Raw genomic sequence first — 56,900 nt, 5'->3', positions numbered from 1 at the left:
CGCCGCTCTCGCGTGAAGCCAGCGGTGAAGATTTGCTGCGTCGCCCTGAAGTTACCTATGAGAATCTGGTGAAACTGAGCGCATTCGCGCCGGGCCTGGAAGACGCTGAAGCGGCAGAGCAGGTTGAGATCCAGGTGAAATACGAAGGCTACATCGCGCGTCAGCAGGATGAGATTGAAAAACAGCAGCGCAACGAAAACACGCTGCTGCCGGAAATGCTGGACTACCGTCAGGTCACGGGTCTTTCCAACGAAGTGATCGCCAAGCTGAACGATCATAAACCGGTGTCGATTGGCCAGGCGTCCCGTATCTCGGGCGTTACCCCTGCGGCCATTTCGATCCTGCTGGTTTGGCTGAAAAAGCAAGGTATGCTGCGCCGCAGCGCGTAATTGACATTGTTTTTGGCGGGTGGCGCTTCGCTGACCCGCCCTACTTATTCGTAGGCCCGGTAAGCGGCAGCGCCACCGGGCGAAAAATCTCTAAACAGGTACCCACCGTGCTCAATAAACTCTCTCGTCTGCTGGCTCAGGCAGGTATTTCGCTCACCGATCACCAGAAAAATCAGCTGGTGGCCTATGTCGATATGCTGAACAAATGGAACAAAGCGTACAACCTGACGTCGGTACGCGACCCCAACGAGATGCTGATTCGCCATATTCTCGATAGCATCGTGGTTGCGCCGTATCTGAAAGGTGAGCGTTTTATCGACGTGGGGACGGGCCCTGGTCTGCCGGGCGTTCCGCTGTCGATTGTTCGCCCTGAGAGTCATTTCACGCTGCTGGACAGCCTTGGCAAACGCGTACGCTTTTTACGTCAGGTGCAGCATGAGCTGAAGCTTGAGAACATCACACCCGTGCAGAGCAGGGTAGAGGAGTTCCCGGCGGAGCCGCCGTTTGACGGTGTTATCAGCCGCGCGTTTGCTTCACTCAATGATATGGTGAGCTGGTGTAAGCATTTACCCGCAGAGAATGGCCGCTTTTATGCGCTGAAAGGGCAGCTGCCAGGCGATGAAATTGAACAGCTTCCGGACGGTTTTGCTGTTGAATCCATCGAGAAATTAAACATTCCTCAGCTCGATGGGGAACGTCATCTGGTGATAATTAAGCCAAACAATTTTTAAAAAATTAATAAAAAATGTGGAATTTGTGCTGTTCTTACCATGTTAAAAAACAGCACAACTACCGGGGTTTTACCGGTGAGCTTTTAACCTCTTTTTCACTAAGGTTTTTCTTACGGTTAACGTAGCGCCTGTTATTTACCGTGAAGATAGTCATCTGTGAAAATATAAGTCTGCTAAAAGTGGGAAGCAGCAACCAGAACGTAATGTTAATTATTTATTAAGAATGTCAATAAAAGGTTTTTATTGTGTACCGGGCTGTTTTGAAAATAGTTACGACGTTTTGCGTTTAATTTCATAAAGATAAAATTATGCGATTTGCGTCTTTGATAAATACAACCTTATCGCAAATGTGTGTTTTGTGATCTCGTGCACGCTTTATCGTCAACGTTTTCGCGCTGTTTGCAGTTTTGGTCGAAGGTTTGCGCTTTCAGCGAAAGTTAAAAAATAGCGGTGGGGAAAAATATTTAAACATTTATTCACCTTTTCGCTACTTAATGTTTGAAATCACGGGTGCGCACCGTATAATTTGACCGCTTTTTGATGCTTGACTCTGAGCCTTAAAGGACGTTTTATACGACACGCGGCATACCTCGAAGGGAGCAGGAGTAAAAACGTGATGTCTGTGTCGCTCTTGAGTAGAAACGTTGCTCGTAAGCTTCTGTTCATTCAGTTTCTGGCTGTGATAGCAAGTGGACTGCTGTTTAGCCTCAAAGACCCCTTCTGGGGCATCTCCGCCGTGTGCGGGGGTTTGGCGGTTGTGCTGCCAAACGTGTTGTTTATGATTTTTGCCTGGCGTCATCAGGCGCATACACCCGCCAAAGGCCGCGTGGCCTGGTCCTTCGCCCTCGGCGAAGTGTGTAAGGTGTTGCTGACCTTTGCTCTACTGGTGATGGCGCTGGCGGTTTTGAAAGTGGTCTTCATGCCGCTGATAGCAACGTGGGTTTTGGTGCTGGTGGTACAAGTTCTGGCTCCAGCTGTAATCAATAACAAAGGGTAAAAGGCATCATGGCTTCAGAAAATATGACGCCGCAGGATTACATAGGTCACCATCTGAATAACCTTCAGCTGGACCTGCGTACATTCTCGCTGGTGGATCCACATAACCCCCCGGCCACCTTCTGGACGATCAACATCGACTCCATGTTCTTCTCGGTGGTTTTGGGTCTTCTGTTCCTGGCCATGTTCCGCGGTGTTGCTAAAAGAGCGACCAGCGGTGTACCAGGGAAATTCCAGACCTTCATCGAAATGATCATCGGCTTCGTCCATGGCAGCGTCAAAGACATGTACCATGGTAAGAGCAAGCTGATTGCTCCGCTGGCCCTGACCGTGTTCGTTTGGGTCTTCCTGATGAACCTGATGGACCTGCTGCCAATCGATCTGCTGCCGTTTATCGGCGAGCACATCTTCGGCCTGCCTGCGCTGCGTGTTGTACCGTCTGCTGACGTGAACATCACCCTGTCGATGGCGCTGGGCGTGTTTATCCTGATTCTTTTCTACAGCATCAAAATGAAAGGCGTAAGCGGCTTTGTGAAAGAGCTTACCTTGCAGCCGTTCAACCACTGGGCGTTTATTCCGGTCAACCTGATCCTGGAAGGCGTTAGCCTGCTGTCCAAACCTGTTTCACTGGGTCTGCGACTGTTCGGCAACATGTATGCGGGTGAGCTGATTTTCATTCTGATCGCGGGTCTTCTGCCGTGGTGGTCACAGTGGATTCTGAATGTGCCATGGGCCATTTTCCACATCCTGATCATTACGCTGCAAGCCTTTATCTTCATGGTTCTGACGATCGTCTATCTGTCGATGGCGTCTGAAGAGCACTGATTTTTTACCAACACTACTACGTTTTAATTGAAACAAACTGGAGACTGTCATGGAAAACCTGAATATGGATCTGCTGTACATGGCTGCCGCTGTGATGATGGGTCTGGCGGCTATCGGTGCTGCGATCGGTATCGGCATCCTCGGGGGCAAATTCCTGGAAGGCGCAGCGCGTCAACCTGATCTGATTCCTCTGCTGCGTACTCAGTTCTTTATCGTTATGGGTCTGGTGGATGCTATCCCAATGATCGCTGTAGGTCTGGGTCTGTACGTGATGTTTGCTGTCGCGTAGTAGTAGTTTTAAAACCCTAAGCCACAGAAATTAAAGAGGTATTGTGCTGTGAACATGAACGCAACAATCCTCGGCCAGGCCATCGCGTTTATTCTCTTTGTCTGGTTCTGCATGAAGTATGTATGGCCGCCTTTAATGGCTGCCATCGAAAAACGTCAGAAAGAAATTGCTGACGGTCTGGCTTCTGCAGAACGCGCTAAGAAAGATTTGGACCTTGCACAGGCCAACGCGACAGACCAGCTGAAAAAAGCGAAAGCGGAAGCTCAGGTTATCATCGAACAGGCTAACAAACGCCGTTCGCAGATCCTGGACGAAGCCAAAGCTGAAGCAGAACAGGAACGTACTAAGATCGTGACACAAGCTCAGGCTGAAATTGATGCCGAGCGTAAACGTGCTCGCGAAGAACTGCGTAAGCAGGTTGCGATTCTGGCTGTTGCTGGCGCCGAGAAGATCATCGAACGTTCCGTGGATGAAGCTGCTAACAGCGACATCGTGGACAAACTTGTCGCTGAACTGTAAGGAGGGAGGGGCTGATGTCTGAATTTGTTACGGTAGCTCGCCCCTACGCCAAAGCAGCTTTTGACTTTGCTGTCGAACACCAAAATGTCGATCGCTGGCAGGATATGCTGGCGTTTGCCGCTGAGGTGACGAAAAACGAACAAATGGCCGAGTTGCTGTCTGGTGCTTTAGCGCCTGATACCCTCGCCGCGTCGTTTATCGCCGTGTGCGGAGAGCAACTGGATGCCAATGGCCAGAACCTGATTAAGGTCATGGCTGAAAATGGTCGTCTCCGTGTGCTCCCGGATGTTCTCGAGCAGTTTGAGCACTTACGTGCGCTGAGTGAAGCTACTGCCGAAGTCGAAGTGACTTCTGCGACTGAACTGAGTAATGAACAGCTTGCGAAAATCACCGCCGCGATGGAAAAACGTCTGTCACGCAAAGTTAAGCTGAATTGCAAAATCGATAAGTCTGTAATGGCAGGCGTAATCATCCGTTCGGGTGATATGGTCATTGATGGTAGCGTACGCGGCCGTCTTGAACGCCTTGCAGACGTCTTGCAGTCTTAAGGGGACTGGAGCATGCAACTGAATTCCACCGAAATCAGCGAACTGATCAAGCAGCGCATTGCTCAGTTCAATGTTGTGAGTGAAGCTCACAACGAAGGTACTATTGTTTCTGTAAGTGACGGTGTTATCCGCATCCACGGCCTGGCCGATTGTATGCAGGGTGAGATGATTTCCCTGCCGGGTAACCGTTACGCTATCGCACTGAACCTGGAGCGCGACTCCGTAGGTGCAGTTGTGATGGGTCCATACGCTGACCTCGCCGAAGGCATGAAGGTTAAGTGTACTGGCCGTATTCTGGAAGTGCCGGTTGGCCGTGGCCTGCTGGGTCGCGTTGTTAACACCCTGGGTGCGCCAATCGACGGTAAAGGTCCGGTTGAGCACGATGGCTTCTCCCCAATCGAAGTTATCGCACCAGGCGTTATCGACCGTCAGTCCGTAGATCAGCCTGTTCAGACAGGTTATAAGTCCGTTGATGCCATGATCCCAATCGGTCGTGGTCAGCGTGAACTGATCATCGGTGACCGTCAGACCGGTAAAACCGCAATGGCTATCGACGCCATCATCAACCAGCGTGACTCCGGTATCAAATGTGTGTACGTGGCCATCGGCCAGAAAGCGTCCACCATTTCTAACGTGGTTCGTAAACTGGAAGAGCACGGTGCACTGTCTAACACCATCGTTGTGGTAGCAACTGCTTCTGAATCTGCTGCACTGCAATACCTGGCACCATACGCAGGTTGCGCAATGGGCGAATACTTCCGTGACCGCGGTGAAGATGCGCTGATCGTATACGATGACCTGTCTAAACAGGCTGTTGCTTATCGTCAGGTTTCCCTGCTGCTCCGTCGTCCACCTGGACGTGAAGCGTTCCCTGGCGACGTATTCTACCTCCACTCTCGTCTGCTGGAGCGTGCTTCCCGCGTTAACGCGGAATACGTCGAGAACTTCACCAAAGGTGAAGTGAAGGGTAAAACGGGCTCTCTGACCGCTCTGCCGATCATTGAAACCCAGGCGGGTGACGTTTCTGCGTTCGTTCCGACCAACGTAATCTCCATTACCGATGGTCAGATCTTCCTGGAAACCAACCTGTTTAACTCCGGTATTCGTCCGGCAGTTAACCCGGGTATCTCCGTATCCCGTGTTGGTGGTGCTGCTCAGACCAAGATCATCAAGAAACTGTCCGGTGGTATCCGTACCGCGCTGGCACAGTATCGTGAACTGGCTGCGTTCTCTCAGTTCGCATCCGATCTGGATGAAGCAACCCGTAAACAGCTGAGCCACGGTCAGAAAGTGACCGAGCTGCTGAAGCAGAAACAGTACGCTCCAATGTCTGTTGCTCAGCAGGGCCTGGTACTGTTCGCGGCTGAACGCGGTTACCTCGAAGATGTGGAACTGGCGAAAATCGGTAGCTTCGAAGCCGCTCTGCTGGCTTACGTCGACCGTGATCACGCTCCGCTGATGCAAGAGATCAACCAGACCGGTGGCTATAACGACGAAATCGAAGGCAAGCTGAAAGCTATCCTCGATTCCTTCAAAGCAACCCAATCCTGGTAATCGTCCGGCGGCTTGTCTCAGGACAAGCCGCCTGGCATTGAGGAGAAGCTCATGGCCGGCGCAAAAGAGATACGTAGTAAGATCGCAAGCGTCCAGAACACGCAAAAGATCACTAAAGCGATGGAGATGGTCGCCGCTTCCAAAATGCGTAAATCGCAGGATCGCATGGCGGCCAGCCGTCCTTATGCAGAAACCATGCGCAAAGTGATTGGTCACCTTGCGAACGGTAATCTGGAATATAAGCACCCTTACCTGGAAGAACGCGACGTTAAGCGCGTGGGCTACCTGGTGGTGTCGACCGACCGTGGTCTGTGCGGCGGCTTGAACATTAACCTGTTCAAAAAACTGCTGGCGGATATGAAAGCATGGTCCGAGAAAGGCGTTCAGTGCGATATCGCAATGATCGGCTCTAAAGGCGTGTCTTTCTTTAACTCCGTGGGTGGCAACATTGTCGCTCAGGTGACCGGTATGGGTGATAACCCGTCCCTGTCCGAACTGATCGGCCCGGTTAAAGTGATGTTGCAGGCTTATGATGAAGGCCGTCTGGACAGACTGTACGTTGTCAGCAACAAATTCATTAACACCATGTCTCAGGTTCCAACGCTCACTCAGATGCTGCCGTTACCGGCATCAGAAGATGACGAGCTGAAACAAAAAGCCTGGGATTACCTGTATGAACCCGATCCGAAACCGCTGCTGGATACCCTGCTGCGTCGTTACGTTGAATCACAGGTTTATCAGGGCGTTGTAGAAAACCTGGCCAGCGAGCAGGCCGCACGAATGGTGGCGATGAAAGCCGCGACCGATAATGGCGGCAGCCTGATTAAAGAGCTGCAGTTGGTTTACAACAAAGCTCGTCAGGCCAGCATTACTCAGGAACTCACCGAGATCGTCTCGGGGGCCGCCGCGGTTTAACCAGGTTTACGAATTACGTAGAGGATTCAAGATGGCTACTGGAAAGATTGTCCAGGTAATCGGCGCCGTGGTGGACGTCGAGTTCCCTCAGGACGCCGTACCACGCGTGTACGACGCGCTTGAGGTACAGAATGGTAACGAGAGCCTGGTGCTGGAAGTTCAGCAGCAGCTCGGCGGCGGTATCGTGCGTACCATCGCGATGGGTTCTTCCGACGGTCTGCGTCGTGGTCTGGAAGTAAAAGACCTTGAGCACCCGATCGAAGTCCCGGTAGGTAAAGCAACACTGGGTCGTATCATGAACGTATTGGGTCAACCAATCGACATGAAAGGCGACATCGGTGAAGAAGAGCGTTGGGCTATCCACCGCGCAGCACCTTCCTACGAAGAGCTGTCCAGCTCTCAGGAACTGCTGGAAACCGGTATCAAAGTTATCGACCTGATGTGTCCGTTTGCGAAGGGCGGTAAAGTTGGTTTGTTCGGTGGTGCGGGTGTAGGTAAAACCGTAAACATGATGGAGCTGATCCGTAACATCGCGATCGAGCACTCCGGTTACTCCGTGTTTGCGGGCGTAGGTGAACGTACTCGTGAGGGTAACGACTTCTACCACGAAATGACTGACTCCAACGTTCTGGACAAAGTATCCCTGGTTTACGGTCAGATGAACGAGCCACCAGGAAACCGTCTGCGCGTTGCGCTGACCGGCCTGACGATGGCTGAGAAGTTCCGTGACGAAGGCCGTGACGTTCTGCTGTTCGTCGATAACATCTACCGTTACACCCTGGCCGGTACGGAAGTATCAGCACTGCTGGGTCGTATGCCTTCAGCGGTAGGTTATCAGCCTACACTGGCGGAAGAGATGGGTGTTCTTCAGGAACGTATCACCTCTACCAAAACCGGTTCTATCACCTCCGTTCAGGCGGTATACGTACCTGCGGATGACTTGACTGACCCATCACCAGCCACCACCTTTGCGCACTTAGATGCAACCGTGGTACTGAGCCGTCAGATCGCGTCTCTGGGTATCTACCCAGCCGTTGACCCGCTGGACTCCACCAGCCGTCAGCTGGATCCACTGGTTGTGGGTCAGGAACACTACGACACCGCGCGTGGCGTACAGTCCCTGCTGCAGCGTTACCAGGAACTGAAAGACATCATCGCCATCCTGGGTATGGATGAACTGTCTGAAGAAGATAAACTGGTGGTAGCACGTGCGCGTAAGATCCAGCGCTTCCTGTCCCAGCCGTTCTTCGTTGCGGAAGTATTCACCGGTTCTCCGGGCAAATACGTTTCCCTGAAAGACACCATCCGTGGCTTTAAAGGCATCATGGAAGGCGAATACGATCACCTGCCAGAGCAGGCGTTCTACATGGTTGGTTCCATCGACGAAGCCGTGGAAAAAGCCAAAAAACTTTAACGCCTTAATCGGAGGGTGATATGGCAATGACTTACCACCTGGACGTCGTCAGCGCAGAGCAACAAATGTTCTCTGGTCTGGTCGAGAAAATCCAGGTAACGGGTAGTGAAGGTGAACTGGGTATTTTCCCGGGTCACGCACCGCTGCTCACCGCCATTAAGCCTGGTATGATCCGCATCGTTAAACAGTTCGGTCACGAAGAGTTTATCTATCTGTCCGGCGGCATTCTTGAAGTGCAGCCTGGCAGTGTGACCGTTCTGGCCGATACCGCTATTCGTGGCCAGGATCTCGACGAAGCGCGAGCCCTGGAATCGAAGCGTAAGGCTGAAGAGCACATTAGCAGCTCTCATGGTGACGTGGATTACGCTCAGGCGTCTGCGGAACTGGCCAAAGCGATCGCGAAACTGCGCGTTATCGAGTTGACCAAAAAAGCGATGTAACACCGGCTTGAAAAGCACAAAAGCCAGTCTGGATCCCAGGCTGGCTTTTTTTTTGGCGCTTAATTCATGATGAAAAAGATGTAGAATTTTAAGCATCAAACGTTTTTACTTCTCACTCAAATTACAGTCAGGACGCGTATGTTGAACAATACGATGAGCGTGGTCATCCTTGCCGCTGGTAAAGGCACCCGCATGTATTCCGATCTTCCTAAGGTGCTGCACACCCTGGCAGGAAAGCCGATGGTGCAGCATGTCATTGATGCCGCTAATGAACTGGGCGCCCGTCAGGTACATCTGGTTTACGGCCACGGTGGCGATCTGCTTAAAAAGACGCTGAGTGATGACAACCTCAACTGGGTGCTTCAGGCTGAACAGCTGGGTACCGGACATGCGATGCAGCAGGCAGCGCCGTTCTTTGCCGATGACGAAGATATCCTGATGCTCTACGGCGACGTCCCGCTGATTTCCGTGGAAACGCTGACCCGCCTGCGTGAAGCCAAACCGCAGGGCGGCATCGGCTTGTTAACCGTTGTGCTGGACGATCCGAGTGGGTATGGCCGCATTACGCGTGAAAACGGCAAGGTAACCGGGATTGTTGAGCATAAAGATGCCAGCGATGAACAGCGTCAGATTCCGGAGATCAACACCGGTATCCTGATTGCCAACGGCGCAGACATGAAGCGCTGGCTGTCGAAGCTCAACAACAACAATGCGCAGGGTGAATACTACATCACCGATATCATTGCGATGGCGCATCACGAAGGTCGTGAAATTGCCGCCGTTCATCCGGCGCGCATCAGCGAAACGGACGGCGTTAATAACCGTCTGCAGCTCTCCCGTCTCGAGCGAATTTACCAGTCCGAGCAGGCAGAAAAACTGCTGCTGGCGGGCGTGATGCTGCGCGATCCGGCGCGATTCGACCTGCGTGGCTCGTTATCTCACGGGCGTGACGTTGAAATTGATACTAACGTTATCGTTGAAGGGAACGTGACGTTAGGGAACCGCGTCAAAATTGGTACCGGCTGCGTGATTAAAAACAGCATCATCGGTGATGATTGCGAAATCAGCCCGTACAGCGTGGTCGAAGATGCCCGCCTGGACGCGGCTTGTACCATCGGCCCGTTTGCGCGTCTGCGTCCTGGCGCTGAGCTGCTGGAAGGCGCTCACGTGGGCAACTTCGTTGAAATGAAAAAAGCGCGTCTGGGTAAAGGTTCCAAAGCGGGCCATTTAACCTATCTGGGCGATGCGGAAATTGGCGACAACGTGAATATTGGTGCAGGGACCATTACCTGTAACTATGACGGCGCGAATAAGTTTAAAACCATCATCGGTGATGATGTATTCGTCGGTTCCGACACCCAACTGGTAGCGCCTGTTACCGTGGGTAACGGCGTAACGATTGCTGCCGGGACGACCGTCACGCGCGATGTGGCCGAGAACGAGCTGGTATTAAGCCGTGTGCCGCAGATAAATAAGCAGGGCTGGAAACGCCCGGTGAAGAAAAAGTAACGGATTTTCCCCTCACCCTAACCCTCTCCCCAAAGGGAGAGGGGATCGTTCGGTGCGGTGTTTTTCTCCCTCGCCCCTTTGGGGAGAGGGCCGGGGTGAGAGGATAATATAATCCTCCCCCCACAAGCAGTACCCATAAAAATAACCCCACTCTCTACAAGGCTCGGGGCGCCCGGAAAGGGCAAATACAGGTCAGCGACAACGCAGGCATCATGCCTAAATTCGGAATCTAAAACTATGTGTGGAATTGTTGGCGCAGTTGCGCAGCGTGATATTGCTGAAATCCTTCTCGAAGGTTTACGTCGTCTGGAATACCGTGGTTACGACTCTGCCGGTCTGGCTGTCGTCGATGCAGAAGGTCATATGACCCGTCTGCGCCGTCTCGGTAAAGTGCAGATGCTGGCCCAGGCCGCGGAAGAACATCCGCTGCACGGTGGTACCGGTATTGCGCACACCCGCTGGGCGACGCACGGCGAACCGTCTGAAGGTAACGCACACCCGCATGTGTCTGAACACATCGTGGTGGTGCATAACGGCATTATCGAAAACCACGAACCGCTGCGCGAAGAACTGAAAGCGCGCGGCTACACCTTTGTCTCTGAAACTGACACCGAAGTGATTGCTCACCTGGTGCACTGGGAGCTGGAGCAGGGCGGCACGCTGCGTGACGCAGTGCTGCGCGCTATCCCTCAGCTGCGCGGTGCGTACGGTACGGTGATCATGGACTCACGCGATCCGTCCACGCTGCTGGCCGCGCGTTCCGGTAGTCCAATGGTTATCGGTCTGGGAATGGGTGAAAACTTTATCGCCTCTGACCAGCTGGCGCTCCTGCCGGTGACACGTCGCTTTATCTTCCTGGAAGAGGGGGATATTGCCGAAGTGACCCGCCGCAGCGTGACCGTATTCGATACCAAAGGCGAGCAGGTTAAACGCCAGGAGATCGAATCTAACCTGCAGTACGACGCGGGTGACAAAGGCGCTTACCGTCACTACATGCAGAAAGAGATTTACGAGCAGCCAAACGCCATCAAAAACACCCTCACCGGGCGCATTAGTCACGGTGAAGTGGATCTGAGCGAGCTGGGTGCAAACGCGAACGAACTGCTCGGCAAGGTTGAGCATATTCAGATCGTGGCCTGCGGCACCTCCTACAACTCCGGTATGGTCTCTCGCTACTGGTTTGAATCCCTGGCGGGCGTGCCGTGCGACGTCGAAATCGCATCTGAATTCCGCTATCGCAAATCCGCGGTGCGTCGTAACAGCCTGATGATCACCCTTTCCCAGTCTGGTGAAACGGCGGATACCCTTGCCGCGCTGCGTCTCTCAAAAGAGCTGGGTTACCTGGGCTCTCTGGCTATCTGTAACGTTCCGGGCTCCTCGCTGGTGCGTGAATCCGATCTGGCGCTGATGACCAAAGCGGGCACCGAAATCGGCGTGGCCTCCACCAAAGCGTTTACCACCCAGCTGACCGTACTGCTGATGCTGGTGGCGAAGCTGGCGCGTCTGAAAGGTGAAGACGCCTCTGTTGAGCATGACATCGTTCATGGTCTGCAGGCGCTGCCGAGCCGTATTGAGCAGATGCTGTCTCAGGACAAACGCATTGAAGCGCTGGCGGAGGATTTCTCTGACAAACATCACGCCCTGTTCCTGGGTCGTGGCGATCAGTATCCAATTGCGCTGGAAGGCGCGCTGAAGCTGAAAGAGATCTCTTACATCCACGCAGAAGCCTATGCGGCAGGCGAGCTGAAACACGGCCCGCTGGCGCTGATTGACGCCGATATGCCGGTCATCGTTGTGGCTCCTAACAACGAACTGCTGGAGAAACTGAAATCTAACATCGAAGAAGTGCGCGCCCGCGGCGGTGTCCTGTACGTCTTCGCCGATAAAGATGCCGGTTTTGTCAGCAACGACAACATGCACATCATTGAGATGCCGCATGTGGAAGAGGTGATTGCGCCAATCTTCTACACCGTTCCGCTGCAGTTGCTGGCCTATCACGTGGCGCTGATCAAAGGCACCGACGTTGACCAGCCGCGTAACCTGGCGAAGTCTGTCACCGTAGAATAACCCCTTCAGGCTCCACCTTCGGGTGGAGCTTTTTCACCCCGCCCGGTTTGTTTTTAATCAATTCCTTCACGTTTTTATTGATGACAATTTGTCATCTTCAGCTATTTTTTCAGTGTCACATAAAGAAAATATTTCTGAAAACGCCCTGTCTTAAAACTGGCTAACACGATGAAAATTAAGCATTGTTTTGCGAATTTTTAAGTTAAATTTCCGCTGTCATAAAACTGTCATAATTCGTACATTTATCTGTCACCTGTTTGTCCTATTTTGCTCATCGTAGCCACTAAACAACGATTTACGAAAATCTTGCAGGAGACATTATGAAAGTTATGCGTACCACTGTCGCAACTGTTGTCGCCGCGACCTTATCTCTGAGCGCGTTCTCTGTTTTTGCAGAAGCAAGCCTGACTGGCGCTGGTGCAACCTTCCCTGCGCCGGTGTATGCCAAATGGGCGGATACCTACCAGAAAGAAACCGGCAACAAGGTTAACTATCAGGGTATCGGCTCCTCCGGTGGCGTAAAACAAATTACCGCTAATACCGTAGACTTCGGTGCGTCAGATGCCCCTCTGTCTGATGAAAAACTGAATCAGGAAGGCCTGTTCCAGTTCCCGACCGTGATCGGCGGCGTTGTGCTGGCCGTTAACATCCCTGGCCTGAAGTCAGGCGAGCTGGTGCTGGACGGCAAAACCCTGGGTGACATCTACCTGGGTAAAATCAAAAAATGGGATGACGAAGCCATCACCAAACTGAACCCGGGCGTTAAGCTGCCTTCGCAGAATATCGCTGTGGTTCGTCGTGCTGACGGTTCTGGTACCTCTTTCGTGTTCACCAGCTACCTGGCGAAAGTGAACGAAGAGTGGAAATCTAAAGTCGGTTCCGGCTCTACCGTTAACTGGCCAACCGGTCTGGGCGGTAAAGGTAACGACGGTATCGCTGCGTTCGTACAGCGTCTGCCGGGCTCAATTGGCTACGTAGAGTATGCGTACGCTAAGCAGAACAACCTGTCCTACACCAAACTGGTTTCAGCCGATGGCAAACCGGTTAGCCCGACCGAAGAGAACTTTGCTAACGCCGCGAAAGGCGCTGACTGGAGCAAATCCTTCGCGCAGGACCTGACTAACCAGAAAGGCGAAGGTGCATGGCCAATCACCTCTACCACCTTCATTCTGGTTCACAAAGAGCAGAAGAAACCTGAGCAGGGCGCTGAAGTGCTGAAGTTCTTCGACTGGGCGTACAAAAACGGCGGCAAACAGGCTAACGCCCTGGATTACGCCACCCTGCCGGACAACGTGGTTGAGCAGATTCGCGCTGCATGGAAAACCAACGTGAAAGACAGCAGCGGTAAAGCATTGTATTAATTTAGCATTCTGACGAAAATGGCGGGTGGCGCTTACGCTTACCCGCCCTACGGTTCCGACTGTAGGCCGGGTAAGCGTAAGCGCCACCCGGCGATTTCGTAAACGCGTTTAACAGAAGAGTAATTTATGGCTGCAACCAAGCCTGCATTTAACCCTCCGGGTAAAAAAGGTGACATGATTTTCAGCGCGCTGGTAAAACTGGCTGCGCTGATTGTGCTATTGCTGCTGGGCGGCATTATCGTGTCTCTGATTTTCTCCTCCTGGCCGAGCATCCAGAAATTCGGTTTCTCCTTCCTGTGGACCAAAGAGTGGGATGCGCCGAACGATATCTACGGTGCGCTGGTGCCGATTTACGGCACGCTGGTTACCTCGTTTATCGCCCTGCTGATTGCGGTTCCGGTAAGCTTTGGTATTGCCCTGTTCCTGACGGAGCTGGCGCCGGGCTGGCTGCGTCGTCCGCTGGGGATCGCCATCGAACTGCTGGCGGCTATTCCGAGTATCGTATACGGCATGTGGGGCCTGTTTATCTTTGCACCGCTGTTCGCAACGTACTTCCAGGAGCCGGTGGGTAATGTCCTCTCCGCCATTCCGTTTGTGGGTGCCCTGTTCTCTGGCCCGGCGTTCGGTATCGGTATTCTGGCGGCAGGTGTGATCCTCGCCATCATGATTATTCCGTACATTGCGGCGGTTATGCGCGATGTCTTCGAACAAACGCCGGTGATGATGAAAGAGTCGGCCTACGGCATCGGCTGCACCACCTGGGAAGTTATCTGGCGCATTGTCCTTCCGTTCACCAAAAATGGGGTGATCGGAGGCGTGATGCTGGGATTAGGCCGTGCGCTGGGTGAAACCATGGCGGTGACCTTTATTATCGGCAACACCTATCAGCTCGACAGCGCATCGCTCTACATGCCGGGTAACAGTATTACCTCTGCGCTGGCGAATGAATTTGCGGAAGCGGAATCGGGTCTGCACGTCGCGGCACTGATGGAGCTGGGGCTGATTCTGTTCGTTATCACCTTCATCGTTCTGGCGATTTCCAAGCTGATGATTATGCGCCTCGCTAAAAATGAGGGGGCACGCTAATGGCAACTCTCGAAATGCAAGCTACCGCTGAGCTGGCGGAGTCCCGCCGCAAAATGCAGGCCAGACGCCGCATAAAAAACCGCATTGCGCTGACGCTCTCAATGGCGACGATGGCGTTCGGTCTGTTCTGGCTGGTCTGGATCCTGTTCTCAACCATCGTGCGCGGGATTGACGGGATGTCACTGGCGCTGTTCACCGAAATGACCCCGCCGCCGAATACGGCGGGTGGTGGCCTGGCGAATGCCCTGGCGGGCAGCGGGTTGCTGATCCTGTGGGCGACGGTGTTTGGTACGCCGCTGGGCATCATGGCGGGTATTTACCTGGCGGAATACGGTCGTAAATCCTGGCTGGCGGAAGTTATTCGCTTCATTAACGACATTCTGCTCTCAGCCCCGTCTATCGTGGTAGGTCTGTTTGTTTACACCGTGGTGGTGGCGCAAATGGAACACTTCTCCGGCTGGGCGGGTGTGATTGCACTTGCGCTGCTGCAGGTGCCGATTGTTATTCGTACCACCGAGAACATGCTGAAACTGGTGCCGGACAGCCTGCGTGAAGCGGCTTACGCGCTGGGTACGCCGAAGTGGAAGATGATCTCTGCGATTACGCTCAAAGCGTCCATCTCCGGGATCATGACCGGTATCCTGCTGGCGGTTGCGCGTATCGCAGGTGAAACGGCGCCGCTGCTGTTTACGTCACTCTCCAACCAGTTCTGGAGCACGGACATGATGCAGCCGATCGCGAACCTGCCGGTGACGATCTTTAAGTTTGCGATGAGCCCCTTCGCGGAATGGCAGCAGTTGGCCTGGGCCGGGGTGCTGATCATTACCCTTTGCGTACTGTTGCTGAACATTCTGGCGCGCGTCATTTTCGCGAAGAAGAAACACGGTTAATTTTTTACGGCGCGGCAGCTCGCGGCGCCGAATGAGGAAATGAGTCAATGAGTATGGTTGATACTGCCCCGGGTAAGATTCAGGTTCGTGATTTGAACTTCTACTACGGCAAATTCCATGCCCTGAAGAACATCAACCTGGATATCGCGAAGAACCAGGTCACGGCATTTATCGGTCCGTCCGGCTGTGGTAAATCCACGCTGCTGCGTACCTTTAACAAAATGTATTCGCTCTATCCGGAGCAGCGTGCTGAAGGTGAAATCATCCTGGACGGCGAAAATATTCTGACCCAGGCTCAGGATATCGCTCTGCTGCGCGCCAAAGTGGGGATGGTGTTCCAGAAACCGACGCCGTTCCCGATGTCCATTTATGACAACATCGCGTTTGGCGTGCGCCTGTTTGAAAAGCTCTCCCGTGCCGATATGGACGAGCGCGTGCAGTGGGCTTTGACCAAGGCCGCATTATGGAACGAAACCAAAGATAAGTTACACCAGAGCGGTTACTCTCTCTCCGGTGGTCAGCAGCAGCGTCTGTGCATTGCGCGCGGTATTGCCATTCGCCCGGAAGTGTTGCTGCTGGATGAGCCGTGTTCAGCGCTGGACCCGATTTCAACCGGTCGTATTGAAGAACTGATCACCGAGCTGAAGCAGGATTACACCGTGGTTATCGTGACCCACAACATGCAGCAGGCTGCGCGTTGTTCCGATCACACGGCGTTTATGTACCTGGGTGAATTGATTGAGTTCAGCAACACGGACGATCTGTTCACTAAGCCCGCGAAGAAACAAACCGAAGATTATATTACTGGCCGCTACGGTTGATTTGCCTTAGTGCATGTGGAGAAACCATGGACAACCTCAATCTTAATAAACACATTTCCGGCCAGTTCAACGCAGAGCTGGAAAGTATTCGCACCCAGGTGATGACCATGGGCGGCATGGTCGAGCAGCAGCTTTCTGATGCGATTACGGCAATGCACAACCAGGACAGCGAGCTGGCGAAGCGCGTCATTGAAGGCGACAAAAACGTCAACATGATGGAAGTGGCTATCGACGAAGCCTGCGTGCGCATTATCGCGAAACGTCAGCCGACGGCGAGCGACCTGCGTCTGGTGATGGCAATCATTAAAACCATCGCCGAGCTGGAACGTATTGGTGACGTTGCGGATAAAATCTGCCGCACGGCGCTGGAGAAGTTTTCTCAGCAGCACCAGCCGCTGCTGGTGAGCCTCGAGTCGCTGGGCCGTCACACCGTGCAGATGCTGCACGACGTGCTGGATGCCTTTGCGCGTATGGATCTTGACGAAGCGGTGCGTATCTACCGTGAAGACAAGAAGGTCGACCAGGAGTATGAAGGCATCGTGCGCCAGCTGATGACCTATATGATGGAAGATTCACGTACGATCCCAAGCGTGCTGACGGCCCTGTTCTGCGCGCGCTCTATCGAGCGTATCGGTGACCGCTGCCAGAACATTTGCGAATACATTTTCTACTTCGTGAAAGGTCAGGACTTCCGTCACGTGGGCGGCGACGAGCTGGACAAGCTGCTGGCGGGGAAAGATCCGAAAGAGTAATCCTGTCATCTGATAATAACGCCGGTACTCACTGGCGTTATTATTTCTATCGAAATCACACTCTTCTCCTCCATCCGTTGCCTGACGTCCGAAACGCGCTAACGTGAGACGAAAACAGCAAAGGATGGTATATGAAAAAATCATTAGCTTGCCTGACAGTGGCCATCAGCATTGGGATCGGTACTGGGGCAGACGTTATTGCCGCACCGTTGCCGGTGACACCTGACCAGACTACTCCGGTCAGCCACTATGTGACGCAGGTCAATGCGGATAAAAGCATCACTTTTCGCCTGTTTGCACCTGGCGCAAAGCGGGTTTCCGTGGTAACGGGTTCGATGCCCGAAAGCCAGATTTCCCATGATATGACGAAAGATAACCACGGCGTCTGGTCATGGAAAAGCGAGCCGATGGCCCCGAATCTCTACGAATATTATTACGACATTGATGGTTTTCGCTCGGTCGACACGGGCAGCCGCTATCAAAAACCTCAGCGACAGGTGAACACCAGCCTGATTCTGGTCCCCGGCAGTATTCTTGACGATCGTCCGGTACCGCACGGCGATCTGACGACACTGACCTGGCACTCGCCATCGCTTAATTCAGAGCGCCGCGTTTATGTCTGGTCACCTCCAGGCTATAACGGCACGGGAGAACCCTTACCGGTGCTCTACTTCTACCATGGTTTTGGCGATACCGGACTCTCGGCAATCGACCAGGGCCGTCTGCCGCAAATCATGGATAACCTGATGGCTGAGGGAAAAATCAAACCGATGCTGGTGGTCGTACCCGACACGGAGACGGAGAGCGCTGAGGCCATTCCCGAGAGCTTCCCGCCCGCAGAACGACGGAAATCCTTCTATCCACTCAATGCGAAAGCCGCAGACCGTGAGCTGATGAGCGAAATTATTCCGCTGGTGGATACGCGCTTCAACGTGCGTAAAGATGCTGACGGTAGGGCGCTGGCGGGATTGTCACAGGGCGGCTATCAGGCGCTGGTGTCCGGTATGAACCATCCGGAAAGCTTCGGCTGGCTGGGAACGTTCAGCGGCGTCACCACGACAACCGTGCCTGACGCTGGCGTGGCTGCACGATTCACGCACCCGGAGGCGATTAACCGCCAGCTGCATAACTTTACCGTTGTCGTGGGAGAGCGCGATTCGGTGACCGGCAAAGATATCGCCGGCCTGAAGGCGGAGCTGGAAAAACAGGGCATCAAATTTGACTACAAAATGTACCCTGGCCTGAATCACGAAATGGACGTCTGGCGTCCGGCCTATGCTGAGTTTGTGCAAAAACTTTTCAGGTAAGCTTTCACCCTCCCCGCCCGGGGAGGGATCGCTTTAACGCGTAATATCCCAACCGCGCGCTTTCCACAATTCTGGCAATTGCGCCAGATCGGTAAACGTCGTCACTTTAGGATGATCGATCGGCTTGTTGTGCGGGTCGGCGCAGAAGTAAAACACCTCCATCCCCGCATCAATCCCAGACTGCGCGCCCGCAGACGAGTCGTCCACCAGAATGCAGTTTTCTACATTAACGTTCATCGCTTTTGCCGCATGGAACATCAGCGCCGGGTCGGGCTTCCAGCGCTGGATATCGTAGCCGCTGAACAGCTTTTCCGGGAAATGGTGCAACATCTCGAGCTTGCCCAGCGAATGCTGCATTTTGCTGACCGGGCCGTTAGAGACCACGCAGATTGGCACCGTCATCGCATCCAGCAACGCGTTAGCCCCGGCGATAACTTCCAGCTCGGAGTCGAACAGGCGTGCGACCTCGGCGCGGTATACCGGTTCCAGATCGGCTTTCGCCAGATCCACACCGTGTTCCTGGTTAATGATGTCGATGATCTCGTAGAGCTTTACGCCCTTAAAGCGTTTAAACACCTCTTCGAGTTCCAGCGTAATGCCAAATTCCTGGAACATGGTGACATACGCGCGGGAACAAATGACCTCACTGTCGACCAGCGTTCCGTCGCAGTCGAAAAATACCGCTTCAATTCCGGACATGCCTTTCCCTTTTAACAAGTTTAACGTTTACGTACGGCAGTTTAACGAGACGCAATCGTTGCCGTATAAGCAAAATCAATGAAAAAAGTATCTCATAACTGCCACTATTGTCGCATTTTGGTATAGGATAGCGACGAATTTTCCCTCCTTGTTCGGAAATTGATGATGAGTCAACAACACACAACCCAGACATCTGGTCAGGGTCTGCTTGAGCGCGTGTTTAAACTGCGCGAGCACGGCACAACGGCACGCACCGAAGTGATCGCCGGTTTCACCACCTTCCTGACGATGGTTTATATCGTTTTTGTTAACCCACAAATTCTGGGCGTTGCTGGCATGGATACCAGCGCCGTCTTCGTGACCACCTGTCTGATTGCCGCCCTTGGCAGCATACTGATGGGCGTGTTCGCTAACCTGCCGGTTGCGCTGGCACCGGCAATGGGTCTGAATGCGTTCTTCGCGTTCGTGGTCGTTCAGGCGATGGGCCTGCCGTGGCAGGTTGGCATGGGCGCGATCTTCTGGGGCGCGGTTGGCCTGCTGCTGCTGACCATTTTCCGCGTGCGTTACTGGATGATTGCTAACATTCCTGTCAGCCTGCGCGTGGGCATCACCAGCGGTATTGGTCTGTTCATCGGTATGATGGGTCTGAAAAACGCCGGCGTCATCGTGGCGAACCCGGATACGCTGGTGAGCATCGGTCACCTGACCTCTCATAACGTGCTGCTGGGCGTGCTGGGCTTCTTCATTATCGCGATCCTGGCTTCCCGCAATATTCACGCGGCGGTGCTGGTGTCTATCGTGGTCACCACGCTGCTGGGCTGGATGCTGGGCGACGTTCACTATAACGGTATCGTCTCTGCGCCGCCGAGCGTCTCTACCGTGATTGGTCATGTCGATCTGGCGGGCTCCCTGAACCTGGGTCTGGCGGGCGTGATTTTCTCCTTTATGCTGGTCAACCTGTTTGACTCCTCCGGTACGCTGATTGGCGTGACCGACAAAGCGGGTCTGGCAGATGAGAAAGGGAAATTCCCGCGCATGAAGCAGGCGCTGTTTGTGGACAGTATTTCTTCGGTTACCGGTGCTTTTATCGGGACCTCGTCTGTTACCGCTTACATTGAATCCTCTTCCGGCGTGTCCGTAGGTGGCCGCACCGGTCTGACGGCGGTGGTGGTGGGGATTCTTTTCCTGCTGGTGATCTTCCTCTCTCCGCTGGCGGGCATGGTGCCACCGTATGCGGCTGCGGGCGCGCTGATCTACGTGGGGGTGCTGATGACCTCCAGCCTGTCGCGCGTGAAGTGGGATGACTTAACCGAAGCGGTGCCGGCGTTTATTACCGCCGTGATGATGCCATTCAGCTTCTCGATTACCGAAGGTATCGCGCTCGGCTTTATCTCTTACTGCGTAATGAAGATCGGTACCGGCCGCTTCCGCGACCTCAGCCCGTGCGTCATCATTGTGGCGCTGCTGTTTGTGCTGAAGATTGTGTTTATTGACGCGCACTAAGGTGCGGTTTGTGGTGTCAGGTGGCGCTTCGCTTACCTGACCTACTGACTAGTGTAGGCCCGGTAAGCGCTAGCGCCACCGGGCTTTTTTATCAGGCTTTAACCCGCTTAATATAATCCCCAAACGCCGTCAGCTGGCCAGAGAGATGGTCGCGCGTGCTTTGATCCACCACTTCACCCGTCTGCGGGTCGACCTTGTTCTGAATCACTCCGCCCATAAATTCCGGCTTGTTCATTACCATCGCATCCAGGAAGACCAGGATCTGACGCAGGTGATACTGGCAGCGCGCGCCGCCAATGGCGCCCATCGAACTGGTCTGGATCAGCACCGGTTTACCCGCGAGCGGCTGCTCCGGGAGACGGGACAACCAGTCAATGGCGTTTTTCAGACCACCCGGAACCGAGTAGTTATACTCCGGCGTGACGATGACCACGCCGTCGGCCTGGCGAATCTGCTCTGCCAGCGCCTCAACGCTCTGCGGGAAACCCTCTTCCTGCTGCACGTCTGCATCATAGAGCGGAATATCGCCAATAGACGGCAGGGCGCTAATTTCCATACCTGCCGGTGCCAGCTGCGGCAGCGTGCGGGCAACCATCCCGTTAAACGAACCTTTGCGCAGGCTTCCCAGTAACGTAACTACTTTCAACGTATCAGACATGATTACTCCTGTTTCATCATGATGACCCTGATCGGATCAGCTAAGGGTATATGCTTTTTCTGCCGGTAAACTGGTTAAACGCATCAGGCGTGCGGCGGGCTCGTTGGCGCGCTCGGGCACATCAGGAAGGCTACGCCATCCCTGTTGACTGTCAAATTCCCAGATTTTCATGCGTTCGATGGCGGGGGTAACCGCAATGGACCAAATGAGCACATCCTCTGCGTCACTGAGCGCCTCTACCAGCGTGGCTTTGGCGGCACGCAGGCGTCCGGAGCCTGGCAGCAGCTGCAGCAGACTGGCGTCGTCTGACGCGCAGCCGCAGAGCTTGCGAATGCTCTGGCGCAGGGTGATGAGCTGAGCTCTGGCCTCGATGGGATCGTTCTGGTTGCGCACCCACAGCTGCTCGTTGCTTGAGAGCGGGTAGTCATCGTGCGGGTTTGCGCCGTGGAAGCCTCGCGTCGCGCGCTGAAGTTCCATATCCAGCCCGCAATCCCCTTCGGTGGCCAGCGCGACGCCAATGATATTGCCCGTGTAGGCAATGGAAAATCGCGGGAGCTCCGGGTCGGCAAAGACCGGGCGGCCTTCTGGTTGGGTAATGATGTCCGGCAGTTCGGTGGTGCCGTACAGCATAAACAGCAGTTCCGCGAGAAGCGCCCGGGACGCTAAAAAGCGCGTCCTGCGGTGTTCCGGGAGAGTGAGTGCTTCACTGTGGCAGGATGAAGATAGTCTGGCCGATACGAGACGTCCTTCTGTAAGTATCCCTCTTGCAAAGTGCGTAGCCATTGTTCGCTCCTTGATAATGGTCGTAATCGGTTAAACGGTTACATGATTATCGCTTAACTTGACTCCTGTTTTAATCAGTAAATGGGAGTAAGAGAAGCCTTAGGACCGAACTTTACATTTTCTTAGGCAAAAATTGGATCGCTCGCACCGTACAGTGCCTTGATGGTCTCCCGCAACCAGAGGATTTTCGGATTATGGCTGTTCCGTTTATGCCAGATCAGCGTGAAGGGAACGGTGAGCTTTTCAGCCTGCGCTTCGTCAATGGGAATGGGCAGTGCGATCAGCTTCCGCTGATGGAGTTGATTGTAGTGGTGGCAGTAGTGCGGAGCCGTGGCGATATAGTTATGCCCGGGCTGCGCTGCCATAAACATCGACTGCTCAAAGCCCGGCACGCACATGGCAATATTTCTCTCTCGACCCATCTCCTTTAGCACTTCGTCCAGCGCCCAGGTGTCACTACGTTCCCAGAAGATACTGATATGCGGATAGCGCAGGAAGGTGTCGAGATTCCATTCATCCTGAAGAGCGGGGTGATCCTCACGCAGATACACGCACGGACGGTCGCTGAACAGGATCTCGTAGTCGATAAACCACGGCAACAGCTTCAGCAGCTCGCGAGAACGCGGATGCGTTTCGCGTCCGGTAAAGCCCAGATCCACCTCTCCACGCGTAATAGCGTCCAGCGAGTCGTAATCCCAGTGGCGCATCTTCACCGTAGCCTGTGGATAGCGCTGGTTCACCTGCTCCAGCAGGGCATTAAAGCGGATCAGCATCAGCGGCGTTTCGGCGGCCAGCACGAACGTCAGCCCGCCAGGGGAGTCATGGTGGAATTTATCGAGGATCTGGTTGCCGATTTGCATCCAGTCGGCAAGATCCTGCTCCAGGCTTACCGTCAGCGGCGTCGGCAGCAGCCCTAACGGCGTTTTGACAAACAGCGGGTCGTCGAACCAGTCACGCAGTTTAGCCAGTGATTTACTCACTGCCGAGGGCGTCACGTTCATCCGCTTCGCCGCTTTGGTGACGCTGCGCTCCTGCAGCAAAAGCTGCAGGCAAAGCAACAGGTTAAGATCGAGACTGCTGATGGGCTTCTTCATAGTGCGCCGCGGGCTGAATGGCCATAAGTAAGATGATGCAGAGCATGCTACAGCCAATCAGAATCCCGATCAGCATATTGAGGGCGTTAAGTCCGATAACTGCCGCCAGCCATATCCACAGGGACGAGCCGCAGACCTGCGCGATACCCAGCGCCGAGCTTGCCACGCCAGCCCGAAGCGAGAACGGACCGAGCGCCTGACTCATCGCCACGCCAAAGCCAACCGAGAACCCCGCGCAAATGAGGGTAATCCCCACCAGCATCACCGCATGTGAGCTGGTGGTCGCCAGGATAACGCCTGCAATTAGGAATAAAACCTGTGAGGTCAGCATCAGCGTGCGCTGACTGAAAATATTTAGCGCAAACGGCGTAGAAAATGAGACTGCCATACTCACCATTGCGGTTAACGCCATCACGGTAGAATACTCGCCGCGGTCGAAGCCCATGGTCTCCATCAGTAAAACCGGGGAAACGTTTACATAGGTCAGGATCACCGCCACGCTTAACGTTGTCACGGCCAGGCGGCTGAGGAAGAAGCGGTTAAGCAGCTTCTCGGCGGGGTGAATCGTTGGAGTATGAGAGGTATTCTGCGAGCCAGGATGGGTCTCTTTCAGCACGGCGATCGACAGGACAAATACCAGCGCGCCCATGGCCGCCATGGTCCAGAACAGGCTCTGCCACGGGAATTTAAGCATGATCAGATAGCCCACGACCGGAGCCAGCACCGGTATGATGCAGGTAATGCCGTTCAGCATCGACAGCACCTTAGCGCGACGCTGGGCGCTTAAGGTATCGCGCAAAATCGCAAAGGCGACGACGTAGCAACCGCCCGCGCCAGTCCCCTGGATAAACCGACCAGCAAGGAACAAGGTGCTGTTCTCTGCCTGCGAGCAGAGAAGCGATGCCAGGGCAAAAATGATGGCGCCCGTTATGGCGACAGGCTGACGGCCTGCCTTGTCCGCTATCTTTCCGGCAAAAACCATCGACGACGCCATCCCCGCCAGGTAGGCCGAAAACGCGATGTGCAGCTGCGCTTCGCTGGCACCCAGGTCGCGGGCGATGTGCGGTAATCCCACCAGATACATATCAATGCCAGATGGATAAAGCAGAACCAGCGCAAAACTACAAAACAGAAAACGAGCCATAAATCCCCCATAGATGCAGGCAAGCAGGATAGGGGGTGACAGGGAATTAGGCGAGTTGCCATTTGGACAATGGTGATTTCCCAGGAGGAAATCACCATTAATCAGCGGTAGTTATTTACCAATACAGAAGCTTGAGAAGATCCTTCCCAGCAGATCGTCCGACGTAAACTCCCCGGTGATCTCGCTCAGATTTTGCTGCGCCAGGCGCAGCTCTTCCGCCAGCAGTTCACCCGCCCACGCGCCAATCAGCTGCGCTTTACCCTGAACAAGGTGGTTTGCCGCCTCTTCCAGCGCCTGCAGGTGACGACGACGCGCCAGGAAGCCGCCTTCCATGCTGGTGTCAAAACCCATGCTCTGTTTGAGGTGGTTACGCAGGTCGTCCACGCCCTCACCGGTACGCGCCGACAGGCGAATAAGTGAGTGACCATTCACATCGCTGATGCCCAGCGTTTCGCCCGTTACGTCTGCTTTGTTACGCACCACGGTGATTGGCAGCTTAGCCGGCAGGCGGGCGATAAAGTCCGGCCAGATGTCAGCCGGGTCAACGGCGTCGGTCGTGGTGCCGTCCACCATAAACAGCACGCGGTCAGCCTGCTCAATCTCTTGCCAGGCGCGCTCGATGCCGATGCGCTCAACTTCGTCGCTGGCATCACGCAGACCGGCGGTATCGATGATGTGCAGCGGCATCCCGTCGATATGAATATGCTCGCGCAGCACGTCTCGGGTGGTTCCGGCGATATCCGTCACGATTGCCGCTTCACGGCCCGCCAGGGCGTTCAGCAGGCTCGATTTCCCGGCGTTAGGGCGACCGGCAATCACTACCTTCATCCCTTCACGCAGCAGGCTGCCCTGACGTGCTTCGGCACGCACGGCGTCGAGATCGCTCATTACCTGGTTGAGCTGGGCTTCGATTTTGCCGTCAGAGAGGAAGTCGATCTCCTCATCCGGGAAGTCGATAGCCGCTTCGACGTAGATGCGCAGGTGAGTAAGTGCTTCCACAAGATGATTCACGCGCGCGGAGAATGCCCCCTGCAGCGAGTTCAGGGCGGAGCGGGCCGCCTGTTCAGAGCTGGCGTCGATCAGGTCAGCAATCGCCTCGGCCTGCGCCAGGTCGAGCTTGTCGTTGAGGAAGGCACGCTCGGAGAATTCGCCAGGTTTCGCAATGCGCAGGCCTGGCAGGGTCAGAATACGTTTTAACAGCAGGTCGAGGATGACCGGGCCGCCGTGGCCCTGCAGCTCGAGCACGTCTTCGCCGGTAAAGGAGTTCGGGCCGGGGAACCACAGCGCAATGCCCTGGTCCAGCGGCGTGCCGTCGGTATCTTTAAACGGCAGGTAATCAGCATAGCGCGGCTTTGGCAGCTTACCCAGTACCGCTTCGGCCACCTCGCGTGCCTTCAGGCCGGAGATACGCAGAATGCCTACACCACCGCGTCCCGGTGGGGTTGCCTGGGCGACGATAGTGTCGTTATGGCTCATGGTTGCTCTCGTTCAATACAAATAAAAAAGGCGGTCAATCGACCGCCCTTATTTTAGCGTTAACTTAACGGATCAGGACTTTTTCTTTTCGCGGCTATGCAGGCCACGTTTTTCCAGACCACGGTAAATCAGCTGCTGCTGGATGATGGTCACCAGGTTGCTGACGATATAGTACAGCACCAGACCTGACGGGAACCACAGGAAGAACACGGTGAAGATGACCGGCATAAAGGTCATGATCTTCTGCTGCATCGGGTCGGTCACGGTGGTTGGCGACATCTTCTGGATGAAGAACATCGTCACGCCCATCAGGATCGGCAGGATGTAGTACGGGTCCTGTGCAGACAGGTCGTGGATCCACAGTGCGAACGGCGCATGGCGCAGCTCAACGGAGCCCATCAGCATGTAGTACAGCGCAAGGAAGATTGGCATCTGAATCAGCAGCGGGAAGCAACCACCCAGTGGATTTACTTTCTCTGCTTTATACAGGGCCATCATTTCCTGGCTCTGACGCTGTTTGTCATCGCCCAGACGCTCACGCATCGCCGCAATCTTCGGCTGCAGCATACGCATCTTCGCCATGGAGGTGTACTGCGCTTTAGTCAGCGGGTACATGATGCCACGAACGATGAAGGTGATAACGATGATGGAGAAGCCCCAGTTACCCAGGAAGCTGTGGATGAACTTCAGCAGCTTGAACAGCGGCTGAGAGATGAACCACAACCAGCCGTAATCGACGGTCAGATCCAGGTGCGGCGCAACAGCGGCCATTTTGTCCTGAATTTCCGGGCCGACCCACAGGGTGCTTGCCATCTTACCGGTTTGACCCGGCTGAACCAGAACCGGCTGGGATTTGTAGCCGATGGCTGCAAGACCGTTACCCAGGTTCGCGGTATAGAAGTTGTTGGTACCGTCGTTATTTGGCACCCACGCAGTAGCGAAATACTGCTGCAGCATTGCCACCCAACCGCCTTTAGCACTGACGTTCAGGTTTTCGTTATCGGCAATGGTGTCGAATTTGTATTTCTCATACTTCGCGTCTGGCGTGGAGTACGCCGCGCCACGGAAGGTATGCAGCGCAAAGTTGCTGCTTCCGGTGTCACGGTGAGACGGCAGATTGATGGACTGCTTCAGCTGGCCAAAGGTCGACAGTTCCAGCGGTTTCGCACTGGCGTTCTGTACGCTGTAGCCCACGTTCACTGCATACTCACCGCGTTTCAGGGTGAAGGTTTTGGTGAACGTGTTGCCTGCGGCGTCGGTGTAAGTCATCGGAATAACGAGTTCGTTCTGACCATCAGCCAGCACAAAGGTGTCGTTCTCGACGTTATACAGTGGACGCGCACCGTTAGCCGGGTTATCCGGGCCATCACGACCGGTCAGGCCGCTTTGCGCCTGGTAGATAAACTCAGGCGTGGTTTCCAGTAACTGGAACGGTTCGGAAGACTTCAGCTCTTTCGGGTAGGTCAACAGCAGTGCCTGCTCAACATCACCACCACGGGTGTTGATTGTCAGCTCAAGCACATCGGTCTTAACCGTAATCTGTTTCCCCTGGCCACTGGCCGGTACGCCCTGGTCGGCGGCGCTACCCGCTGCGGTGGTCGTAGTCTGCGTGGTCTGCTGCTGGGGTTGAGGATTTTTATCCTGCTCCCATGCCTGCCAGATCATGAAAGACACGAACAACAAAGCGATGATAAGAAGATTGCGTTGCGAATCCATCGTTAGTGTTCTCTGGTATCAAAGGGTCCTGGGGGGACGGGGTCGTCTCCACCGGGGTGTAAAGGGTGGCATTTTAATACGCGTTTCACCGTCAACCAACTGCCTTTTATCACTCCAAACCTGCGCAATGCCTCAATTCCGTAGCTTGAGCATGTTGGTGTGAAACGGCAGTGCGGCCCGAGTAGCGGACTAATCAGGCGTTGATAGACCCGAATGAGGGCTATCAGGACCCGTGAGCCAGGCGACAGTGGCGGCGCCATAATTTTTCCAACGCTTCCGAGAGAGCACGGTTATCGAGGTCGGCAACCCCTTTTTTAGCCACCACCACGAAATCCATAGAAGGCAGTTCGTGCTGACGTAAACGGAAGCTTTCACGCGTCAGACGTTTAATCCGATTGCGTTCATGCGCACGCTTAACGTTTTTCTTGGCGACTGTGAGACCGATGCGGGGATGCCCCAGCGAATTTTGGCGGCCGAGGATGGTGATTTGCGGCGTGCCAGCCCGTAATGGCTGCTGGAAGACGAAAGTGAAATGAGCGGGAGTTAACAAACGTAACTCCCTGGGAAATGCTAGCTTAACCACTCAGGGGTTAGCTTTATTACTTGGAAACGGTCAGACGAGCGCGGCCTTTAGCACGACGACGTGCCAGAACCTGACGACCATTTTTAGTAGCCATACGAGCACGGAAGCCGTGAGAACGGTTGCGCTTCAGTACAGACGGTTGAAAAGTGCGTTTCATGGCGATTTCTACCTAAACTTGAATAAATTCACTGACTTTTGCGTATACCCGAACGAGTTTCGAACGACTAACGCCTCAGCGTGGGTGATTAAAGAGGCCGGATTGTAATAATTGTACACTCCGGAGTCAATTCTCTTTCCTTATTTCCCGCGTATTTCCGCACGTTTTCGCGTGGAAAATGAGCAACGGACGACGCAGGAAGATGAGCATCACGCGCCGGGTCGAGGATTATACGGCCTCGCCAACAAAGCGCAAGGATCGTCCCGGATCTTCGTTAGATCATTTAAGCAATAAATTGTCTGTGCTCATTAATTTTTCCAATATGCGGACTAAATCGCGGGGCACTCGCGCCAGGATCGTTTACACTTACCCGGTTCCGGATCTTCCTGTGGATAAATCGGGAAGAATCTGTGAGAAACAGAAGATCTCTGGCTCAGTTTAGGCTATGATCCGCGGTCCCGATCGGGATCCAGCGATCCAGGCCGGGTATAACCGCAGATAGCGGTTCGCACATCACCCTTTTGCACAGGGTCATGTCGATGTGCGCCAACAATCATGAATATTCAATAGTTTTCTTTTATTGTTCGAGTGGAGTCCGCCGTGTCACTTTCGCTTTGGCAGCAGTGTCTTGCCCGATTGCAGGATGAGTTACCAGCCACAGAATTCAGTATGTGGATCCGCCCGTTGCAGGCGGAACTGAGCGATAACACGCTGGCTTTGTATGCGCCAAACCGTTTTGTGCTCGATTGGGTAAGGGACAAATACCTTAATAACATCAATGGACTGCTGAACGATTTCTGCGGAACAGACGCCCCGCAGCTGCGCTTTGAAGTGGGCACAAAGCCGGTCACCCAAACCGTACGTGAAACCGTGAACGTGGCTGCGCCTGCTCAGGCCGCACCCGCGCCGGCCCCTCGCGTCGCACCCGCTCGTCAGGGCTGGGATAATGTCCCGGCTCCGGCTGAGCCAACCTACCGCTCTAACGTTAACGTGAAACACACGTTCGATAACTTCGTTGAAGGTAAATCGAACCAGCTGGCGCGCGCGGCGGCTCGCCAGGTTGCTGATAACCCCGGTGGGGCCTATAACCCGCTGTTCCTCTATGGCGGCACGGGTCTGGGTAAAACGCACCTGCTGCATGCGGTGGGCAACGGCATTATGGCGCGCAAGCCCAATGCCAAAGTGGTGTATATGCACTCCGAGCGCTTCGTTCAGGACATGGTAAAAGCCCTGCAAAACAATGCGATCGAAGAGTTTAAACGCTACTATCGTTCCGTTGACGCCCTGCTGATCGATGACATTCAGTTCTTTGCCAATAAAGAACGATCGCAGGAAGAGTTTTTCCACACCTTCAATGCGCTGCTGGAAGGCAATCAGCAGATCATTTTGACCTCGGATCGTTATCCAAAAGAGATCAACGGCGTTGAAGATCGTCTGAAATCCCGCTTCGGCTGGGGCCTGACCGTGGCGATCGAGCCACCGGAGCTGGAAACCCGCGTCGCGATCCTGATGAAGAAAGCCGATGAAAACGACATTCGCCTGCCGGGTGAAGTGGCGTTCTTCATCGCCAAGCGTCTGCGCTCCAACGTGCGTGAGCTCGAAGGGGCACTGAACCGCGTTATCGCCAATGCCAACTTTACCGGTCGTGCGATCACCATCGATTTTGTGCGTGAAGCGCTGCGTGATTTGCTGGCATTGCAGGAAAAACTGGTCACTATCGACAATATTCAAAAGACGGTGGCTGAGTACTACAAGATCAAAGTGGCAGATTTACTGTCTAAACGTCGTTCCCGCTCGGTGGCGCGCCCGCGTCAGATGGCGATGGCGCTGGCAAAGGAGTTAACCAACCACAGTCTGCCGGAAATCGGGGATGCGTTTGGTGGCCGTGACCATACGACCGTGCTGCACGCCTGTCGCAAGATTGAGCAGTTACGCGAAGAAAGCCACGACATAAAAGAAGATTTTTCCAATCTAATCAGAACATTATCATCGTGACGCTATGAAATTTACCGTTGAACGTGAACATTTATTAAAACCGCTGCAACAGGTGAGTGGCCCATTAGGTGGCCGCCCAACGCTGCCTATTCTCGGAAACCTGCTGCTTCAGGTCGCGGACGGTACGCTGTCGCTGACCGGTACAGATCTGGAAATGGAAATGATCGCGCGCGTTACGCTGACTCAGCCGCACGACGCGGGCGCGACCACGGTTCCGGCACGTAAATTCTTTGATATCTGCCGTGGGCTGCCGGAAGGCGCTGAAATCGCCGTGCAGCTGGAAGGTGACCGTATGCTGGTGCGCTCTGGCCGCAGCCGTTTCTCGCTCTCCACGCTGCCCGCTGCCGACTTCCCGAACCTGGACGACTGGCAAAGTGAAGTTGAATTCACCCTGCCGCAGGCGACGATGAAGCGTCTGATTGAAGCCACGCAGTTCTCCATGGCGCATCAGGACGTTCGTTACTACTTAAACGGCATGCTGTTCGAAACCGAAGGTGAAGAGCTGCGTACCGTAGCCACCGACGGCCACCGTCTGGCGGTCTGTTCAATGCCGATTGGCGACTCGCTGCCAAACCATTCGGTGATCGTGCCGCGTAAAGGGGTGATTGAGCTGATGCGTATGCTCGACGGTGGCGACACGCCGCTGCGCGTGCAGATCGGCAGTAACAACATCCGCGCACACGTGGGTGATTTTGTCTTCACATCGAAGCTGGTTGACGGTCGTTTCCCGGATTATCGCCGCGTATTGCCGAAGAATCCGGACAAAACGCTGGAAGCAGGCTGCGATAGCCTCAAGCAGGCCTTTGCCCGCGCCGCGATCCTCTCTAACGAGAAATTCCGCGGCGTGCGCCTGTACGTGAGTGAAAACCAGATCAAAATCACTGCCAACAACCCGGAGCAGGAAGAGGCAGAAGAAATTCTGGACGTCACCTACGCCGGAACCGAGATGGAAATCGGCTTTAACGTCAGCTACGTGCTGGATGTGCTGAATGCGCTGAAGTGCGAGAACGTGCGCATCCTGCTGACCGACTCCGTTTCAAGCGTACAGATCGAAGATGCCGCATCACAGTCGGCTGCCTATGTTGTCATGCCAATGAGACTGTAATGTCGCTCACCCGTCTGTTGATCCGCGACTTTCGCAATATCGAAAGCGCGGATCTCGCTTTATCCCCTGGCTTTAACTTCCTGGTTGGCGCAAACGGCAGCGGCAAAACCAGCGTGCTTGAGGCCATTTACACGCTCGGCCACGGTCGGGCGTTTCGCAGTTTGCAGATTGGTCGCGTCATCCGCCACGAACAGGAATCTTTTGTTCTGCACGGGCGTTTGCAGGGGGCGGAGCGGGAAACCGCCATCGGCCTGACCAAAGACAAGCAGGGCGACAGCAAGGTGCGCATCGACGGTACCGACGGTCACAAAGTGGCCGAGCTGGCATTACTGATGCCAATGCAGCTGATTACGCCAGAGGGGTTTACTTTACTCAACGGCGGCCCCAAATACAGAAGAGCGTTCCTCGACTGGGGATGCTTTCACAACGAAGCCGGTTTCTTTAACGCCTGGAGCAATTTGAAGCGCCTGCTTAAGCAGCGTAACGCCGCGTTGCGCCAGGTGACGCGTTACGCCCAGCTGCGTCCGTGGGATATGGAACTCATTCCTCTTGCGGAACAAATCAGCCGCTGGCGTGCCGAATACAGCGCGGGTATTGCCGAAGACATGGCCGATACCTGCAAACAGTTTTTACCCGAATTCTCTCTCACCTTCTCCTTCCAGCGCGGCTGGGAGAAAGAGACGGATTATGCCGAGGTGTTAGAGAGAAACTTCGAGCGCGACCGCATGTTGACCTACACCGCGCACGGCCCACACAAGGCGGATTTCCGCATTCGTGCCGACGGTGCGCCGGTGGAAGATACACTGTCGCGCGGGCAGCTCAAGCTCCTGATGTGCGCGCTGCGCCTGGCGCAGGGGGAGTTTCTTACCCGTGAGAGCGGGAGACGCTGCCTGTACCTGATAGATGATTTTGCCTCGGAACTTGACGACGCGCGGCGCGGGCTGCTTGCCAGCCGCTTAAAAGCCACGCAGTCGCAGGTTTTCGTCAGCGCCATTAGCGCTGAACACGTTATAGACATGTCGGACGAAAATTCGAAGATGTTTACCGTGGAAAAGGGTAAAATAACGGATTAACCCAAGTTGAAATGAGCGAGAAACGTTGATGTCGAATTCTTATGACTCCTCCAGTATCAAAGTCCTGAAAGGACTGGATGCGGTGCGTAAGCGCCCGGGTATGTATATCGGCGACACGGATGACGGCACCGGTCTGCACCACATGGTATTCGAGGTGGTAGATAACGCTATCGACGAAGCGCTCGCGGGTCACTGTAAAGACATCGTGGTCACCATCCATGCGGACAACTCCGTCTCCGTCACCGATGATGGACGCGGCATCCCAACCGGCATTCACCCGGAAGAGGGCGTCTCTGCGGCGGAAGTGATCATGACCGTCCTGCACGCAGGCGGTAAGTTCGACGATAACTCCTATAAAGTTTCCGGCGGCCTGCACGGCGTAGGCGTTTCAGTGGTTAACGCCCTGTCGCAGAAGCTGGAGCTGGTTATCCAGCGCGAAGGCAAAATTCACCGTCAGCTGTATACCCACGGCGTGCCGCAGGCTCCGCTGGCCGTCACCGGCGATACCGACAAAACCGGTACCATGGTGCGTTTCTGGCCGAGCCTCGAAACCTTCACCAACGTCACCGAATTCGAATACGACATTCTGGCGAAACGCCTGCGTGAACTGTCGTTCCTGAACTCCGGCGTCTCGATTCGCCTGCGCGACAAACGCGACAACAAAGAAGACCACTTCCACTACGAAGGCGGGATCAAGGCGTTCGTTGAGTATCTGAACAAGAACAAAACGCCAATTCACCCGAATATCTTCTACTTCTCCACCGAAAAAGACGGTATCGGTGTAGAAGTGGCGCTGCAGTGGAACGACGGTTTCCAGGAAAACATCTACTGCTTTACCAACAACATTCCACAGCGCGACGGCGGTACGCACCTTGCAGGCTTCCGTGCGGCGATGACCCGTACCCTGAACGCCTACATGGACAAAGAAGGCTACAGCAAAAAAGCGAAAGTCAGCGCCACCGGTGACGATGCCCGTGAAGGCCTGATTGCCGTTGTCTCCGTGAAGGTGCCGGATCCGAAGTTCTCCTCGCAGACCAAAGACAAGCTGGTCTCCTCTGAGGTGAAATCGGCGGTTGAGCAGCAGATGAACGAACTGCTGAGCGAATACCTGCTGGAAAACCCGTCCGATGCGAAAATCGTGGTGGGCAAAATTATCGATGCGGCGCGTGCTCGTGAAGCGGCGCGTAAAGCCCGCGAAATGACCCGTCGTAAAGGCGCGCTGGATCTCGCAGGCCTGCCGGGCAAACTGGCTGACTGTCAGGAACGCGACCCGGCGCTGTCCGAACTGTACCTTGTGGAAGGGGACTCCGCGGGCGGTTCTGCGAAGCAGGGCCGTAACCGTAAGAACCAGGCGATTCTGCCGCTGAAGGGTAAAATCCTCAACGTTGAGAAGGCGCGCTTCGACAAGATGCTCTCTTCTCAGGAAGTGGCGACGCTCATCACCGCGCTGGGCTGCGGCATTGGCCGCGATGAGTACAACCCGGACAAACTGCGCTATCACAGCATCATCATCATGACCGATGCGGACGTCGACGGCTCGCACATCCGTACGCTGCTGTTGACCTTCTTCTACCGTCAGATGCCTGAAATCGTTGAGCGTGGCCATGTCTACATTGCCCAGCCGCCACTGTACAAAGTGAAGAAAGGCAAGCAGGAGCAGTACATCAAAGACGACGAAGCGATGGATCAGTACCAAATCGCGATCGCGCTTGATGGCGCTACCCTGCACGCGAACTCTCACGCCCCTGCGCTGGCAGGCGAGCCGCTGGAGCGTCTGGTGTCCGAGTTCAACGCTACGCAGAAAATGATCACCCGTATGGAACGCCGCTATCCGAAAACGCTGCTGAAGGAGCTGGTCTATCAGCCAACCCTGTCCGAAGCCGATCTGAGCGACGAACAGACCGTAACCCGCTGGGTGAACGCCCTGGTGACCGATCTGAACGAGAAAGAGCAGCACGGCAGCATGTGGAAATGCGATATTCAGCAGAACGCTGACGGGCAGTTCGAGCCTATTATTCGCGTGCGTACCCACGGCGTCGATACCGACTACCCGCTGGAGCACGAGTTTGTGACCGGTCCGGAATACCGTCGTATCTGCGCGCTCGGCGAGAAGCTGCGCGGCCTGATCGAAGACGATGCGTTTATCGAACGTGGCGAACGTCGTCAGCCGGTAGCCAGCTTTGAGCAGGCGCTCGAATGGCTGGTGAAAGAGTCCCGCCGTGGCCTCGCAATCCAGCGTTATAAAGGCTTGGGTGAAATGAACCCGGACCAGCTGTGGGAAACTACCATGGATCCGGAAAGCCGCCGCATGCTGCGCGTCACCGTTAAAGACGCCATTGCTGCCGACCAGCTGTTCACTACCCTGATGGGCGATGCGGTTGAACCACGTCGTGCCTTCATCGAAGAGAACGCGCTGAAAGCGGCGAACATCGATATTTAATGTCGTTTCACTGCAAAACACAGGCCGCGCTTTTAGCGCGGCTTTTTTGTGGGCGCAGGCATATCCAGCGACAGCATTGACGGTAAACGGCTGGCGAGCGTATCGACGGCAATCCTGACTCTCAGCGGCAGATGCGGCGTCTGCCGCCAGACCGCATGAACGTCGAAGCGCACATCCGGCGCCTGCTTTAGCAGCGGGACAAGTTTTCCCTGATGAATTTCTCTGCTGGCCATCCAGCAGGGCAGCCACGCAATGCCGTGTCCGGCCAGCGCAGCGTCGCAAATCGCCTGCAAATCATCCATATTGAGCGATGAGCGGGGAGTAAAGGTGTGCGACGTCCCTTCGGAATCCATCAGCTGCCAGGACAACACTCTGCCTGCGCTCAAATAGTTAATGGCCGTATGCTGGGATAAATCATTAACGCTTTGTGGCTGGCCTTTCTTCAGCAGATACTCCGGCGCGGCGCACAGCACCATGCGGTGTTCTCCCAGCCTTCTGGCGACCAGCACGCTGCTGTCCTGAAGCGTGCCGTTACGCACCGCCATATCAAACCCTTCCTCGACGAGATCCACCACGCGATCGCTGAATGACATCTCCAGTTCAAGGCCGGGATGTTCCTGCGCCAGTTCTATCAGCAGCGGGGCGACACACTGGCGACCAAACAGTACCGGCATGGCAACGCGCAGGCGGCCGCTGACCTGCTGTTTGCCTGTTTCAAGCAGCGACTCAGCGCCCCGAATCTCCTCCAGCGCGCGCAGGCAGCGCTCATAAAAAAGCGCGCCGTTATCCGTCAGGCTCTGGCTGCGGGTGGTGCGTTGAAACAGGCGCACTCCCAGCCGCTGCTCAAGGCGAGCGATACTTTTTCCTACCGCCGAGCGTGACAAATGCAGACGAATGGCGGCCTGAGCAAAACTTCCTGCCTCAACGGCAGCCACAAATACCGGAATATCCTTTAGCGTATCGGTCATAGATTGTATCTGTTCTGGCATCAATTAAGAGAAAACTTATCGCCACTGGTGACCAGACGTCAACGGTAGACTGTCAGTACTAAAGCTTAATTGATGGCAGGAGAGAAAAAATGACAGAGACAATGCAGCGCTGGTCCATGAGCGCCCTCGGGCGCGAGAGCCTCAAACTCATTCAGGAACCTGTTCCACAGCCTGGCCCGGGCGAAGTGCGCGTACGGGTAAATGCCGTTGCGCTCAACTATCGCGATAAAATGGTGATTGAAGGCACGATGCCGATTCCGCTTTCCTTCCCGTTTACACCGGCGTCTGACATGGCGGGCGTGGTGGACAGCATCGGCGAAGGCGTTACGCGTTTCAAACCCGGTACGCGCGTCATCTCAACCTTCTTCCCTGAGTGGATCGACGGTAAGCCGCAGGCGGACGCGCGCAATCTGCCCTATAAAACGTCCGGCGGATACTTCCAGGGAATGCTGGCCGAGTATGTGATTGTGAAGGAAGACGCGCTGGTGGCCTCTCCGGAGACCCTGGATGACGCCGAGGCCAGCACGCTGCCCTGCGCAGGGCTTACCGCCTGGTTCGCGCTGGTGGAGCGCGGCCAGCTACGCGCCGGGCAATCGGTGCTGGTGCAAGGGACGGGCGGCGTGGCGATTTTCGCTTTGCAAATTGCCAAAGCGCACGGCGCAGAGGTGTTTGTCACCTCGGGGAGCGATGAAAAACTGGCGCTGGCTAAAAAGCTGGGGGCCAGCCATGGCATCAACCGTCTGAAAGGCGACTGGGCTGAAAATACGCTGGCGCTCACGCAGGATCGCGGCATCGACCATATTATCGAAACCGTGGGTGGGGAGAACCTGAAGCATTCCCTGCGCGCCGTTGCCGTTCATGGACGTATCTCGGTCATTGGCGTGCTGGCCGGGACGGACATTTCGCTGTCCGCTGGAGAGCTGTTGCTGAAATCCCCGGTTATTCAGGGGATTGGCGTTGGTCATCGCCGGGCGCTGGAAGATTTCGTCCGTGCCGTTGACGTCATGGGTCTGAAACCGGTGATTGAGCATCGCTACCGCTTTGATGAACTCGAACAGGCGCTCGAACATCTGGATCGCGGCGCGTTCGGTAAAATTGTTCTCACCCGCGAGTGAGTCGTCGTTCCCCGGGATGCGCGTAAAAGGGGTGTTTTGTTGCGCAAGGTAGCTCTATTTTTGTGGGCTTAATCGCGTTAGCATGAGGCAGCACTCATTTATCCCGGGGAACTCATGGCTATCAAACTCATTGCAATCGATATGGACGGCACGCTGCTGCTGCCAGACCACACTATCTCTCCAGCCGTTAAAAACGCGATCGCCGCGGCGCGCGCAAAGGGCGTGAATGTGGTCCTGACCACGGGGCGTCCGTATGCCGGCGTGCACAGCTACCTGAAAGAGCTGCACATGAATCAGCCTGGCGACTACTGCATCACCTATAACGGCGCGCTGGTGCAGAAAGCCGCGGACGGCAGTACCGTTGCGCAAACCGCGCTGAGCTACGACGACTACCTGTTCCTGGAAAAACTGTCCCGCGAAGTGGGTTCACACTTCCATGCGCTCGATCGCAATACGCTCTACACCGCCAACCGTGATATCAGTTACTACACGGTACATGAATCCTACGTGGCGACCATTCCGCTGGTGTTCTGCGAAGCCGAGAAGATGGATCCGGCCACCCAGTTCCTGAAAGTGATGATGATCGACGAACCCGAGATCCTGGATAAAGCGATTGCGCGCATTCCGGCTGAGGTAAAAGAGAAGTACACCGTGCTGAAAAGCGCGCCGTACTTCCTCGAAATCCTCGATAAACGCGTTAATAAAGGCACGGGCGTAAAATCGCTGGCCGATGCTTTAGGCATTAAGCCTGAAGAGATCATGGCGCTGGGCGATCAGGAAAACGACATCGCGATGATTGAATTTGCGGGCATGGGCGTGGCGATGGATAACGCCATTCCGACGGTGAAAGAAGTGGCTAATTTCGTGACCAAATCCAACCTGGAAGACGGTGTGGCCTACGCGATTGAGAAGTTTGTCCTGCAGTAATCGTTTTTTCATTTCATCAGCCTCGGTTATCAACCGGGGCTTTTTTTTACGCTGAATTTATTGAATTGTTCTTTTTGTGATCTGTATTGTAGTACAACATTATTTGATTGTACTACATTGTCGCTACGGCAAAGACGAACGCCCTCACGTTTGTACTGCAAAAGTGAGGTGAAATTCAGCGGTCGCGGTAAAGTAGTGATGGACATACAGAGCACAAGGACTCTCCATGACTCTCAATAAAACCGATCGCATCGTCATCACGCTGGGCACCCAGATTGTGGGGGGCAAATACGTTCCCGGTTCGCCGCTACCGGCAGAGGCTGAACTGTGTGAGGAGTTTGAAACCTCGCGCAACATCATCCGGGAAGTCTTCCGCTCGCTGATGGCGAAGCGGCTGATTGAAATGAAACGGTACCGCGGCGCGTTTGTCGCCCCGCGCAACCAGTGGAACTACCTCGATACCGACGTGCTGCAGTGGGTGCTGGAAAACGACTACGACCCGCGGCTTATCGGCGCGATGAGCGAGGTGCGAAACCTGGTGGAACCGGCCATCGCCCGCTGGGCGGCGGAACGCGCAACGTCAGGCGACCTGGCGCAGATTGAGTCGGCTTTAAACGACATGATCGCCAATAACCAGAACCGGGAGGCGTTCAACGAGGCGGACATTCGCTACCACGAAGCGGTGCTGCAGTCGGTGCATAACCCGGTGCTACAGCAGCTTAGCGTGGCGATTAGCTCGCTACAGCGGGCGGTATTTGAACGTACCTGGATGGGCGATGAGGCCAACATGCCGAAAACGCTCCAGGAACATAAAGCGCTGTTCGATGCGATACGGCATCAGGACGGCGATGCGGCAGAGCAGGCGGCGCTCACCATGATCGCCAGCTCGACACGAAGGCTGAAGGAAATCACATGACATCTCGCTACATCGCAATTGACTGGGGATCGACCAATCTGCGCGCCTGGCTTTATCAGGGCGAGCAGTGCCTGGAGAGCAGGCAATCAGAAGCAGGCGTGACGCGCCTGAACGGTAAATCCCCCGAGGCGGTGTTAGCAGAGGTCACACAAAACTGGCGCGATAGCGCCACGCCGGTGGTAATGGCGGGTATGGTCGGCAGTAACGTAGGCTGGAAAATAGCGCCTTATCTGCCTGTTCCTGCCCATTTCTCCACTATTGGCGAGCAGTTAACGTCCGTTGGCGACAATATCTGGATTATTCCCGGTTTGTGCGTCTCTCGCGACGATAACCACAACGTGATGCGCGGCGAAGAGACGCAGCTGCTTGGCGCGCGCATGCTTTCTCCTTCTTCTGCCTACGTTATGCCCGGCACCCACTGCAAGTGGGTCCAGGCTGACGCTGAGCAAATCCATGATTTTCGCACCGTGATGACCGGCGAATTACACCATTTGCTGCTCAATCACTCGCTGGTGGGCGCGGGGTTGCCCGAGCAGAAAACGTCCCCTGAGGCCTTTACCGCCGGTCTTGAGCGTGGCCTCGCCTCGCCTGATGTTCTGCCGTCTCTTTTTGAGGTTCGCGCCTCGCACGTGCTGGGAAGCCTCCCGCGCGAGCAGGTTAGCGAGTTTCTTTCTGGCCTGCTGATTGGCGCAGAGGTCGCCAGCATGCGTGATTTTGTCGCGCAGGGGCAGGCTATCACGATTGTCGCAGGCGCATCGCTGACCTCGCGCTACGAGCAGGCGTTCCGCGCCATTGGGCGCGATGTTTCAACGGTATCCGGCGACACGGCATTTCAGGCAGGAATAAGGAGCATCGCTCATGCAGTGGCAAACTGATCTTCCCCTTATCGCTATCTTGCGCGGCATTACGCCCGGCGAAGCGCTGGAGCACGTTGGCGCGGTTATCGACGCCGGGTTCGACGCGGTAGAAATCCCGCTCAACTCCCCGGAATGGGAAAAAAGCATTCCGGCGGTGGTGGAGGCCTTCGGCGATAGCGCGCTGATTGGCGCGGGAACCGTGTTACAGCCGGAGCAGGTGGACAGGCTGGCGAAGATGGGCTGCAAGCTTATCGTCACGCCCAACATTCAGCCTGAGGTGATCCGCCGCGCGGTGGGTTACGGCATGACCGTCTGCCCGGGATGCGCAACCGCCACGGAAGCCTTTACTGCCCTCGATGCGGGCGCGCAGTCGCTCAAAATATTCCCGTCATCGGCTTTTGGACCGGACTACATCAAAGCGTTGAAAGCGGTATTGCCTGCGAGCGTGCCGGTCTTTGCCGTGGGCGGCGTAACGCCAGAAAACCTGGGCCAGTGGATGAGCGCGGGCTGCGTGGGCGCGGGGCTGGGCAGCGATCTCTATCGCGCCGGACAGCCCGTGGAACGTACCGCGCAGCAGGCGAGAGCATTTGTGAAAGCGTATCGAGAGGCAGTGAAATGAGAATAACCAAACTTACCACGTACCGTTTACCCCCGCGCTGGATGTTCCTGAAAATCGAAACCGATGAAGGGGTTGTGGGCTGGGGCGAACCGGTGATTGAAGGGCGTGCGCGCACCGTTGAAGCCGCGGTGCATGAGCTGGGCGAGTACCTGATTGGTCAGGATCCAGCGCGCATTAACGACCTTTGGCAGGTGATGTACCGCGCGGGTTTCTACCGCGGCGGCCCGATCCTGATGAGCGCCATCGCTGGCATCGACCAGGCGCTGTGGGATATCAAAGGCAAAGTGCTGAACGCGCCGGTCTGGCAGCTAATGGGCGGCCTGGTGCGCGACAAAATCAAAGCCTACAGCTGGGTGGGCGGCGACCGTCCTGCGGAGGTTATCGACGGCATCACGCAGCTGCGCAACATCGGCTTTGACACCTTCAAGCTCAACGGCTGCGAAGAGATGGGCGTTATCGACAACTCGCGTGCGGTCGATCGTGCCGTGAATACCGTGGCGCAAATCCGTGAAGCCTTCGGCAACGAGATTGAGTTTGGTCTGGATTTCCACGGCCGCGTCAGCGCGCCGATGGCCAAAGTGCTGATTAAAGAGCTGGAGCCGTATCGCCCGCTGTTTATCGAAGAGCCGGTGCTGGCCGAGCAGGCGGAGTACTATCCGAAGCTGGCAGAACAGACCCATATTCCTATCGCGGCGGGTGAACGTATGTTCTCTCGCTTCGAGTTCAAGCGCGTGCTGGAAGCGGGCGGTATTGCGATTCTGCAGCCGGATCTCTCCCACGCGGGCGGCATCACCGAATGCTACAAAATTGCCGGGATGGCAGAAGCCTATGATGTGGCGCTGGCGCCGCACTGCCCGCTCGGACCGATCGCGCTGGCTGCCTGTCTGCACGTCGACTTTGTCTCCCGCAACGCCGTGTTCCAGGAGCAAAGCATGGGCATTCACTATAACAAGGGCGCGGAACTGCTCGATTTTGTGAAAAACAAAGAAGACTTCAGCATGGACGGCGGTTTCTTTAAACCGTTAACGAAGCCGGGCCTGGGCGTAGAAATTGACGAAGCCAAAGTCATTGAGCTCAGTAAAAACGCGCCGGACTGGCGTAACCCGCTGTGGCGTCATGAGGACGGCAGCGTAGCGGAGTGGTGATCGCCCTCCCGTAGGCCCGGTAAGCGAAGCGCCACCGGGCAATAAAAACGTACATACAAAAATATAACCCTCTGTAAATTACAGGGCATGGTGAGCGGCTTCGCTATGCCCAAAATCTGGAGACAGATTGCGATGGATATTCCAGTTACTGCAGCAAAAACCGGGCGTCGCCGCTACCTGACGCTGATCATGATTTTTATTACCGTGGTCATTTGCTATGTCGACCGCGCCAACCTTGCCGTGGCATCGGCCCATATTCAGGAAGAGTTTGGCATCACCAAAGCGGAAATGGGCTACGTCTTCTCGGCGTTTGCCTGGCTTTATACGCTCTGTCAGATCCCCGGCGGCTGGTTCCTTGACCGGGTGGGGTCACGTCTGACTTACTTCATCGCCATTTTCGGCTGGTCCGTGGCGACCCTGTTCCAGGGCTTCGCGACCGGGTTGATGTCGCTGATTGGCCTGCGCGCCATCACCGGTATTTTCGAAGCGCCGGCATTCCCCACCAACAACCGCATGGTGACCAGCTGGTTCCCGGAACACGAGCGCGCCTCCGCCGTTGGCTTTTATACCTCCGGTCAGTTTGTCGGTCTGGCATTCCTGACGCCGCTGCTGATCTGGATCCAGGAACTGCTGAGCTGGCACTGGGTGTTCATCGTCACCGGTGGGATTGGCATTATCTGGTCGCTGATCTGGTTCAAGGTTTACCAGCCGCCGCGTCTGACCAAAAGCATCACCAAAGCCGAACTGGACTACATCCGCGACGGCGGTGGCCTGGTGGATGGCGATGCGCCGGTGAAAAAAGAGGCGCGCCAGCCGCTGACCAAAGCGGACTGGAAGCTGGTCTTCCACCGTAAGCTGGTAGGCGTTTATCTGGGGCAGTTTGCGGTCACCTCCACGCTGTGGTTCTTCCTGACCTGGTTCCCGAACTATCTGACGCAGGAAAAGGGGATCACCGCGCTGAAGGCGGGCTTTATGACGACCGTACCGTTCCTGGCAGCCTTCTTCGGCGTACTGCTTTCCGGCTGGCTGGCCGATAAGCTGGTGAAAAAAGGCTACTCGCTGGGCGTGGCGCGTAAAACGCCGATTATCTGCGGGCTGCTGATCTCCACCTGCATCATGGGCGCCAACTACACTAACGATCCGGTGTGGATTATGACCCTGATGGCGCTGGCGTTCTTCGGTAACGGTTTCGCCTCGATCACCTGGTCGCTGGTGTCGTCTCTGGCACCGATGCGGCTGATTGGCCTGACCGGCGGCGTATTTAACTTCGTTGGTGGGCTGGGCGGCATCACCGTGCCGCTGGTTATCGGCTACCTGGCGCAGGACTACGGCTTCGGCCCGGCGCTGGTCTACATCTCCGCCGTGGCGCTGATCGGTGCGCTCTCCTACATTCTGCTGGTGGGCGACGTTAAACGAGTAGGCTAAATCCCGCTGATGTTTTACCCTGATGCGAAAACCGCGCATCAGGGTATCCTCATGAAACAAATCACCTTCGCTTCCCGTAACCACCAGCTCACCAATATCAATACCTGGACGCCGGACAGCCAGTGGCTGGTCTACGACGTGCGCCCGTCAGGCGCGTCGTTCACCGGTGAAACCATTGAGCGGGTTAACGTCCATTCGGGCGAGGTGGAGGTGGTTTATCGCGCCACTGACGGCGCGCACGTCGGCGTGGTGACCGTTCATCCTGCCCAGGAGAAATACGTCTTTATTCACGGCCCGAAAAACCCGGATACAGACTGGCACTATGATTTTCATCATCGCCAGGGGGTAATTGCGCATCACGGCCAGGTGAGCAATCTGGATGCGATGGATATCACCGCGCCTTACACCGCAGGCGCGCTGCGCGGCGGCAGCCACGTCCACGTCTACAGCCCGAACGGGCAGTTCGTCAGCTTTACCTATAACGACCATGTCCTGCACGCGCGCGACCCTAAGCTTGATTTACGCAACGTCGGCGTGGCTGCGCCTTACGGCCCGGTGAACCCGCAGGGGAACCATCCCCGTGAATATTCGGGAACCTTCTGGAGCGTGCTGGTCAGCCGCACGACGCCTAACCCACAGCCGGGCAGCGATGAAATCAACCGCGCCTATGAAGAGGGCTGGGTGGGCAACGACAGGCTGGCGTTTATCGGCGATACCCTTTCTGCGCAGGGTGAAAAAGTGCCTGAACTGTTTATCGTCGACCTGCCGGAAGACGAGCAGGGCTGGAAGCGTGCGGGGGATGCGCCGCTGCAGGGCACGGCAGAAACCCTGCCTGCGCCGCCAGCGGGGGTGATGCAGCGCCGGTTAACCTTTACCCACCAGAACCGCTATCCGGGTCTGGTGAACGTGCCGCGCCACTGGGTTCGCAGCAACCCGCAGGGGACGCAGATCGCGTTTCTGATGCGTGATGAAAACGGTACGGTTCAGCTGTGGTTAATCTCACCCGAGGGCGGCGAGCCGCGCCAGTTAACCCATACGGAGAGCGGCATCCAGTCTGCATTTAACTGGCATCCTTCCGGCAACTCTTTGGGGTTTGTGCTCGAAAATCGGATCGCCTGCTGCGACGCGCGGACCGGGAAGGTGACGTTTTTGACGTCCAGTCACGGCAATCCGCCGTCTGCTGATGCGGTGGTGTTTTCCCCGGACGGGCGCTTTATTGCGTGGATGGAGGAGACAGGCGGTTTCCGTCAGCTGTGGTTAACGGAAACCGCGCAGAACTAGCGTGGAGGCATTTCAGCGGGCGGGATGACGGCGTTTGTCGCCAGGTTTTCCTGCTCGCTTTTTTCTACCCGTGAGCGCACGGAGTTGTCCTTACGAAATATATCCCACGGCAGCAGAAGCGTATCCGCCACAGCCGTAAACGGCATATCCAGGATAACCAGGGATTTGGTGCCCCAGTTTGTATCGTCATCGGAGATCATTTCCGCGCTGGCACGGGTCCCCGGATATGTTCCTTCTTTACCGCCGGTGTGAGACATCACGCTCGAACACCCGCAAAGTAAAACTACCCCGCTGAACGTCGTCAGCTTTATCAGAACATTTTTCATCATCACTCAGTCATCGTTAATGGCACTGCATAGACCTGCAACTCAGGGTTATAGCGAGCCTTATCCAAAATGGATAGCCCGACAACCCCGCACTGTGGCAGCCATCGCAATTTAACCCTTTGTGCTGTTGTCCCAGTCTATGCGAGATGCACAAAAGTGCAAAAAAAAGTGCAGCCCTGGCGCTTGAAAAGCCCGGTTGCAGACCCATTTTAAGAATGTGGCCCGATAACGAACTCGCCTGATGGGTGTTCGGGGGCACAAAGGCCTGTCCATGGTGGAAGGCTACATTTTCTCGCTGATTTCAGGAGTTTTATTTATGCGTAACTTCGATCTTTCTCCGCTATACCGTTCTGCAATTGGTTTTGACCGCCTGTTTAACCATTTAGAAAATAACCAAAGCCAGAGCAACGGCTACCCTCCATACAATGTTGAGCTGGTTGACGAAAACCACTACCGCATCGCTATTGCCGTCGCCGGTTTTGCAGAAAACGAACTGGAGATCACCGCGCAGGACAACCTGCTGGTGGTGAAAGGTTCCCATGCGGCCGAGCAGAAAGAACGTACCTACCTTTACCAGGGCATCGCCGAGCGCAACTTTGAACGCAAGTTCCAGTTAGCCGAGAACATTCACGTTAAAGGCGCGAACCTGGTTAACGGCCTGCTGTTTATCGAACTGGAACGTGTGATTCCGGAAGAGAAAAAACCGCGCCGTATCGAAATTAACTAATTACGCGGGTCGCGTGAGCGGCCCACCCAGAATTGCTTGCCGTAACGGGAGCATATGCGAATCCATCAGGATTCGCAGGAACAACTGCGCACAAAATTAAACTGTGCCGAACTCGCTTCTCAGAAGGAGATTTAGTATGCGTAACTACGATTTATCCCCCTTACTGCGTCAGTGGATTGGTTTTGACAAACTGGCTAACGCCCTGCAAAGCAGCAATGAACAACAGACGTTTCCGCCGTACAACATCGAAAAAAGTGACGATAACCACTATCGCATCACCCTGGCGCTGGCCGGTTTCCGCCAGGATGACCTGGATATCCAGCTTGAAGGCACCCGTCTGACCGTGAAAGGGACGCCGGAAAAACAAGAGACCGAAACCAAATGGCTGCATCAGGGGCTGGTTAATCAGCCGTTTAGCCTGAGCTTTACCCTGGCAGACCATATGGAAGTGTCCGGCGCAACGTTTACCAACGGGCTGCTGCATATCGACCTGCTCCGCAACGTGCCGGAAGCCATCGCGCCGCAGCGTATCGCCATTAGCGAGCGTCCGGCGTTGAATAGTTAATCCGCTTTTTTGCCGGGTGGCGGCTGCGCCTTACCCGGCCTACCAAACCGGCCGATCCTGTAGGTCGGGTAAGGCGCAGCCGCCACCCGACAATACTCACAGACCGCACAAAGCCCTGCCCCGGCAGGGCTTTTTTGTGCGCCATCGCCCATACAACCGCCTGCGGCTCTGAGAGAATCCTTAACATAACTAAGGTTATGCAAGGAAGTGGATCATGAGTGATATCGCGTTAACCGTCAGCGTGTTGGCCCTGGTCGCTGTTGTTGGATTATGGATCGGTAATATCAAAATCCGCGGCGTCGGGTTTGGGATTGGCGGGGTGCTGTTTGGCGGCATTTTTGTCGGGCACTTCGCCGACAAGCTCGGGCTGGTCCTCAGCGCCGACATGCTCCACTTTACTCAGGAGTTCGGCCTGATCCTGTTCGTCTATACCATTGGCATTCAGGTGGGGCCGGGCTTTTTCGCCTCTCTTCGGGTCTCCGGTCTACGGCTCAACCTGTTTGCCCTCGGCATTGTGGTGATGGGCGGGCTGGTCACCGCGATCCTGCACAAAATCTTTGCTATCCCGCTGCCCGTGGTGTTGGGCATTTTCTCCGGGGCGGTCACCAACACGCCTGCGCTCGGCGCGGGCCAGCAAATCCTGCGTGACCTGGGTATCGAACCCGGCATTGTCGACCAGATGGGGATGAGCTACGCCATGGCCTATCCGTTTGGGATTTGCGGCATCCTGCTCACCATGTGGCTGGTACGCGTCCTGTTTCGCATCAACGTCGACAAAGAGGCGAAGGACCACGAAACGACGCTCACCAACGGCCATATGCCGATCAAAACCATCAACGTTCGCGTCGATAACCCCAACCTGAACAACATGGCGATTCAGGACGTGCCGATCCTGAACAGCGCCAATATTATCTGCTCGCGCCTTAAGCGCGACGAGATGCTGATGGTGCCCGCGCCGGGCACCGTTATTCAGCAAGGCGATCTGCTGCACCTGGTCGGCCAGCCCGGCGATTTAAACAACGCGCGGCTGGTGATTGGGCAGGAAGTGGATACTTCGCTCTCCACCCGCGGCACCGATATGCGCGTGGAGCGCGTAGTGGTGACTAACGAGCAGGTTCTGGGCAAGAAAATACGCGATCTGCAGGTGAAAGAGCGCTATGACGTGGTCATCTCCCGGCTTAACCGCGCTGGCGTCGAGCTGGTCGCCAGCCCGGAGGCGAGCCTGCAGTTCGGGGATATCCTCAACCTGGTCGGGCGACCGTCGTCCATTGACGCCGTCGCAGATATGGTGGGCAACGCCCAGCAAAAACTGCAGCAGGTGCAGATGTTGCCTGTGTTTATCGGCATCGGGCTTGGCGTGCTGCTGGGCTCCATTCCGGTGTACGTGCCGGGCTTCCCGGTCGCGCTCAAGCTGGGCCTGGCGGGCGGGCCGCTGATTATGGCGCTGATCCTCGGGCGTATTGGCTGCATCGGTAAGCTCTACTGGTTTATGCCGCCGAGCGCTAACCTCGCGCTGCGCGAGCTGGGCATTGTGCTGTTCCTGGCGGTAGTTGGGCTAAAATCCGGCGGGGATTTTGTCGATACCCTGGTCAGGGGGGAAGGGATGAGCTGGGTCGGCTACGGCATATTCATCACGGCGATCCCGCTGCTGACGGTAGGCATACTGGCGCGTATGTTCGCCAAAATGAACTACCTGACGCTGTGCGGCATGCTCGCGGGCTCAATGACGGACCCGCCCGCGCTGGCCTTTGCCAATAACCTGCACGCCACCAGCGGCGCGGCGGCGCTGTCCTATGCCACCGTCTACCCGCTGGTGATGTTCCTGCGCATCATCACCCCGCAGCTACTGGCGGTGCTGTTCTGGGGGATAGGCTAGTAAATCTTCCGGGTGGATGCGCCGCAGATGGTAGTCCACCTGGTAATCGCTGGTATTTCGGAACATGACGGAATAGTTGAGGAACTCGCCGCTGTCGCTGTAGGAAAGAGAGGTAATGCGCAGCAGCGGCGTCTGTTCCGGTAGATTCATATAGCCAGCCAGCTGTTTATCTGCCAGCACCGGCGTCAGGCTCTCGTAGTTGCCGCTGATGGTAATCCCGCACTCCTTCTCGATGTAATCAAACTTTGACCCTTCAAGATGCGCCAGAGAGAGGTTGCGGAACAGCTTCACCGGCATAAAGCTGTCCTCCAGCATCAGCGGCTTTCCGTCCACGTAGCGCACCCGTCGGGAAAAATAGATCCGCTCATCCACCTGAATCCGCAGCTGGCTGGCGATGGCGGGCGGCGCGGGCATCACTTCAAACTGCAGCACCTTGCTCTGTACCTCTTTCCCCTGCTGGCGCAGCACCTCCACCAGCCCGGTCAGGTTGGTGGTTTCGTGGTGAACGTCTTTACGCGAAACAAACGTGCCGCTGCCGTGCCGCCGCTCAACCAGACCCCAGCTCACCAGCAGATCCAGCGCCTTGCGGATGGTCATTCGCGCCACGCCAAACTCCTGCGCCAGCGCTTTTTCGCCCGGCAGCGGGCTGCCGATGTTGTAGTCCGACGAATTCAGCCGCAGCCGCAACCTGTCGGCGATTGATTTGTAGATCACCAGTAGACCTCTCTGCCCTTATCAGGGCGTGGATGGCGTCCTGACATGTCCATATTTACAGCAAAAAGTAGACCTGATTGGTCAAAATAAAACCATGAATGCGATCACGAATCGCAGCGGCGCGCCATGTTCGCGCATCGGTAAGTTCTTATGCTCACCTCAGGCCAGCAAAAAACCATAAAGGCCTCTACCCCTACAGGTTGTTTCATGAGGATTTAAAAATGCTCAGTCAAATACAACGTTTTGGCGGTGCCATGTTTACCCCGGTGTTGCTGTTTCCGTTCGCCGGGATTGTGGTCGGAATCGCCATCATGCTTCGCAACCCGCTGTTTGTCGGCGAAGCCTTAACCGCCCCCGATCATCTTTTCGCGCAGATTGTTCACATCATTGAAGAGGGCGGCTGGGCGGTGTTTCGCAACATGCCGCTGATTTTTGCCGTCGGCCTGCCGATTGGCCTGGCGAAGCAGGCGCAGGGCCGCGCCTGTCTGGCGGTGCTGATTAGCTTCCTGACCTGGAACTACTTCATCAACGCGATGGGCATGACCTGGGGCCACTTCTTTGGCGTCGACTTCTCCGCCGAACCGACGGCGGGTAGCGGGCTGGCGATGATTGCCGGGATCAAAACGCTCGATACCAGCATCATCGGCGCCATTGTGATTTCAGGCATCGTCACCGCCATCCACAACCGCTACTTCGACAAGCCGCTGCCGGTCTTTCTGGGGATTTTCCAGGGCAGCTCCTTCGTCGTTATCCTCGCGTTCTTCGTCATGATCCCCTGTGCCTGGCTGACGCTGCTGGGCTGGCCGAAAGTGCAGATGGGCATCGAGTCCCTGCAGGCGTTCCTGCGCTCTGCCGGTGCGCTGGGCGTGTGGGTGTATACCTTCCTGGAACGCATTCTGATCCCAACCGGATTGCACCACTTTGTCTACGGTCCGTTCATCTTCGGCCCGGCGGCGGTGGAAGGGGGGATTCAGGTCTACTGGGCGCAGCACCTGCAGGAGTTCAGCCAGAGCACGCTGCCGCTGAAAACTCTCTTCCCGGAAGGCGGCTTCGCCCTGCACGGTAACTCTAAGGTGTTTGGCTCGGTGGGGATTGCATTCGCTATCTGGTACACCGCGTCGCCGGAAAACCGCGTCAAGGTGGCGGGCCTGCTGGTCCCGGCTACGCTCACCGCCGTGCTGGTGGGCATTACTGAACCCCTCGAATTCACCTTCCTGTTTATCTCGCCGCTGCTGTTTGCCGTGCACGCCTTGCTGGCAGCCACCATGGCAACGGTGATGTACGCCTTCGGCGTGGTCGGGAACATGGGCGGCGGCCTGCTGGACCAGTTCCTGCCGCAAAACTGGATCCCGATGTTCCATAACCACGCCTCGACGGTATTCACCCAGATCGGCATCGGCGTCTGCTTCACCGGGATCTACTTCGTGGTCTTCAAAACGCTGATCGAACGTCTGAACCTGAAAACGCCGGGCCGGGAAGAGAGCGAAATCAAACTCTACAGCAAGGCCGACTATAAGGCGGCGCGCGGGCAAACCACCGCCCCGGCAGCGGCCAGCCAGCAGGTCGGGCAGGCTGCCGGGTTCCTTCAGGCGCTCGGCGGCGCGGCCAACATCGAAAGCATTAACAACTGCGCCACCCGCTTGCGAATCGCCCTGGTCGATATGGCGAAAACCCAAAGCGATGACGTCTTCAAAGCCCTCGGCGCCCACGGCGTGGTGCGACGCGGCAACGGCATTCAGGTGATTGTCGGCCTGCACGTTCCTCAGGTGCGCGACCAGCTGGAATCGCTGATGAAAACCCCTTTAACAAATGAACAAACCACCCTGACAGAGGCTATATCATGAAAAAATTCTCAGTTGTCATTGCAGGCGGCGGCAGCACCTTTACGCCTGGTATCGTCCTGATGCTGTTAGCCAACCGTGACCGTTTCCCGCTGCGCGCCCTGAAGTTTTATGACAACGACGGCGCGCGTCAGGAAACCATCGCCGAAGCGTGCAAAATTATCCTCAAAGAGCAGGCGCCGGAGATTGAGTTCAGCTACACCACCGATCCGAAAGCGGCGTTTAGCGATGTGGATTTCGTGATGGCGCATATCCGCGTGGGCAAATACCCGATGCGTGAAAAAGATGAAAAAATCCCGCTGCGCCACGGCGTGCTGGGCCAGGAAACCTGCGGACCTGGCGGGATTTCCTACGGCATGCGCTCTATCGGCGGCGTGCTGGAGCTGGTGGACTATATGGAGCAGTACTCCCCGAACGCGTGGATGCTGAACTACTCCAACCCGGCGGCGATTGTTGCGGAAGCCACGCGCCGCCTGCGTCCGAACGCCAAAATCCTCAACATCTGCGATATGCCGATCGGCATTGAAGGACGCATGGCGCAGATTGTCGGCCTGAAGGACCGCAAAGAGATGCGCGTGCGCTACTACGGCCTGAACCACTTTGGCTGGTGGACGTCGATTGAAGATCTCAACGGCAACGATCTAATGCCGAAGCTGCGCGAATACGTGGCGAAAAACGGCTATGTTCCGCCTTCGGAAGATGCGCATACCGAAGCGAGCTGGAACGATACCTTTGCCAAAGCAAAAGACGTGCAGGCGCTGGATCCGGACACCATGCCGAACACCTACCTGAAGTACTACCTGTTCCCGGACTACGTGGTCGCGCATTCCAACCCGGAACGCACCCGCGCCAATGAGGTCATGGATCACCGTGAGAAGCACGTGTTCAGTTCCTGCCGGGCGATTATCGAGGCGGGAAAATCCTCCGCCGGTGAGCTGGAAATCGACGAACATGCCTCGTACATCGTCGATCTGGCAACCGCGATTGCCTTCAACACCCAGGAGCGGATGCTGCTGATTGTGCCAAACAACGGGGCCATCCATAACTTCGATGCCGACGCGATGGTGGAGATCCCGTGCCTGGTGGGCCATAACGGACCGGAGCCGCTCACGGTGGGCGATATTCCACACTTCCAGAAAGGGCTGATGAGCCAGCAGGTGGCGGTGGAAAAACTGGTGGTGGATGCCTGGGAGCAGCGCTCGTATCAGAAACTCTGGCAGGCTATCACCCTGTCGAAAACCGTGCCGAGCGCGTCCGTCGCGAAAGCGATTCTGGATGATCTGATCGAGGCCAACAAAGCGTACTGGCCAGAGCTGCATTAATCGTCCTGACCGGCATCGCCCGATGCCGGTCTCCTTGTCCTTGTCGATTTACGCTATGCTGAAGCCTGCCCGTAGCACGACAAGGAACCTTCATGAAAATTTCCCGCCTCGGCGAAGCGCCGGACTACCGCTTCTCTCTGGCTAATGAACGCACGTTTTTAGCGTGGATCCGCACCGCACTGGGCTTTCTGGCCGCCGGTGTCGGCCTCGATCAGCTTGCTCCCGAGTTTGCCACCCCATTAATTCGTGAAGTGCTGGCGCTGCTGCTGTGCCTGTTCGCGGGCGTGCTGGCGATTTACGGCTACCTGCGCTGGCTGCGCAATGAGAAGGCGATGCGTCTGAAGCAGGATCTGCCCTATACGCGCGGGTTACTCATCATCAGCGCAATCCTGCTGGCGGTGGCGGGCGTGGTGATGGTGCTGGTGTTCTATGGCGGATAGCCGCAAAGCGCGACGCGAAGCGGACCCCGGCCTGCAGCCGGAGCGAACGTCGCTCGCCTGGCTGCGCACGCTGCTGGGGTATGGCGCGCTGATTGCCCTGGCGATTAAGCACAACTGGCACCGCACGGGGGAGCCATTCTGGATCTCAATTATCGTGCTGGCGCTGGTGGCGATTATTTTATGGCGCTATACCCGCAGCCGTAACCTGATGGACGTGGCGCAGGATGACTTTGTACAGCCGAAGGCGGTGCGGGATAAGTTCCTCATCGCCCTGGCCGTGCTGTCGCTGTCACTGCTGTTTGCTGTCACCCACATTCAACAAATTTTGCACCTGTAGGCCGGGTAAGGCGCAGCCGCCACCCGGCATAATTACTTCCCTTTCGCCAGATACTTCGCCATCTCGTCTTCCGGTACCATCCCGCCGCCGGTCGCCCACACCAGGTGGGTAACGTTCTCATCGGCATCGACGCGCACCGGCCCGGCCATGCCCGCCAGCGCCGACGGTTCCAGACGGATCCCTTCCTCCTGCGCCAGCCAGCCGAGCATGTCGTACATGCTCTGGTCGGAAAGCGTATAGAACCCGTCGAGCAGGTGCTCCATCGCGCGGCCCACGAAGCCGGAGGCGCGTCCTACCGCCAGCCCGTCCGCTGCCGTGACGTTATCAATGCCCAGATCCTGTACCGCAATCTCATCGTGCAGGCCGGTGTAAACGCCCAGCAGCATGCACGGAGAGTGCGTGGGCTCCGCAAAGTAGCAGTGAACGTTGTCGCCAAAGGCCAGCTTCAGGCCAAACGCCACGCCGCCTGGGCCGCCGCCGACGCCGCACGGCAGGTAGACGTACAGCGGATGCTCCTCATCCACCACCCGGCCCTGTTCGGCAAACTGCGCCTTCAGGCGCTCGCCCGCCACCGCATAGCCCAGGAATAAGGTGCGGGAGTTTTCATCGTCGATAAAGAAGCAGTTCGGATCGCTTTCCGCCGCTTTGCGGCCCTGCTCCACCGCCACGCCGTAATCCTGCTCGTATTCCACAACGATAACGCCGTGGCTGCGCAGTTTGGCCTTTTTCCACTCGCGGGCGTCGGCGGACATATGCACCGTCACCTTAAAGCCAATGCGTGCGCTCATGATGCCGATAGACATCCCCAGGTTGCCGGTTGAGCCCACCGCGATGCTGTACTGGCTGAAGAAGTCCTTAAAGCGCGGCTCCAGCAGAACGCTGTAGTCGTCTTCAGTGCTCAGCAACCCGGCTTCCAGCGCCAGCTTTTCCGCGTGGGTCAGCACCTCATAGATGCCGCCGCGCGCTTTAATCGAGCCGGAGATCGGCAGATGGCTGTCTTTTTTCAGCAGCAGCGTGCCGGGAATGGATTTGCCAGACTCTTTCTCCAGCCGCGCCTGCATTGCCGGAATGGCGACCAGCTCGGATTCGATAATTCCGCCCGTTGCCGCCGTTTCCGGGAAGGCTTTCGCCAGGTACGGCGCGAAGCGGTTGAGGCGCGCATGCGCGTCTTCCACGTTGGCTTTGGTCAGCCCGACATACGGCAACCCTTGTGCAAGCGTGGTGGCGTTCGGGTTGAGCCAGGTGGTTTCTTTCAGGGCAATCAGATCCTCAACCAGAGGAAACCGTGCGGTTAAAGTAGTGATAGTTGCGTTTTCCATAATACGTCTCTTCGCGCTCAGATAATGAAGGAAAGCAGGAATGTGCCGCCAAGTGCAAGCACCGAGGCGATAAACGTCGCCGTCGTATAGTATTTGAAGGTCTCATTCAGGGTCGCGCCGCAGTATTGCTTCACCAGCCAGAAAAGAGAATCGGTCACGATCGTGCAGCCAATAGCGCCGGAACCGATGGCAATGGTGATGATCTCCGGGCTTACGTTCGGGTAGAGCGGCAGCATCGGCGCGACGATCGCCGTGGCGCCCATCATCGCGACCGTGGCGGAACCGACGGCGGCATGCAGCACCAGCGCCACCAGCCAGGCGAGCAGGATAGGGTGCATATGCAGGTTCGAGAGAATATGCGCCAGCGAGTCCGCCAGCCCGCTGGTTTTGAGGATGGCGTTAAACGCGCCGCCCGCGCCGATAATCAGCAAAATGTTCGCGATAGAGCCGAAGCCGTGCTCCGTATGGGTCAGCATTGCGCCCATGCCCATGTGCTGGCGGATCCCCAGCAGGTAGTAGGCGACAAACACGGCGATAAACATCGCGGTGATCGGGTTGCCGATAAACTCCAGCAGGGTATACAGCGTGCCTTCTTTCGCCATATTCAGCTCGGCGATGGTCTTCACCAGCATCAGGGCAATCGGCAGCAGCACGGTGAACAGCGTGGCGCCGAGCGACGGCAGGGTATGCTCATCCCGCACCTTCAGGTCTGAAAATTCCGCCGGAACCGGCTTATACGGCAGACGATCGCCGAGCAGTTTCAGGAACAGCGGACCACCGACCAGAGACGCCATCAGGCCCACCATCAGACCGTAGACAATCACCGTTCCGACGTCCGCACCTAGTTTGTTGGTGACAAACAGCGCCGCCGGATGCGGAGGCACCACGCAGTGCACCGCCATCAGCGCGGTACAGAGCGGAATGGCCAGCTTGAGCAGCGACGTGTTGGTCTTTTTGGCGATGGAAAACGCCAGTGGGATCAGCAGTACCACACCCACTTCCACGAACAGGGTAATGCCGCAGATAAGGCCCACCAGCACCATAATCACGTCTGCTGACAGCCAGCGGCAGCGCTGTAGCGTAATTCCGATGCGCTCTGCCGCGCCGGACACTTCCATCATTTTGCCGAGAATAGTGCCAAGGCCGATAACCGCCGCCAGGAAGCCCAGCGTACCGCCAATTCCGCTCTCAATGGCGTTCACCATATCCAGCGGGCTCATCCCCATCATTGCGCCGACGAAAAAGCTCGCCAGCAGCAACGCGAGGAACGGGTGAAACTTCAGTTTTACGATGGTTAAAACTATCAACACGATGCTGACAAGCAGCGTAGCCACAACCCAGACCTGAGATCCCATATCTCACCTCACCCTTATGTCATCTGGGGGTATTGGACGAAAAAACGGCGTGGGCTGACAAACGATATAAATTGACGTTCAGGTGAGCCAGATTGGATCAAATGAGTGACTGAACTCTAAAAAGCGCAGTTATTTTGCCGTTGGTTCACATAAATTCATGCTTGAGCGGTATGCTGAGCGCAGAAATAACGCGTGAGAATTGTGATGACCGATGCGAATGAAGCCAGAAACCGGCTGTTAAACGGCTGGCAGCTGTCGAAAATGTATACCTTTGAAGTGGCGGCGCGGCATGAGTCCTTCGCGCTGGCCGCTGAGGAGCTGTCGCTGAGCCCCAGCGCGGTGAGCCACCGCATCAACCTGCTGGAAGAGGAGCTGGGCATTCAGCTGTTTGTCCGCTCGCACCGTAAAGTCGAGCTGACGCAGGAGGGAAAGCGCGTTTACTGGACGCTGAAATCGTCCCTCGACACCCTGAATCAGGAAATCCTGGATATCAAAAACCAGGCGCTGTCCGGTACGCTAACGGTGTACTCCCGGCCGTCGATCGCCCAGTGCTGGCTGGTGCCGATGCTGGGGGATTTTACCCGCCGCTACCCGTCGATTTCACTCACCATCCTGACCGGCAATGATTACGTCAACATGCAGCGAACCGGCGTCGATCTGGCGCTCTATTTCGATGATACGCCGCCAAACCACCTTTCTCATCACTTTTTAATGGACGAGGATATTTTGCCCGTCTGCTCGCCGGCGTATGCCCGGCAGCATGAGCTGCTGAAAAACCCCCATAACCTCAGCCACTGCACGCTGCTGCACGACCGTCAGGCCTGGAGCAATGATTCCGGCACGGACGAGTGGCTGAGCTGGGCGCAGCATTTTGCAGTGAATATGCCGCCATCCTCGGGCATCGGCTTCGATCGCTCGGACCTGGCCATTATCGCGGCCATCAATGATGTGGGCGTCGCGATGGGGAGAAAACGGCTGGTGCAAAAACGTCTCGAGCGGGGCGAGCTGATCGCACCGTTCGGCGACAAAACCCTCAGGTGCCATCAGCATTATTACATTTCAACGCTTCCCGGTCGTCAGTGGCCGAAAATTGACGCCTTTATCGGCTGGCTGAGAGAACTGGCAAGGTGAAGAATTATTACGCTTTGACGCTACACCAAATGTGAAAAAGCGTGCTAAATACAGCTAATGCTTTTGATTTATCCAGGGTAAACCGTGTTAAAGCCTTTTATTGCCTCTGCGTTACTGATCTCTTCCGGCTGGGCGGTTGCCGCTGAGCCGCCGCTGACGGCTGCCCATTATGCGCAGCAGCTGGGCGTCGGAATGGATGTGGACTGGGCGCGCACCGAGCGCGGTATTCGCGAGTTCGACCCGCTGGTGGTTCGCGATTTTCGCGCAAAAGGCATAACCCACGTGCGTATCCGCGTGGCCGATGAACCGACGGAAGCGCGGCTGATTCACCTGCGCAAGCTGGTGGAAGCCTGCGAGCAGTATGGCGTGATCCCGATAGTCGCTTATCAGGCCGATGAATATAAAAACGACCCGAAAGCCGATAACGAGAAAGAGACGATCAACTGGTGGATTGCCGTGGCGCACTATTTCGGCCAGAGCTACCCTCTGCTGGGTTTTGATCTCATCTATGAGCCAACCGACAAGCTCAATCACAACCTGGCGTCGTTAAACCGCGTCTATGAAAAAAGCATTAAAGCGATCCACGACATTGACCCGCAGCGCATGATCTTCATTGCACCGCGCCTGCGCGCCGCGCCGGAGGATTTAACCAGCCTGAAGCTGCCCGCGCATAGCCAGAACTACCTGCTGGCGGAGTGGCATATTTTCCCGTGGGGGCCGCTGAAAAACAGCGGTAAATACCCGTGGACATCCGGCACGGCGGCGGAGAAAGCGGCTATCCATAACCGCATCAATACCGCGCTGCGCTGGCAGCAAAAAACCGGTCACGTTAGC

Annotated in this window: 56 protein-coding genes and 1 other annotated feature (2 of these 57 only partly in view); of the genes, 41 read left to right on the top strand and 15 right to left on the bottom strand. The window is 56.0% G+C overall.

The window, feature by feature from the left end; translation table 11 throughout:
• From mnmG to AC3WOK_RS19500, 19 genes are all read left to right on the top strand, one after another.
• Positions 1-389: the 3' portion of a tRNA uridine-5-carboxymethylaminomethyl(34) synthesis enzyme MnmG gene (gene mnmG / locus AC3WOK_RS19590; protein ID WP_492354987.1), read on the top strand. 1,501 nt of this gene lie to the left of the window's left edge; only the last 389 of its 1,890 coding nucleotides appear in the window; its start codon lies off the left edge, out of view; the stop codon is at positions 387-389.
• Between the two features lie 107 nt (positions 390-496).
• Positions 497-1,120, top strand: a complete 624-nt coding sequence (gene rsmG, locus AC3WOK_RS19585; RefSeq protein ID WP_059312406.1) for a 16S rRNA (guanine(527)-N(7))-methyltransferase RsmG — start codon at positions 497-499, stop codon at positions 1,118-1,120.
• A gap of 616 nt (positions 1,121-1,736) precedes the next feature.
• Positions 1,737-2,117 carry a F0F1 ATP synthase subunit I gene (gene atpI / locus AC3WOK_RS19580; RefSeq protein ID WP_008500194.1) on the top strand — a complete coding sequence of 127 codons (381 nt, stop codon included), beginning with the start codon at positions 1,737-1,739 and terminating at the stop codon, positions 2,115-2,117.
• An 8-nt stretch (positions 2,118-2,125) separates the two neighbouring features.
• Entirely contained in the window at positions 2,126-2,941 is an 816-nt protein-coding gene (atpB, locus tag AC3WOK_RS19575; protein ID WP_023309789.1) for a F0F1 ATP synthase subunit A, read from the top strand.
• A 49-nt stretch (positions 2,942-2,990) separates the two neighbouring features.
• Complete coding sequence (gene atpE / locus AC3WOK_RS19570; RefSeq protein ID WP_000429386.1) at positions 2,991-3,230, top strand: F0F1 ATP synthase subunit C; 240 nt, start codon at positions 2,991-2,993, stop codon at positions 3,228-3,230.
• A 48-nt stretch (positions 3,231-3,278) separates the two neighbouring features.
• The gene (gene atpF / locus AC3WOK_RS19565; protein WP_014072436.1) at positions 3,279-3,749 is read left to right on the top strand and encodes a F0F1 ATP synthase subunit B; all 471 of its coding nucleotides are present in this window, start codon (positions 3,279-3,281) and stop codon (positions 3,747-3,749) included.
• A 14-nt stretch (positions 3,750-3,763) separates the two neighbouring features.
• Complete coding sequence (atpH, locus tag AC3WOK_RS19560) at positions 3,764-4,297, top strand: F0F1 ATP synthase subunit delta (protein WP_047347410.1); 534 nt, start codon at positions 3,764-3,766, stop codon at positions 4,295-4,297.
• 12 nt (positions 4,298-4,309) lie between these two features.
• Positions 4,310-5,851: a F0F1 ATP synthase subunit alpha gene (gene atpA / locus AC3WOK_RS19555; protein WP_003862367.1), complete on the top strand. Its 1,542-nt coding sequence runs from the start codon at positions 4,310-4,312 to the stop codon at positions 5,849-5,851.
• A 51-nt stretch (positions 5,852-5,902) separates the two neighbouring features.
• Entirely contained in the window at positions 5,903-6,766 is an 864-nt protein-coding gene (gene atpG / locus AC3WOK_RS19550) for a F0F1 ATP synthase subunit gamma (protein WP_008500191.1), read from the top strand.
• Positions 6,767-6,797: 31 nt separating this feature from the next.
• Entirely contained in the window at positions 6,798-8,180 is a 1,383-nt protein-coding gene (atpD, locus tag AC3WOK_RS19545) for a F0F1 ATP synthase subunit beta (protein WP_006177559.1), read from the top strand.
• Positions 8,181-8,200: 20 nt separating this feature from the next.
• Positions 8,201-8,620: a F0F1 ATP synthase subunit epsilon gene (locus tag AC3WOK_RS19540; protein ID WP_006177560.1), complete on the top strand. Its 420-nt coding sequence runs from the start codon at positions 8,201-8,203 to the stop codon at positions 8,618-8,620.
• Between the two features lie 138 nt (positions 8,621-8,758).
• Positions 8,759-10,129 carry a bifunctional UDP-N-acetylglucosamine diphosphorylase/glucosamine-1-phosphate N-acetyltransferase GlmU gene (gene glmU, locus AC3WOK_RS19535; protein WP_063431035.1) on the top strand — a complete coding sequence of 457 codons (1,371 nt, stop codon included), beginning with the start codon at positions 8,759-8,761 and terminating at the stop codon, positions 10,127-10,129.
• A gap of 237 nt (positions 10,130-10,366) precedes the next feature.
• Positions 10,367-12,196: a glutamine--fructose-6-phosphate transaminase (isomerizing) gene (gene glmS / locus AC3WOK_RS19530; RefSeq protein WP_023309792.1), complete on the top strand. Its 1,830-nt coding sequence runs from the start codon at positions 10,367-10,369 to the stop codon at positions 12,194-12,196.
• Between the two features lie 320 nt (positions 12,197-12,516).
• Entirely contained in the window at positions 12,517-13,557 is a 1,041-nt protein-coding gene (pstS, locus tag AC3WOK_RS19525; RefSeq protein ID WP_059311601.1) for a phosphate ABC transporter substrate-binding protein PstS, read from the top strand.
• 126 nt (positions 13,558-13,683) lie between these two features.
• Positions 13,684-14,643 (top strand): phosphate ABC transporter permease PstC, encoded by a 960-nt coding sequence (gene pstC / locus AC3WOK_RS19520; RefSeq protein WP_023309793.1) that lies wholly within the window; start codon positions 13,684-13,686, stop codon positions 14,641-14,643.
• Positions 14,643-15,533 (top strand): phosphate ABC transporter permease PstA, encoded by an 891-nt coding sequence (pstA, locus tag AC3WOK_RS19515; protein ID WP_059311600.1) that lies wholly within the window; start codon positions 14,643-14,645, stop codon positions 15,531-15,533. The genes pstC and pstA overlap by 1 nt, the downstream gene beginning before the upstream one ends.
• 47 nt (positions 15,534-15,580) lie before the next feature.
• A complete protein-coding gene (pstB, locus tag AC3WOK_RS19510) occupies positions 15,581-16,354 on the top strand; it encodes a phosphate ABC transporter ATP-binding protein PstB (RefSeq protein ID WP_008500183.1) in 774 nt (257 codons plus the stop codon).
• Positions 16,355-16,380: 26 nt separating this feature from the next.
• On the top strand, positions 16,381-17,106 hold the full coding sequence (gene phoU / locus AC3WOK_RS19505; protein ID WP_008500182.1) for a phosphate signaling complex protein PhoU: 726 nt from the start codon (positions 16,381-16,383) through the stop codon (positions 17,104-17,106).
• Between the two features lie 131 nt (positions 17,107-17,237).
• On the top strand, positions 17,238-18,413 hold the full coding sequence (locus AC3WOK_RS19500; protein ID WP_492354986.1) for an esterase: 1,176 nt from the start codon (positions 17,238-17,240) through the stop codon (positions 18,411-18,413).
• A 33-nt stretch (positions 18,414-18,446) separates the two neighbouring features.
• Here the strand turns inward: AC3WOK_RS19500 and yieH are convergent, their stop codons facing one another.
• Positions 18,447-19,112: a 6-phosphogluconate phosphatase gene (yieH, locus tag AC3WOK_RS19495; protein ID WP_059311598.1), complete on the bottom strand. Its 666-nt coding sequence runs from the start codon at positions 19,110-19,112 to the stop codon at positions 18,447-18,449.
• A 165-nt stretch (positions 19,113-19,277) separates the two neighbouring features.
• Here yieH and adeP point away from each other — a divergent pair, with 165 nt between their 5' ends.
• On the top strand, positions 19,278-20,615 hold the full coding sequence (gene adeP, locus AC3WOK_RS19490) for an adenine permease AdeP (protein ID WP_139154567.1): 1,338 nt from the start codon (positions 19,278-19,280) through the stop codon (positions 20,613-20,615).
• Between the two features lie 91 nt (positions 20,616-20,706).
• Here adeP and AC3WOK_RS19485 read toward each other — a convergent pair whose 3' ends face one another.
• From AC3WOK_RS19485 to rpmH, 9 genes are all read right to left on the bottom strand, one after another.
• Positions 20,707-21,273 carry an NADPH-dependent FMN reductase gene (locus AC3WOK_RS19485; RefSeq protein WP_023309798.1) on the bottom strand — a complete coding sequence of 189 codons (567 nt, stop codon included), beginning with the start codon at positions 21,271-21,273 and terminating at the stop codon, positions 20,707-20,709.
• Positions 21,274-21,309: 36 nt separating this feature from the next.
• On the bottom strand, positions 21,310-22,056 hold the full coding sequence (locus AC3WOK_RS19480) for a 4'-phosphopantetheinyl transferase family protein (protein WP_059311596.1): 747 nt from the start codon (positions 22,054-22,056) through the stop codon (positions 21,310-21,312).
• Positions 22,057-22,178: 122 nt separating this feature from the next.
• Positions 22,179-23,150 carry an HTH-type transcriptional regulator YidZ gene (yidZ, locus tag AC3WOK_RS19475; RefSeq protein WP_492354985.1) on the bottom strand — a complete coding sequence of 324 codons (972 nt, stop codon included), beginning with the start codon at positions 23,148-23,150 and terminating at the stop codon, positions 22,179-22,181.
• Positions 23,119-24,294, bottom strand: coding sequence for an MFS transporter (locus tag AC3WOK_RS19470; RefSeq protein ID WP_059311594.1), 1,176 nt, complete (start codon positions 24,292-24,294; stop codon positions 23,119-23,121). Before AC3WOK_RS19470 ends, yidZ begins: the two co-directional genes overlap by 32 nt.
• Positions 24,295-24,405: 111 nt before the next feature.
• Positions 24,406-25,770, bottom strand: coding sequence for a tRNA uridine-5-carboxymethylaminomethyl(34) synthesis GTPase MnmE (mnmE, locus tag AC3WOK_RS19465; RefSeq protein ID WP_042718022.1), 1,365 nt, complete (start codon positions 25,768-25,770; stop codon positions 24,406-24,408).
• 72 nt (positions 25,771-25,842) lie between these two features.
• Complete coding sequence (gene yidC / locus AC3WOK_RS19460) at positions 25,843-27,486, bottom strand: membrane protein insertase YidC (protein WP_059311592.1); 1,644 nt, start codon at positions 27,484-27,486, stop codon at positions 25,843-25,845.
• A gap of 2 nt (positions 27,487-27,488) precedes the next feature.
• Positions 27,489-27,746: a membrane protein insertion efficiency factor YidD gene (gene yidD, locus AC3WOK_RS19455; RefSeq protein ID WP_001307474.1), complete on the bottom strand. Its 258-nt coding sequence runs from the start codon at positions 27,744-27,746 to the stop codon at positions 27,489-27,491.
• Positions 27,710-28,069 carry a ribonuclease P protein component gene (gene rnpA, locus AC3WOK_RS19450; RefSeq protein ID WP_032640303.1) on the bottom strand — a complete coding sequence of 120 codons (360 nt, stop codon included), beginning with the start codon at positions 28,067-28,069 and terminating at the stop codon, positions 27,710-27,712. Before rnpA ends, yidD begins: the two co-directional genes overlap by 37 nt.
• Positions 28,070-28,085: 16 nt before the next feature.
• A complete protein-coding gene (rpmH, locus tag AC3WOK_RS19445; RefSeq protein WP_000831330.1) occupies positions 28,086-28,226 on the bottom strand; it encodes a 50S ribosomal protein L34 in 141 nt (46 codons plus the stop codon).
• A gap of 600 nt (positions 28,227-28,826) precedes the next feature.
• On the opposite strand from rpmH, the gene dnaA reads away from it, so the two are divergent.
• Genes dnaA through gyrB form a run of 4 tightly spaced genes read left to right on the top strand, consistent with a single transcriptional unit; the run spans position 28,827 to position 34,839 of the window.
• Positions 28,827-30,221, top strand: coding sequence for a chromosomal replication initiator protein DnaA (gene dnaA / locus AC3WOK_RS19440; protein WP_047347422.1), 1,395 nt, complete (start codon positions 28,827-28,829; stop codon positions 30,219-30,221).
• A 4-nt stretch (positions 30,222-30,225) separates the two neighbouring features.
• A complete protein-coding gene (gene dnaN / locus AC3WOK_RS19435) occupies positions 30,226-31,326 on the top strand; it encodes a DNA polymerase III subunit beta (protein WP_010426557.1) in 1,101 nt (366 codons plus the stop codon).
• A complete protein-coding gene (recF, locus tag AC3WOK_RS19430; protein ID WP_032648574.1) occupies positions 31,326-32,399 on the top strand; it encodes a DNA replication/repair protein RecF in 1,074 nt (357 codons plus the stop codon). The genes dnaN and recF overlap by 1 nt, the downstream gene beginning before the upstream one ends.
• Positions 32,400-32,427: 28 nt before the next feature.
• Positions 32,428-34,839 (top strand): DNA topoisomerase (ATP-hydrolyzing) subunit B, encoded by a 2,412-nt coding sequence (gene gyrB / locus AC3WOK_RS19425; RefSeq protein WP_447854853.1) that lies wholly within the window; start codon positions 32,428-32,430, stop codon positions 34,837-34,839.
• 32 nt (positions 34,840-34,871) lie between these two features.
• On the opposite strand, the gene AC3WOK_RS19420 is transcribed toward gyrB, so the two are convergent.
• Complete coding sequence (locus AC3WOK_RS19420; protein WP_059311590.1) at positions 34,872-35,807, bottom strand: LysR family transcriptional regulator; 936 nt, start codon at positions 35,805-35,807, stop codon at positions 34,872-34,874.
• Between the two features lie 110 nt (positions 35,808-35,917).
• On the opposite strand from AC3WOK_RS19420, the gene AC3WOK_RS19415 reads away from it, so the two are divergent.
• The 8 genes from AC3WOK_RS19415 (at position 35,918) to AC3WOK_RS19380 (ending at position 44,113) form a co-directional block, all read left to right on the top strand.
• Positions 35,918-36,943 (top strand): zinc-dependent alcohol dehydrogenase family protein, encoded by a 1,026-nt coding sequence (locus tag AC3WOK_RS19415; RefSeq protein WP_492354984.1) that lies wholly within the window; start codon positions 35,918-35,920, stop codon positions 36,941-36,943.
• 114 nt (positions 36,944-37,057) lie between these two features.
• The gene (gene yidA, locus AC3WOK_RS19410; RefSeq protein WP_492354983.1) at positions 37,058-37,870 is read left to right on the top strand and encodes a sugar-phosphatase; all 813 of its coding nucleotides are present in this window, start codon (positions 37,058-37,060) and stop codon (positions 37,868-37,870) included.
• Between the two features lie 226 nt (positions 37,871-38,096).
• On the top strand, positions 38,097-38,786 hold the full coding sequence (gene dgoR, locus AC3WOK_RS19405; RefSeq protein WP_003861109.1) for a D-galactonate utilization transcriptional regulator DgoR: 690 nt from the start codon (positions 38,097-38,099) through the stop codon (positions 38,784-38,786).
• A complete protein-coding gene (locus AC3WOK_RS19400; RefSeq protein WP_063431022.1) occupies positions 38,783-39,661 on the top strand; it encodes a 2-dehydro-3-deoxygalactonokinase in 879 nt (292 codons plus the stop codon). Before dgoR ends, AC3WOK_RS19400 begins: the two co-directional genes overlap by 4 nt.
• The gene (locus AC3WOK_RS19395) at positions 39,645-40,262 is read left to right on the top strand and encodes a 2-dehydro-3-deoxy-6-phosphogalactonate aldolase (protein WP_492354982.1); all 618 of its coding nucleotides are present in this window, start codon (positions 39,645-39,647) and stop codon (positions 40,260-40,262) included. The genes AC3WOK_RS19400 and AC3WOK_RS19395 overlap by 17 nt, the downstream gene beginning before the upstream one ends.
• Positions 40,259-41,407, top strand: coding sequence for a galactonate dehydratase (gene dgoD, locus AC3WOK_RS19390; RefSeq protein WP_447854857.1), 1,149 nt, complete (start codon positions 40,259-40,261; stop codon positions 41,405-41,407). The genes AC3WOK_RS19395 and dgoD overlap by 4 nt, the downstream gene beginning before the upstream one ends.
• An 87-nt stretch (positions 41,408-41,494) precedes the next feature.
• On the top strand, positions 41,495-42,832 hold the full coding sequence (locus tag AC3WOK_RS19385) for an MFS transporter (protein WP_173829319.1): 1,338 nt from the start codon (positions 41,495-41,497) through the stop codon (positions 42,830-42,832).
• Between the two features lie 51 nt (positions 42,833-42,883).
• Positions 42,884-44,113 carry a YidR family protein gene (locus AC3WOK_RS19380; protein WP_492354981.1) on the top strand — a complete coding sequence of 410 codons (1,230 nt, stop codon included), beginning with the start codon at positions 42,884-42,886 and terminating at the stop codon, positions 44,111-44,113.
• Here AC3WOK_RS19380 and AC3WOK_RS19375 read toward each other — a convergent pair.
• Positions 44,110-44,442, bottom strand: a complete 333-nt coding sequence (locus tag AC3WOK_RS19375; protein WP_047347433.1) for a YceK/YidQ family lipoprotein — start codon at positions 44,440-44,442, stop codon at positions 44,110-44,112. The two genes, AC3WOK_RS19380 and AC3WOK_RS19375, sit on opposite strands and share 4 nt — an antisense overlap.
• Positions 44,443-44,690: 248 nt before the next feature.
• Positions 44,691-44,762: a sequence feature (ROSE (Repression Of Heat Shock gene Expression) occurs in the 5'-region of heat shock genes and acts as an RNA thermometer to modulate expression.), on the top strand.
• On the opposite strand from AC3WOK_RS19375, the gene ibpA reads away from it, so the two are divergent.
• From ibpA to AC3WOK_RS19360, 3 genes are all read left to right on the top strand, one after another.
• A complete protein-coding gene (gene ibpA, locus AC3WOK_RS19370; RefSeq protein WP_010426546.1) occupies positions 44,756-45,166 on the top strand; it encodes a small heat shock chaperone IbpA in 411 nt (136 codons plus the stop codon). It overlaps the preceding feature by 7 nt.
• Before the next feature lie 136 nt (positions 45,167-45,302).
• Positions 45,303-45,731: a small heat shock chaperone IbpB gene (gene ibpB / locus AC3WOK_RS19365; RefSeq protein ID WP_059311582.1), complete on the top strand. Its 429-nt coding sequence runs from the start codon at positions 45,303-45,305 to the stop codon at positions 45,729-45,731.
• Between the two features lie 214 nt (positions 45,732-45,945).
• Positions 45,946-47,607 carry a putative transporter gene (locus AC3WOK_RS19360; RefSeq protein WP_063957983.1) on the top strand — a complete coding sequence of 554 codons (1,662 nt, stop codon included), beginning with the start codon at positions 45,946-45,948 and terminating at the stop codon, positions 47,605-47,607.
• Here the strand turns inward: AC3WOK_RS19360 and AC3WOK_RS19355 are convergent.
• Positions 47,575-48,321 carry a GntR family transcriptional regulator gene (locus tag AC3WOK_RS19355; protein WP_061096706.1) on the bottom strand — a complete coding sequence of 249 codons (747 nt, stop codon included), beginning with the start codon at positions 48,319-48,321 and terminating at the stop codon, positions 47,575-47,577. The two genes, AC3WOK_RS19360 and AC3WOK_RS19355, sit on opposite strands and share 33 nt — an antisense overlap.
• 221 nt (positions 48,322-48,542) lie before the next feature.
• On the opposite strand from AC3WOK_RS19355, the gene AC3WOK_RS19350 reads away from it, so the two are divergent.
• The 4 genes from AC3WOK_RS19350 to AC3WOK_RS19335 all read left to right on the top strand — a co-directional run bounded on the left by AC3WOK_RS19350 (position 48,543) and on the right by AC3WOK_RS19335 (position 52,261).
• Positions 48,543-50,165: an alpha-glucoside-specific PTS transporter subunit IIBC gene (locus AC3WOK_RS19350; protein WP_063957982.1), complete on the top strand. Its 1,623-nt coding sequence runs from the start codon at positions 48,543-48,545 to the stop codon at positions 50,163-50,165.
• Positions 50,162-51,484 carry a 6-phospho-alpha-glucosidase gene (locus AC3WOK_RS19345; RefSeq protein WP_059311578.1) on the top strand — a complete coding sequence of 441 codons (1,323 nt, stop codon included), beginning with the start codon at positions 50,162-50,164 and terminating at the stop codon, positions 51,482-51,484. Before AC3WOK_RS19350 ends, AC3WOK_RS19345 begins: the two co-directional genes overlap by 4 nt.
• A gap of 92 nt (positions 51,485-51,576) precedes the next feature.
• Positions 51,577-51,924, top strand: coding sequence for a YidH family protein (locus AC3WOK_RS19340; protein WP_325828419.1), 348 nt, complete (start codon positions 51,577-51,579; stop codon positions 51,922-51,924).
• Positions 51,914-52,261, top strand: a complete 348-nt coding sequence (locus AC3WOK_RS19335; protein ID WP_492354980.1) for a DUF202 domain-containing protein — start codon at positions 51,914-51,916, stop codon at positions 52,259-52,261. The genes AC3WOK_RS19340 and AC3WOK_RS19335 overlap by 11 nt, the downstream gene beginning before the upstream one ends.
• Before the next feature lie 32 nt (positions 52,262-52,293).
• Here the strand turns inward: AC3WOK_RS19335 and dsdA are convergent, their stop codons facing one another.
• A complete protein-coding gene (gene dsdA, locus AC3WOK_RS19330) occupies positions 52,294-53,580 on the bottom strand; it encodes a D-serine ammonia-lyase (RefSeq protein WP_492354979.1) in 1,287 nt (428 codons plus the stop codon).
• Between the two features lie 17 nt (positions 53,581-53,597).
• A complete protein-coding gene (dsdX, locus tag AC3WOK_RS19325; protein WP_063432034.1) occupies positions 53,598-54,935 on the bottom strand; it encodes a D-serine transporter DsdX in 1,338 nt (445 codons plus the stop codon).
• Between the two features lie 204 nt (positions 54,936-55,139).
• Between dsdX and dsdC the strand changes: the two genes are divergently transcribed.
• Positions 55,140-56,066, top strand: coding sequence for a DNA-binding transcriptional regulator DsdC (dsdC, locus tag AC3WOK_RS19320; protein WP_447856607.1), 927 nt, complete (start codon positions 55,140-55,142; stop codon positions 56,064-56,066).
• A gap of 84 nt (positions 56,067-56,150) precedes the next feature.
• Positions 56,151-56,900, top strand: the 5' portion of a protein-coding gene (locus AC3WOK_RS19315) for a cellulase family glycosylhydrolase (protein WP_492354978.1). 339 nt of this gene lie beyond the right edge of the window; only the first 750 of its 1,089 coding nucleotides appear in the window; the start codon lies at positions 56,151-56,153; its stop codon lies off the right edge, out of view.

This window comes from Enterobacter sp. FW301-JW81 (assembly GCF_058788735.1).
Note: the sequence above shows the minus strand (reverse complement) of the source record. Positions and strands in the feature narration are given on the sequence as shown.

Excerpts from the sequence above, each read along its gene's own strand:
- AC3WOK_RS19345 (WP_059311578.1), top strand. The coding sequence starts at position 50,162 with ATGAAAAAATTCTCAGTTGTCATTGCAGGCGGCGGCAGCACCTTTACG.
- glmS (WP_023309792.1), top strand. The coding sequence starts at position 10,367 with ATGTGTGGAATTGTTGGCGCAGTTGCGCAGCGTGATATTGCTGAAATC.
- ibpA (WP_010426546.1), top strand. The coding sequence starts at position 44,756 with ATGCGTAACTTCGATCTTTCTCCGCTATACCGTTCTGCAATTGGTTTT.
- dgoD (WP_447854857.1), top strand. The coding sequence starts at position 40,259 with ATGAGAATAACCAAACTTACCACGTACCGTTTACCCCCGCGCTGGATG.
- AC3WOK_RS19340 (WP_325828419.1), top strand. The coding sequence starts at position 51,577 with ATGAAAATTTCCCGCCTCGGCGAAGCGCCGGACTACCGCTTCTCTCTG.
- atpA (WP_003862367.1), top strand. The coding sequence starts at position 4,310 with ATGCAACTGAATTCCACCGAAATCAGCGAACTGATCAAGCAGCGCATT.
- AC3WOK_RS19500 (WP_492354986.1), top strand. The coding sequence starts at position 17,238 with ATGAAAAAATCATTAGCTTGCCTGACAGTGGCCATCAGCATTGGGATC.
- mnmE (WP_042718022.1), bottom strand. The coding sequence starts at position 25,770 with ATGAGCCATAACGACACTATCGTCGCCCAGGCAACCCCACCGGGACGC.
- AC3WOK_RS19480 (WP_059311596.1), bottom strand. The coding sequence starts at position 22,056 with ATGGCTACGCACTTTGCAAGAGGGATACTTACAGAAGGACGTCTCGTA.
- atpD (WP_006177559.1), top strand. The coding sequence starts at position 6,798 with ATGGCTACTGGAAAGATTGTCCAGGTAATCGGCGCCGTGGTGGACGTC.
- pstS (WP_059311601.1), top strand. The coding sequence starts at position 12,517 with ATGAAAGTTATGCGTACCACTGTCGCAACTGTTGTCGCCGCGACCTTA.
- phoU (WP_008500182.1), top strand. The coding sequence starts at position 16,381 with ATGGACAACCTCAATCTTAATAAACACATTTCCGGCCAGTTCAACGCA.
- yidD (WP_001307474.1), bottom strand. The coding sequence starts at position 27,746 with ATGGCGCCGCCACTGTCGCCTGGCTCACGGGTCCTGATAGCCCTCATT.
- dgoR (WP_003861109.1), top strand. The coding sequence starts at position 38,097 with ATGACTCTCAATAAAACCGATCGCATCGTCATCACGCTGGGCACCCAG.
- AC3WOK_RS19420 (WP_059311590.1), bottom strand. The coding sequence starts at position 35,807 with ATGACCGATACGCTAAAGGATATTCCGGTATTTGTGGCTGCCGTTGAG.
- dnaN (WP_010426557.1), top strand. The coding sequence starts at position 30,226 with ATGAAATTTACCGTTGAACGTGAACATTTATTAAAACCGCTGCAACAG.
- AC3WOK_RS19470 (WP_059311594.1), bottom strand. The coding sequence starts at position 24,294 with ATGGCTCGTTTTCTGTTTTGTAGTTTTGCGCTGGTTCTGCTTTATCCA.
- AC3WOK_RS19400 (WP_063431022.1), top strand. The coding sequence starts at position 38,783 with ATGACATCTCGCTACATCGCAATTGACTGGGGATCGACCAATCTGCGC.
- AC3WOK_RS19540 (WP_006177560.1), top strand. The coding sequence starts at position 8,201 with ATGGCAATGACTTACCACCTGGACGTCGTCAGCGCAGAGCAACAAATG.
- pstA (WP_059311600.1), top strand. The coding sequence starts at position 14,643 with ATGGCAACTCTCGAAATGCAAGCTACCGCTGAGCTGGCGGAGTCCCGC.
- AC3WOK_RS19360 (WP_063957983.1), top strand. The coding sequence starts at position 45,946 with ATGAGTGATATCGCGTTAACCGTCAGCGTGTTGGCCCTGGTCGCTGTT.
- ibpB (WP_059311582.1), top strand. The coding sequence starts at position 45,303 with ATGCGTAACTACGATTTATCCCCCTTACTGCGTCAGTGGATTGGTTTT.
- dsdX (WP_063432034.1), bottom strand. The coding sequence starts at position 54,935 with ATGGGATCTCAGGTCTGGGTTGTGGCTACGCTGCTTGTCAGCATCGTG.
- gyrB (WP_447854853.1), top strand. The coding sequence starts at position 32,428 with ATGTCGAATTCTTATGACTCCTCCAGTATCAAAGTCCTGAAAGGACTG.
- pstB (WP_008500183.1), top strand. The coding sequence starts at position 15,581 with ATGAGTATGGTTGATACTGCCCCGGGTAAGATTCAGGTTCGTGATTTG.
- AC3WOK_RS19415 (WP_492354984.1), top strand. The coding sequence starts at position 35,918 with ATGACAGAGACAATGCAGCGCTGGTCCATGAGCGCCCTCGGGCGCGAG.
- AC3WOK_RS19385 (WP_173829319.1), top strand. The coding sequence starts at position 41,495 with ATGGTGAGCGGCTTCGCTATGCCCAAAATCTGGAGACAGATTGCGATG.
- pstC (WP_023309793.1), top strand. The coding sequence starts at position 13,684 with ATGGCTGCAACCAAGCCTGCATTTAACCCTCCGGGTAAAAAAGGTGAC.
- yidZ (WP_492354985.1), bottom strand. The coding sequence starts at position 23,150 with ATGAAGAAGCCCATCAGCAGTCTCGATCTTAACCTGTTGCTTTGCCTG.
- AC3WOK_RS19485 (WP_023309798.1), bottom strand. The coding sequence starts at position 21,273 with ATGTCTGATACGTTGAAAGTAGTTACGTTACTGGGAAGCCTGCGCAAA.
- dsdC (WP_447856607.1), top strand. The coding sequence starts at position 55,140 with ATGACCGATGCGAATGAAGCCAGAAACCGGCTGTTAAACGGCTGGCAG.
- AC3WOK_RS19395 (WP_492354982.1), top strand. The coding sequence starts at position 39,645 with ATGCAGTGGCAAACTGATCTTCCCCTTATCGCTATCTTGCGCGGCATT.
- glmU (WP_063431035.1), top strand. The coding sequence starts at position 8,759 with ATGTTGAACAATACGATGAGCGTGGTCATCCTTGCCGCTGGTAAAGGC.
- AC3WOK_RS19335 (WP_492354980.1), top strand. The coding sequence starts at position 51,914 with ATGGCGGATAGCCGCAAAGCGCGACGCGAAGCGGACCCCGGCCTGCAG.
- atpE (WP_000429386.1), top strand. The coding sequence starts at position 2,991 with ATGGAAAACCTGAATATGGATCTGCTGTACATGGCTGCCGCTGTGATG.
- atpB (WP_023309789.1), top strand. The coding sequence starts at position 2,126 with ATGGCTTCAGAAAATATGACGCCGCAGGATTACATAGGTCACCATCTG.
- rpmH (WP_000831330.1), bottom strand. The coding sequence starts at position 28,226 with ATGAAACGCACTTTTCAACCGTCTGTACTGAAGCGCAACCGTTCTCAC.
- adeP (WP_139154567.1), top strand. The coding sequence starts at position 19,278 with ATGAGTCAACAACACACAACCCAGACATCTGGTCAGGGTCTGCTTGAG.
- atpH (WP_047347410.1), top strand. The coding sequence starts at position 3,764 with ATGTCTGAATTTGTTACGGTAGCTCGCCCCTACGCCAAAGCAGCTTTT.
- recF (WP_032648574.1), top strand. The coding sequence starts at position 31,326 with ATGTCGCTCACCCGTCTGTTGATCCGCGACTTTCGCAATATCGAAAGC.
- atpG (WP_008500191.1), top strand. The coding sequence starts at position 5,903 with ATGGCCGGCGCAAAAGAGATACGTAGTAAGATCGCAAGCGTCCAGAAC.
- yidC (WP_059311592.1), bottom strand. The coding sequence starts at position 27,486 with ATGGATTCGCAACGCAATCTTCTTATCATCGCTTTGTTGTTCGTGTCT.
- dsdA (WP_492354979.1), bottom strand. The coding sequence starts at position 53,580 with ATGGAAAACGCAACTATCACTACTTTAACCGCACGGTTTCCTCTGGTT.
- AC3WOK_RS19380 (WP_492354981.1), top strand. The coding sequence starts at position 42,884 with ATGAAACAAATCACCTTCGCTTCCCGTAACCACCAGCTCACCAATATC.
- yidA (WP_492354983.1), top strand. The coding sequence starts at position 37,058 with ATGGCTATCAAACTCATTGCAATCGATATGGACGGCACGCTGCTGCTG.
- yieH (WP_059311598.1), bottom strand. The coding sequence starts at position 19,112 with ATGTCCGGAATTGAAGCGGTATTTTTCGACTGCGACGGAACGCTGGTC.
- atpI (WP_008500194.1), top strand. The coding sequence starts at position 1,737 with ATGTCTGTGTCGCTCTTGAGTAGAAACGTTGCTCGTAAGCTTCTGTTC.
- AC3WOK_RS19350 (WP_063957982.1), top strand. The coding sequence starts at position 48,543 with ATGCTCAGTCAAATACAACGTTTTGGCGGTGCCATGTTTACCCCGGTG.
- AC3WOK_RS19375 (WP_047347433.1), bottom strand. The coding sequence starts at position 44,442 with ATGATGAAAAATGTTCTGATAAAGCTGACGACGTTCAGCGGGGTAGTT.